Annotated in this window: 54 protein-coding genes (1 of these 54 cut by a window edge); 25 read left to right on the top strand and 29 right to left on the bottom strand. The window is 74.2% G+C overall.

Translation table 11 applies throughout. From position 1 onward, the window contains the following. On the top strand, positions 1-1,238 hold the 3' portion of the coding sequence (purB, locus tag AB0D01_RS13195; protein WP_363055233.1) for an adenylosuccinate lyase. It extends 196 nt beyond the left edge of the window; the window shows 1,238 of its 1,434 coding nt (coding positions 197-1,434); its start codon lies off the left edge, out of view; the stop codon is at positions 1,236-1,238. Continuing rightward, a complete protein-coding gene (gene mug, locus AB0D01_RS13190) occupies positions 1,235-1,783 on the top strand; it encodes a G/U mismatch-specific DNA glycosylase (protein ID WP_363055393.1) in 549 nt (182 codons plus the stop codon). Before purB ends, mug begins: the two co-directional genes overlap by 4 nt. A gap of 63 nt (positions 1,784-1,846) precedes the next feature. Here mug and AB0D01_RS13185 read toward each other — a convergent pair whose 3' ends face one another. Genes AB0D01_RS13185 through AB0D01_RS13175 form a run of 3 tightly spaced genes read right to left on the bottom strand, consistent with a single transcriptional unit; the run spans position 1,847 to position 4,030 of the window. Further along, complete coding sequence (locus AB0D01_RS13185) at positions 1,847-2,302, bottom strand: hypothetical protein (RefSeq protein WP_363055232.1); 456 nt, start codon at positions 2,300-2,302, stop codon at positions 1,847-1,849. A 40-nt stretch (positions 2,303-2,342) separates the two neighbouring features. Then, the gene (locus AB0D01_RS13180) at positions 2,343-3,101 is read right to left on the bottom strand and encodes an ABC transporter permease (protein WP_363055392.1); all 759 of its coding nucleotides are present in this window, start codon (positions 3,099-3,101) and stop codon (positions 2,343-2,345) included. A gap of 14 nt (positions 3,102-3,115) precedes the next feature. Further along, positions 3,116-4,030, bottom strand: coding sequence for an ATP-binding cassette domain-containing protein (locus AB0D01_RS13175; protein ID WP_363055231.1), 915 nt, complete (start codon positions 4,028-4,030; stop codon positions 3,116-3,118). 108 nt (positions 4,031-4,138) lie between these two features. On the opposite strand from AB0D01_RS13175, the gene AB0D01_RS13170 reads away from it, so the two are divergent. The 3 genes from AB0D01_RS13170 (at position 4,139) to AB0D01_RS13160 (ending at position 7,225) form a co-directional block, all read left to right on the top strand. Further along, positions 4,139-5,314, top strand: a complete 1,176-nt coding sequence (locus AB0D01_RS13170; RefSeq protein WP_363055230.1) for a histidine kinase — start codon at positions 4,139-4,141, stop codon at positions 5,312-5,314. Between the two features lie 4 nt (positions 5,315-5,318). Beyond that, positions 5,319-5,969 (top strand): response regulator transcription factor, encoded by a 651-nt coding sequence (locus tag AB0D01_RS13165; RefSeq protein ID WP_363055229.1) that lies wholly within the window; start codon positions 5,319-5,321, stop codon positions 5,967-5,969. Between the two features lie 101 nt (positions 5,970-6,070). After that, positions 6,071-7,225 (top strand): ROK family transcriptional regulator, encoded by a 1,155-nt coding sequence (locus AB0D01_RS13160; protein ID WP_363055228.1) that lies wholly within the window; start codon positions 6,071-6,073, stop codon positions 7,223-7,225. Between the two features lie 250 nt (positions 7,226-7,475). Here AB0D01_RS13160 and AB0D01_RS13155 read toward each other — a convergent pair whose 3' ends face one another. After that, positions 7,476-8,228, bottom strand: a complete 753-nt coding sequence (locus tag AB0D01_RS13155) for a GntR family transcriptional regulator (RefSeq protein WP_363055227.1) — start codon at positions 8,226-8,228, stop codon at positions 7,476-7,478. Between the two features lie 464 nt (positions 8,229-8,692). Between AB0D01_RS13155 and AB0D01_RS13150 the strand changes: the two genes are divergently transcribed. The 4 genes from AB0D01_RS13150 (at position 8,693) to AB0D01_RS13135 (ending at position 14,773) form a co-directional block, all read left to right on the top strand. Then, positions 8,693-9,580: an alpha/beta fold hydrolase gene (locus AB0D01_RS13150; RefSeq protein ID WP_363055226.1), complete on the top strand. Its 888-nt coding sequence runs from the start codon at positions 8,693-8,695 to the stop codon at positions 9,578-9,580. Positions 9,581-9,687: 107 nt separating this feature from the next. Beyond that, complete coding sequence (locus tag AB0D01_RS13145) at positions 9,688-11,289, top strand: alkaline phosphatase D family protein (protein WP_363055225.1); 1,602 nt, start codon at positions 9,688-9,690, stop codon at positions 11,287-11,289. Between the two features lie 193 nt (positions 11,290-11,482). Beyond that, positions 11,483-12,919, top strand: coding sequence for a GNAT family N-acetyltransferase (locus AB0D01_RS13140; protein ID WP_363055224.1), 1,437 nt, complete (start codon positions 11,483-11,485; stop codon positions 12,917-12,919). Positions 12,920-13,066: 147 nt separating this feature from the next. Beyond that, positions 13,067-14,773: a DUF885 domain-containing protein gene (locus AB0D01_RS13135; protein WP_363055223.1), complete on the top strand. Its 1,707-nt coding sequence runs from the start codon at positions 13,067-13,069 to the stop codon at positions 14,771-14,773. A 111-nt stretch (positions 14,774-14,884) separates the two neighbouring features. On the opposite strand, the gene AB0D01_RS13130 is transcribed toward AB0D01_RS13135, so the two are convergent. Continuing rightward, positions 14,885-15,448, bottom strand: a complete 564-nt coding sequence (locus AB0D01_RS13130) for a rhodanese-like domain-containing protein (protein ID WP_363055222.1) — start codon at positions 15,446-15,448, stop codon at positions 14,885-14,887. 95 nt (positions 15,449-15,543) lie between these two features. Between AB0D01_RS13130 and AB0D01_RS13125 the strand changes: the two genes are divergently transcribed. After that, positions 15,544-15,999: an Lrp/AsnC family transcriptional regulator gene (locus tag AB0D01_RS13125; RefSeq protein WP_363055221.1), complete on the top strand. Its 456-nt coding sequence runs from the start codon at positions 15,544-15,546 to the stop codon at positions 15,997-15,999. Here AB0D01_RS13125 and AB0D01_RS13120 read toward each other — a convergent pair. The 3 genes from AB0D01_RS13120 to AB0D01_RS13110 all read right to left on the bottom strand — a co-directional run bounded on the left by AB0D01_RS13120 (position 15,989) and on the right by AB0D01_RS13110 (position 21,020). Then, positions 15,989-19,000: an SMC family ATPase gene (locus tag AB0D01_RS13120; RefSeq protein WP_363055220.1), complete on the bottom strand. Its 3,012-nt coding sequence runs from the start codon at positions 18,998-19,000 to the stop codon at positions 15,989-15,991. The genes AB0D01_RS13125 and AB0D01_RS13120 overlap by 11 nt on opposite strands. Then, positions 18,997-20,175 (bottom strand): exonuclease SbcCD subunit D, encoded by a 1,179-nt coding sequence (locus AB0D01_RS13115; RefSeq protein WP_363055219.1) that lies wholly within the window; start codon positions 20,173-20,175, stop codon positions 18,997-18,999. Before AB0D01_RS13115 ends, AB0D01_RS13120 begins: the two co-directional genes overlap by 4 nt. Before the next feature lie 215 nt (positions 20,176-20,390). Then, positions 20,391-21,020, bottom strand: a complete 630-nt coding sequence (locus AB0D01_RS13110) for a YigZ family protein (RefSeq protein WP_363055218.1) — start codon at positions 21,018-21,020, stop codon at positions 20,391-20,393. A gap of 156 nt (positions 21,021-21,176) precedes the next feature. Between AB0D01_RS13110 and AB0D01_RS13105 the strand changes: the two genes are divergently transcribed. Then, on the top strand, positions 21,177-21,581 hold the full coding sequence (locus tag AB0D01_RS13105; protein WP_363055217.1) for a CoA-binding protein: 405 nt from the start codon (positions 21,177-21,179) through the stop codon (positions 21,579-21,581). 91 nt (positions 21,582-21,672) lie between these two features. Here AB0D01_RS13105 and AB0D01_RS13100 read toward each other — a convergent pair whose 3' ends face one another. Further along, positions 21,673-22,263 (bottom strand): XRE family transcriptional regulator, encoded by a 591-nt coding sequence (locus AB0D01_RS13100; RefSeq protein WP_363055216.1) that lies wholly within the window; start codon positions 22,261-22,263, stop codon positions 21,673-21,675. 126 nt (positions 22,264-22,389) lie between these two features. Here AB0D01_RS13100 and AB0D01_RS13095 point away from each other — a divergent pair, with 126 nt between their 5' ends. Then, positions 22,390-23,256: a DMT family transporter gene (locus AB0D01_RS13095; RefSeq protein WP_363055215.1), complete on the top strand. Its 867-nt coding sequence runs from the start codon at positions 22,390-22,392 to the stop codon at positions 23,254-23,256. Here AB0D01_RS13095 and AB0D01_RS13090 read toward each other — a convergent pair whose 3' ends face one another. Next, entirely contained in the window at positions 23,257-24,009 is a 753-nt protein-coding gene (locus tag AB0D01_RS13090) for an acyltransferase (RefSeq protein WP_363055214.1), read from the bottom strand. 177 nt (positions 24,010-24,186) lie between these two features. On the opposite strand from AB0D01_RS13090, the gene AB0D01_RS13085 reads away from it, so the two are divergent. Beyond that, the gene (locus tag AB0D01_RS13085; protein ID WP_363055213.1) at positions 24,187-24,738 is read left to right on the top strand and encodes a gamma carbonic anhydrase family protein; all 552 of its coding nucleotides are present in this window, start codon (positions 24,187-24,189) and stop codon (positions 24,736-24,738) included. Between the two features lie 155 nt (positions 24,739-24,893). Here AB0D01_RS13085 and AB0D01_RS13080 read toward each other — a convergent pair whose 3' ends face one another. From AB0D01_RS13080 to AB0D01_RS13070, 3 genes are all read right to left on the bottom strand, one after another. Beyond that, on the bottom strand, positions 24,894-25,553 hold the full coding sequence (locus AB0D01_RS13080) for a DedA family protein (RefSeq protein ID WP_363055212.1): 660 nt from the start codon (positions 25,551-25,553) through the stop codon (positions 24,894-24,896). A gap of 69 nt (positions 25,554-25,622) precedes the next feature. Beyond that, on the bottom strand, positions 25,623-28,130 hold the full coding sequence (locus AB0D01_RS13075; RefSeq protein ID WP_363055211.1) for a glycoside hydrolase family 3 N-terminal domain-containing protein: 2,508 nt from the start codon (positions 28,128-28,130) through the stop codon (positions 25,623-25,625). A gap of 323 nt (positions 28,131-28,453) precedes the next feature. Then, complete coding sequence (locus AB0D01_RS13070; protein WP_363055391.1) at positions 28,454-28,891, bottom strand: DUF4442 domain-containing protein; 438 nt, start codon at positions 28,889-28,891, stop codon at positions 28,454-28,456. 112 nt (positions 28,892-29,003) lie between these two features. Here AB0D01_RS13070 and AB0D01_RS13065 point away from each other — a divergent pair, with 112 nt between their 5' ends. Beyond that, complete coding sequence (locus AB0D01_RS13065; protein ID WP_363055210.1) at positions 29,004-30,029, top strand: hypothetical protein; 1,026 nt, start codon at positions 29,004-29,006, stop codon at positions 30,027-30,029. A 106-nt stretch (positions 30,030-30,135) separates the two neighbouring features. Then, positions 30,136-31,452, top strand: a complete 1,317-nt coding sequence (locus AB0D01_RS13060; protein ID WP_363055209.1) for an MFS transporter — start codon at positions 30,136-30,138, stop codon at positions 31,450-31,452. Positions 31,453-31,493: 41 nt separating this feature from the next. On the opposite strand, the gene AB0D01_RS13055 is transcribed toward AB0D01_RS13060, so the two are convergent. From AB0D01_RS13055 to tuf, 3 genes are all read right to left on the bottom strand, one after another. Continuing rightward, the gene (locus AB0D01_RS13055) at positions 31,494-32,285 is read right to left on the bottom strand and encodes a fused MFS/spermidine synthase (protein WP_363055390.1); all 792 of its coding nucleotides are present in this window, start codon (positions 32,283-32,285) and stop codon (positions 31,494-31,496) included. 87 nt (positions 32,286-32,372) lie between these two features. Continuing rightward, the gene (locus AB0D01_RS13050; RefSeq protein ID WP_363055208.1) at positions 32,373-33,224 is read right to left on the bottom strand and encodes a patatin-like phospholipase family protein; all 852 of its coding nucleotides are present in this window, start codon (positions 33,222-33,224) and stop codon (positions 32,373-32,375) included. A 118-nt stretch (positions 33,225-33,342) separates the two neighbouring features. After that, complete coding sequence (tuf, locus tag AB0D01_RS13045; RefSeq protein ID WP_363055207.1) at positions 33,343-34,521, bottom strand: elongation factor Tu; 1,179 nt, start codon at positions 34,519-34,521, stop codon at positions 33,343-33,345. Between the two features lie 353 nt (positions 34,522-34,874). Here tuf and AB0D01_RS13040 point away from each other — a divergent pair, with 353 nt between their 5' ends. The 5 genes from AB0D01_RS13040 (at position 34,875) to lnt (ending at position 38,954) form a co-directional block, all read left to right on the top strand. Continuing rightward, complete coding sequence (locus AB0D01_RS13040; protein ID WP_363055206.1) at positions 34,875-35,591, top strand: VTT domain-containing protein; 717 nt, start codon at positions 34,875-34,877, stop codon at positions 35,589-35,591. Positions 35,592-35,639: 48 nt separating this feature from the next. Then, the gene (locus tag AB0D01_RS13035) at positions 35,640-36,518 is read left to right on the top strand and encodes an undecaprenyl-diphosphate phosphatase (RefSeq protein ID WP_363055205.1); all 879 of its coding nucleotides are present in this window, start codon (positions 35,640-35,642) and stop codon (positions 36,516-36,518) included. A gap of 114 nt (positions 36,519-36,632) precedes the next feature. Then, positions 36,633-36,809 carry a hypothetical protein gene (locus tag AB0D01_RS13030; RefSeq protein ID WP_363055204.1) on the top strand — a complete coding sequence of 59 codons (177 nt, stop codon included), beginning with the start codon at positions 36,633-36,635 and terminating at the stop codon, positions 36,807-36,809. A 70-nt stretch (positions 36,810-36,879) separates the two neighbouring features. After that, entirely contained in the window at positions 36,880-37,356 is a 477-nt protein-coding gene (locus tag AB0D01_RS13025) for a nuclear transport factor 2 family protein (protein ID WP_363055203.1), read from the top strand. A gap of 47 nt (positions 37,357-37,403) precedes the next feature. Further along, positions 37,404-38,954 carry an apolipoprotein N-acyltransferase gene (gene lnt / locus AB0D01_RS13020; RefSeq protein WP_363055202.1) on the top strand — a complete coding sequence of 517 codons (1,551 nt, stop codon included), beginning with the start codon at positions 37,404-37,406 and terminating at the stop codon, positions 38,952-38,954. Here the strand turns inward: lnt and AB0D01_RS13015 are convergent. Continuing rightward, positions 38,887-39,804, bottom strand: coding sequence for a Gfo/Idh/MocA family oxidoreductase (locus AB0D01_RS13015; RefSeq protein WP_363055389.1), 918 nt, complete (start codon positions 39,802-39,804; stop codon positions 38,887-38,889). The two genes, lnt and AB0D01_RS13015, sit on opposite strands and share 68 nt — an antisense overlap. A gap of 346 nt (positions 39,805-40,150) precedes the next feature. On the opposite strand from AB0D01_RS13015, the gene AB0D01_RS13010 reads away from it, so the two are divergent. Continuing rightward, complete coding sequence (locus AB0D01_RS13010) at positions 40,151-40,684, top strand: hypothetical protein (RefSeq protein ID WP_363055201.1); 534 nt, start codon at positions 40,151-40,153, stop codon at positions 40,682-40,684. A gap of 65 nt (positions 40,685-40,749) precedes the next feature. On the opposite strand, the gene AB0D01_RS13005 is transcribed toward AB0D01_RS13010, so the two are convergent. The 8 genes from AB0D01_RS13005 to AB0D01_RS12970 all read right to left on the bottom strand — a co-directional run bounded on the left by AB0D01_RS13005 (position 40,750) and on the right by AB0D01_RS12970 (position 47,494). Next, entirely contained in the window at positions 40,750-41,292 is a 543-nt protein-coding gene (locus tag AB0D01_RS13005) for a hypothetical protein (RefSeq protein WP_363055200.1), read from the bottom strand. 94 nt (positions 41,293-41,386) lie between these two features. Next, positions 41,387-42,055 (bottom strand): uracil-DNA glycosylase, encoded by a 669-nt coding sequence (gene ung / locus AB0D01_RS13000; RefSeq protein WP_363055388.1) that lies wholly within the window; start codon positions 42,053-42,055, stop codon positions 41,387-41,389. Between the two features lie 109 nt (positions 42,056-42,164). Then, complete coding sequence (locus AB0D01_RS12995) at positions 42,165-43,748, bottom strand: ABC transporter substrate-binding protein (RefSeq protein WP_363055199.1); 1,584 nt, start codon at positions 43,746-43,748, stop codon at positions 42,165-42,167. Between the two features lie 152 nt (positions 43,749-43,900). After that, a complete protein-coding gene (locus tag AB0D01_RS12990; RefSeq protein WP_363055198.1) occupies positions 43,901-44,698 on the bottom strand; it encodes an SDR family oxidoreductase in 798 nt (265 codons plus the stop codon). 59 nt (positions 44,699-44,757) lie between these two features. Next, entirely contained in the window at positions 44,758-45,519 is a 762-nt protein-coding gene (fabG, locus tag AB0D01_RS12985) for a 3-oxoacyl-ACP reductase FabG (RefSeq protein WP_363055197.1), read from the bottom strand. 122 nt (positions 45,520-45,641) lie between these two features. Beyond that, on the bottom strand, positions 45,642-46,025 hold the full coding sequence (locus tag AB0D01_RS12980; protein ID WP_363055196.1) for a DUF3037 domain-containing protein: 384 nt from the start codon (positions 46,023-46,025) through the stop codon (positions 45,642-45,644). After that, positions 46,022-46,861 (bottom strand): HipA family kinase, encoded by an 840-nt coding sequence (locus tag AB0D01_RS12975; RefSeq protein WP_363055195.1) that lies wholly within the window; start codon positions 46,859-46,861, stop codon positions 46,022-46,024. The genes AB0D01_RS12980 and AB0D01_RS12975 overlap by 4 nt, the downstream gene beginning before the upstream one ends. Positions 46,862-46,879: 18 nt before the next feature. Continuing rightward, positions 46,880-47,494 carry a cysteine hydrolase gene (locus AB0D01_RS12970; RefSeq protein ID WP_363055194.1) on the bottom strand — a complete coding sequence of 205 codons (615 nt, stop codon included), beginning with the start codon at positions 47,492-47,494 and terminating at the stop codon, positions 46,880-46,882. 127 nt (positions 47,495-47,621) lie between these two features. Between AB0D01_RS12970 and AB0D01_RS12965 the strand changes: the two genes are divergently transcribed. Beyond that, on the top strand, positions 47,622-48,071 hold the full coding sequence (locus tag AB0D01_RS12965) for a pyridoxamine 5'-phosphate oxidase family protein (RefSeq protein WP_363055193.1): 450 nt from the start codon (positions 47,622-47,624) through the stop codon (positions 48,069-48,071). A gap of 88 nt (positions 48,072-48,159) precedes the next feature. On the opposite strand, the gene AB0D01_RS12960 is transcribed toward AB0D01_RS12965, so the two are convergent. After that, complete coding sequence (locus tag AB0D01_RS12960; protein WP_363055192.1) at positions 48,160-49,059, bottom strand: LysR family transcriptional regulator; 900 nt, start codon at positions 49,057-49,059, stop codon at positions 48,160-48,162. A 73-nt stretch (positions 49,060-49,132) separates the two neighbouring features. Between AB0D01_RS12960 and AB0D01_RS12955 the strand changes: the two genes are divergently transcribed. Beyond that, on the top strand, positions 49,133-50,149 hold the full coding sequence (locus AB0D01_RS12955; protein WP_363055191.1) for a DMT family transporter: 1,017 nt from the start codon (positions 49,133-49,135) through the stop codon (positions 50,147-50,149). Between the two features lie 49 nt (positions 50,150-50,198). On the opposite strand, the gene AB0D01_RS12950 is transcribed toward AB0D01_RS12955, so the two are convergent. Continuing rightward, a complete protein-coding gene (locus tag AB0D01_RS12950; RefSeq protein ID WP_363055190.1) occupies positions 50,199-51,530 on the bottom strand; it encodes an aminotransferase class I/II-fold pyridoxal phosphate-dependent enzyme in 1,332 nt (443 codons plus the stop codon). Positions 51,531-51,567: 37 nt separating this feature from the next. Here AB0D01_RS12950 and AB0D01_RS12945 point away from each other — a divergent pair, with 37 nt between their 5' ends. Then, entirely contained in the window at positions 51,568-52,269 is a 702-nt protein-coding gene (locus AB0D01_RS12945) for a pyridoxamine 5'-phosphate oxidase family protein (RefSeq protein WP_363055189.1), read from the top strand. On the opposite strand, the gene AB0D01_RS12940 is transcribed toward AB0D01_RS12945, so the two are convergent. Together AB0D01_RS12940 and AB0D01_RS12935 are read right to left on the bottom strand one after the other, a co-directional pair. Next, positions 52,251-53,291: a DMT family transporter gene (locus AB0D01_RS12940; protein ID WP_363055188.1), complete on the bottom strand. Its 1,041-nt coding sequence runs from the start codon at positions 53,289-53,291 to the stop codon at positions 52,251-52,253. The two genes, AB0D01_RS12945 and AB0D01_RS12940, sit on opposite strands and share 19 nt — an antisense overlap. A gap of 214 nt (positions 53,292-53,505) precedes the next feature. Then, positions 53,506-54,462, bottom strand: a complete 957-nt coding sequence (locus tag AB0D01_RS12935; protein WP_363055187.1) for an EamA family transporter — start codon at positions 54,460-54,462, stop codon at positions 53,506-53,508. 170 nt (positions 54,463-54,632) lie between these two features. On the opposite strand from AB0D01_RS12935, the gene AB0D01_RS12930 reads away from it, so the two are divergent. Then, positions 54,633-55,061 (top strand): SRPBCC family protein, encoded by a 429-nt coding sequence (locus tag AB0D01_RS12930; RefSeq protein ID WP_363055186.1) that lies wholly within the window; start codon positions 54,633-54,635, stop codon positions 55,059-55,061. Positions 55,062-55,228 lie beyond the last annotated feature (167 nt).

Genomic DNA, 55,228 nt, shown 5'->3' with positions numbered 1-55,228 from the left:
TCGACCTCGCCTCCATCGCCGAGCGCGAGAAGGTCACCCGGCACGACGTGAAGGCCCGCATCGAGGAGTTCAACGACCTCGCCGGCCACGAGCACGTCCACAAGGGCATGACCTCGCGCGACCTGACCGAGAACGTCGAGCAGCTCCAGATCCGCCTCTCCCTGGAACTGGCCCGCGACCGCACGGTGGCCGTCCTGGCCCGCCTCGGCAAGCTGGCCGGTGAGCACGCCGAGCTGGTCATGGCCGGTCGCTCCCACAACGTGGCCGCGCAGGCGACCACCCTGGGCAAGCGCTTCGCGACGGCCGCCGACGAACTGCTGGTCGCCTACGACCGGCTGGAGAACCTGCTGGAGCGCTACCCGCTGCGCGGCATCAAGGGCCCCGTCGGCACCGCCCAGGACATGCTCGACCTGCTGGGCGGCGACGCCGCGAAGCTGGCCGACCTGGAGCAGCGCATCGCCACCCACCTCGGCTTCTCCCAGGCCTTCACCTCCGTGGGCCAGGTCTACCCGCGCTCGCTGGACTACGACGTGGTCACCGCCCTCGTGCAGCTGGCCGCCGCCCCGTCCTCCATCGCGAAGACGATCCGCCTGATGGCGGGCCACGAGCTGGTCACCGAGGGCTTCAAGCCCGGCCAGGTCGGCTCCTCCGCGATGCCGCACAAGATGAACACCCGCTCCTGCGAGCGCGTGAACGGCCTCATGGTCATCCTGCGCGGCTACGCCTCGATGACGGGCGAGCTCGCCGGCGACCAGTGGAACGAGGGCGACGTCTCCTGCTCCGTCGTCCGCCGGGTGGCCCTGCCCGACGCGTTCTTCGCGTTCGACGGTCTGCTGGAGACCTTCCTGACGGTCCTCGACGAGTTCGGCGCCTTCCCGGCCGTCGTGGCCCGCGAGCTGGACCGCTACCTGCCGTTCCTGGCCACCACCAAGGTCCTGATGGGTGCGGTGCGCGCCGGTGTGGGCCGCGAGGCCGCGCACGAGGTCATCAAGGAGCACGCGGTGGCCTCCGCGCTCGCCATGCGCGAGCAGGGCGCCGAGCGCAACGAGCTGCTGGACAAGCTGGCGGCCGACGAGCGGATGCCGCTGGACCGTGCGCAGCTGGACGCCCTCATGGCCGACAAGCTGTCCTTCACGGGCGCCGCCGGCGACCAGGTGGCCACCGTGGTCGCGCGGATCGAGGCCATCGCCAAGGAGCACCCGGAGGCCGCCGGGTACGCGCCGGGGTCGATCCTCTGACCCCCGACGAGCTCGAAGCCGCCCGCGACCGCGTCCTCCCGGACGTGGTCGCGGGCGGTCTGCGTGTGCTGTTCTGCGGGATCAACCCGGGTCTCCTCTCCGCCGCGACGGGCCACCACTTCGCCCGCCCCGGCAATCGTTTCTGGCCGGTCCTGCACCTGTCCGGCTTCACTCCGCGCCGGCTGGCCCCGGAGGAGCAGGAGGAGCTCCTGTCCTACCGGTTGGGCATCACCAACGTCGTGGCCCGGGCGACCGCCCGCGCCGACGAGCTGAGCGCCGAGGAGTTCCGCGAGGGCGGCCGGATCCTGACCGCGAAGGTCGAACGGCTGCGCCCCCAATGGCTGGCCGTGGTCGGCGTGACGGCCTACCGCACCGCCTACGGGGAGCGGAAGGCCGTCATCGGCCCCCAGGAGCGCACCATCGGCTCCACCCGGATCTGGGCCCTGCCCAACCCCAGCGGGCTCAACGCCCACTGGACCGCGCAATCCATGGCCGCCGAGTACGGCCGGCTGCGCGCGGCGGCCGAAGGCCGGGAAGCCCCCTGAGGGCTCCGGGGGCCGGCCCCGGAGCCGGCCCTGCCGGCTCGGTCCGGCCCCTCGCCGGAGCCGCTACGGCGGGTCCGCCACGGTGACCGCCGCCATCAACAGGTAGGGGTCCTCCGCCCCGCCCCGCGCCACGCAGACCACCAGCCACCGTTCCTCGATCCGCCACAGGTGCACGTGGTCGGTGGTGGCACCCAGCTCCTCCCACGGCTGCGCCGTCCGCGCCTCCCCGCCCGCGCCTCCCCCGTGGGCGTCCGACCCACCGGAGGAGGACAGTGTGAAGATCTGCGGCGCCCCCCGGCGCCGGGTCAGGGCCTGGACGAGCACTCCGTAGTCGGCGCCGATCCGCTCGGCCTCCTCGGCCCGCCGCGAGCCGTCGTCCTCCCAGAAGTCTTCGGTTCCGTCGAGCAGGGCCAGATGGTGGCCGGGCCCGCTGCTGTGGCGGCCGAGCCGGACCGGCCGGTCCGGGAAGCCCTGGACCAGCAAGCGGTCGATCAGGTCGAGATGCGCTGCCGTGGTCATACCGTCAGTATTTCGGCGACCACTGACAACTGGCCCGGCGTCACGCCGGCCGACGCCGTACGGCGATCCATCCCGCGGTCAGGGCCACGAGAGCCCAAAGCGCCGTCACCCCGAGACCGCTCCAGGGGCCGAGCAGGCCGTCCGTCTCCAGCCTCATGACCAGCTGTCCGGCCCGGTCCGGCATGAACTCCCCGGCCCCTCCCGAGACCTCTCCGACGACGAACGGCACGATCAGCAGCAGGGGTATGAGCAGGCCCATCACGAGGGTGCCGCTGCGCGTCAGCGCGGTCAGCCCGGCCGACAACAGGGCGATGAGCGTCAGGTAGATCCCGCTTCCGAACACGGCCCGCAGCGTGCCCGGATCGCCGAGGTCGAGGGCGTACTGCCCCATGAGGGCCTGACCGCCGAGGAAGGTGACCACCCCGGTGATCTGGCCGACGACGAGGGAGAGCATGGCGACGGTCACGACCTTGGACAGGTACAGGCGCGTCCGGTTGGGCACGGCGGTCAACGAGACCCGAAGGGCCCCTTCGCGGAACTCGCCGGCGAAGGCGGTGGCGCCGAACGCGATGGCCGCTATCTGACCGAAGTTGATCCCGAAGAAGGCGCCGAGGAGGCGGTCCGGTCCCAGGGCGTCCGGCTCCGACGTCCCGATGGCCGCGGCGGTCAGCACGGTGACGCCGGCGGTGGCGACGAAGACGGCCGCCAACGACGCGAGGACCGATCGGGCCGAACGTATCTTGATCCACTCCGATCGCAGGACGGGCAGGTTGGGCAGGGCGGTGGTGGTCACGGCGATTGCTCCGATCCGATTCAGATGCCGGTGGCGACGAAGGTCGTGCGGTCGGCGGTGAGGTCGAGGTAGGCCTGCTCCAGCGAGGCTCGCTCGTCGGCGAGTTCGAGGACGGGGATGCCCTCTCGGGCGGCCAGGGCACCGATGCGCTCGGCCCGTATGCCCTCGACGGTCCAACACCCGTCCTCCCCCACGACCATCGCGAAGCCCTCACGGGCCAGCGCCGCCTCCAGCCGGGCCGGCTCCGAGGTCCGCAGGCGCGTCCTGGGGCTGCTCCGGGCGTCGAGGAACTCCCTCATCGGGGTGTCGGCGAGGAGCCTGCCGGCGCCCAACACCACGAGGTGGTCGACGAAGGAGGCGGACTCGGCCATGAGGTGGCTGGAGACCAGGACGGTCCGGCCCTCGGCGGCCAGGCCCCGCATCAGCTCGCGGATCCAGACGATGCCCTCGGGGTCGAGGCCGTTGGTCGGCTCGTCGAGCAACAGCACACCCGGATCGCCCAGAAGGGCGGCGGCGATGCCCAGACGCTGGCGCATGCCGAGCGAGAAGGTACCGACCCGACGCCGGGCCACGGACGCCAAGCCCACCCGCTCCAGCACCTCGTCCACCCGTGGGGCGGGGATGCCGTTGCTGACGGCGAGCATGAGCAGGTGGTCCCGGGCCCTTCTCCCGCCGTGGGCCGCCTGGGGGTCCAGGAGCGCTCCGACCTGCCGCAGCGGGTCGCGGAGGGAGGCGAAGGGACGGCCGCCGATCGTGGCGCTCCCGGAAGTGGGTCGGTCGAGGCCCAACAACAGGCGCATGGTGGTGGACTTACCGGCGCCGTTCGGCCCGAGGAAACCCGTGACGCGGCCGGGCAGGACCTCGAAGGTGATGTGGTCGAGGACCCGGTGGGTGCCGTAGTCCTTGGTCAGTTCGTGGATCTCGATGCGGTTCATGGCTCCAGATTCCCCGCCGGCCCATCCCCCCTTCCTCCCCCGTGCGAGGGTGGCGTCTCCCCCACGTGGGGGAGACGCCCGCCGGGGCGCCCCTGCCAGGATGGGCGCATGATCCGAATGCTCCGCGCCCCGCTCCGGCCGGTGACGTACTCGCGCTGGCTGCACCTGTGTGTTCCCCTGCTGCTCCTGGCCGTGTGGATGTTCATCAATCCCCGATGGCCGTGGATGCCGCTGCTCATCGTCATACCCTTCGGCTTCGTCCCGTGGGTGCGGCTGGCGGAGGGGCTCCAGGCGCGGTTCCTGCTGACCCCGCGGGAGGACGGCGTCGAGGACGACACGATCAGCGGCCGCCCGTCGGCCCACTGGGGCGACCGCTGGCGGACCGTGCTGTGGTTGGAGATACGGCTGCTGGTGGCGGGGGCCGCCATGTTCGCGACCGTCATGCTGCCCGTGATGTCCGTGGAGCTCGTCGCGACCGCGCTCGGCCAACCCCTGACGGACGACCCGGCCCTGCCCTTCACCCCGCCGCGCTGGGCGGCGGCGCTCCTGGCGCCGGTGCCGCTCGTCGTCCTGCTCGTGGTCGTCGTCCTCCTCGGAGAGGTGATCACCACGATCGCCCGACGGCTGCTGGGGCCCTCGGCGGCCGAGCGGCTCACGGTCCTGGAGGCGCGCACGGAGCAGTTGTTGGAGCGCACCCGCATCGCACGCGAGCTGCACGACTCCATCGGGCACGCGCTCACCGTGGCCGTCGTCCAGGCGGGGGCCGCCAGGGCCGCCGGCGACCCGGAGTTCACCGACCGCGCGCTGAACGCGATCGAGGAGACGGGCCGCGCCGCCCTGGAGGACCTCGAACGGGTGCTGCTGGTACTGCGCGAGTCCTCGCGGCCTCCGTCGCAGCGCCCCACCCTCGCCGAGGCCGACCGACTGCTGGAGTCGGCGCGCGCCTCGGGAGCCGAGGTGGACGCCGAACTGATCGGCCCACTGGAGAAGTTGCCCGGCCCGGTGACCCGCGAGGGGTACCGGATCCTGCAGGAGGCCCTGACGAACGTGCTGCGCCACTGCGGGCCCGTTCCCGTCCGCGTACGGGTGGAGATGACCGGGCGGCGGCTGCTCCTGGAGGTGACGAACCCGATGCCGGAGCGCGTCGCGGTCACCTCGGGCGGCGGCAGCGGGCTGCGCGGGATGCGGGAGCGGGCCGCGTTGCTGGGCGGCGAGGCCGAGACCGGCCCCCACGAGGACGCCTGGCGGGTGCGCGCCCGGCTCCCACTGGAGCGAATACGCTGACCCGATGCCGGTTACCGTACTGCTCGTTGACGACGAGCCCCTGGTGCGTGCGGGTCTGCGCGCCGTCCTGGACTCCCAGCCCGACATCGAGGTGGTGGGCGAGGCCGCCGACGGTGCCTCCGTCATCCCCCTCGTGCGCAGCCTGCGTCCGGACGTGGTGGCCATGGACGTGCGCATGCCGCTGCTCGACGGGATCGAGGCCACCCGCGCGGTCCTGAGGTCGGTGGACTCGCCCCCGAAGATCCTCGTGGTCACCACGTTCGAGAACGACGAGTACGTCTACCAGGCGCTGCGCGCCGGCGCGGACGGGTTCCTGCTCAAGCGGGCCCGGCCCTCGGAGATCGTGCACGCCGTCCGGCTGGTGGCGGAGGGCGAGACGCTGCTGTTCCCGGCGGCCGTCCGGGCCCTCGCCGCCGAGTACGGAAACCGGCAGGCCCGGGCCGTGTTGGAGCGGGCGGCGCTCACCGACCGCGAGGAGGCCGTCCTGCGGCTGATGGCGCGCGGGCTGACCAACGTGGAGATCGCGGGCGAGCTGATCGTCGGCACGGAAACCGTGAAGTCCCATGTCAGCGCCATTCTGGGCAAGTTGGGGGCCCGGGACCGCACCCAGGCGGTGATCACCGCGTACGAGTCCGGATTCGTCTCTCCGGCCTGAGGGACGCGGCCGATTCCGACCGACGGGGGGTCGCGTCTCGCAGCGACGCCGGACGGGCAGTACGATCCGGCTGACAGGGCCGCTAGCTGGGAGGACACACGTTGGGGCAGCTGACCGGCGGGGATCCTTCTCTGCTCCGGCGCATCAATTCGGCCGTGGTGCTCCGGGCACTGCGGGCGGCCGAATCGCCGACCCTCACCGATCTGACGCGCGTCACGGGGCTCTCCCGACCGACGGTCGAAGGCGTCGTGGAAGGACTGATCGGCACCGGGCTGGTCGTCGAGGCCGACGCGGAGGAGGGAGCGCGCCGACAGGGGCGGCCCGCCCGTCGGTTCCGCTTCCGCGCCGAGGCCGGCCACCTGCTGGGCATCGAGATCGGCTCGCACCGCGTCGCCGTCTTGCTCTCGGGTCTGGACGGCCGGGTGATCGGCGCCGGGACCAAGGACGTCGCCGAGAACGCGTCCACCGACGAGCGCCTGGAGCGGGTCAGGGCGGCGGTGGCCGATCTGCTGCGCCGGGCCGGGATCCCCCGCGATTCGCTGCGGGCCGTCGGCGTCGGCAGCCCCGGCATCGTGGAGGCGGACGGGACGGTCCGGCTCGGGACCGCACTGCCCGGCTGGACGGGGCTGCCGCTCGGCGAGCGGCTGCGGCGCTCGTTCCGCTGCCCGGTACGGGTGGAGAACGACGCCAACGCGGCGGCGGTCGCCGAGAACTGGAAGGGCGCGGGGCGGGGCATCGACGACATGGTGTTCGTCATGGCCGGCCTCAGCCCCGGCGCCGGCTCCCTGATCGGCGGCCGACTGCACCGGGGCTTCGGGGGCGCGGCCGGCGAGATCGGGGCTCTGCACCTGCTGGGACGCGAGGTCACCCCGGAGCGGCTGCTGTCGACGACGGGCGAACCGTTGCACCCGCTGGACGAGCAAGCGGTGGCCGAGGTCTTCGCCAAGGCCAGGCGCGGAGACGAACAGGCGGTGGCCGCCGTGGAGCGGTTCATCCAGCGGCTCGTGCACGACGTGGCCGCCCTCGTCCTGGCCATGGACCCGGAGCTGGTGGTCGTCGGAGGTTGGGCGGCCGGCCTGGACGGGGTGCTGGACCCGCTGCGCCGGGAGCTGGAGCGGTACTGCCTGCGCCCGCCCCGGGTGGCGCTGTCCCTGCTCGGGGAGGCCGCGGTGGCCACCGGGGCGCTGCGGCTGGCGTTGGACCACGTGGAAGAGGAGCTGTTCGCGGTGGAGCGGACGGTCACGGCCCGCCGCTGACGCCCCGATCCCCCGCACCCGGCACGGCCCGCACCCGGCACGGCTCGGGCCCGCACGACCCGCACGCGGACCCGGCGCCGCTCCACCGACTCCCCCGATCGCCCCGATCCCCCGTGCGCGCCCGACGGGCCCGCACGACCCGGCCCGCACGACCCGGGCCCGGAAACGCGAGACCCCACCGGCCCGTCGGGCGCGGTGGGGCAGGGGCCCGAAGGGGTGCTTCGGGCCCCGGTGTGGGGTCTCGGACGCGTCAGGAGGCGGCGCGGGTCTCGGTGATCTCGACGCCGGAGTCCCCGAAGGTCAGGCGGCAGGTGTCGGCGCGGTAGGTGGCCACGGAGACGGCCGCGGTGCCCTCGGCGGTGAAGTAGCGGGTGGTCACGACGAGCACGGGAGCGCCGGGGAGGCGGTCGAGTTCCTTGGCGTCGTCGGCGCGGGCGGAGCCCAGCTCGACCGAGCGGTCCTGTCCGTCGAGCGCGAGCCGCTGGAGTTCGCGCAGCACGGCCCGGGCGCGCGCGGCGCCGGCGGGGGCGTCGATCGCGGGGAGACCGGGCACGGAGCCGGCGGGCACGTAGAGCAGCTCGGCGGCGACGGCCTGGCCCTGCGTGACGCGGGTGCGGCGCACGGTGTGGACGGCCTGGTCGGGGGCGGTGCCCAGGAGCTTCAGTACGGCGGCGGTGGGGATGCACTCGACGGCGTCCACCGGCTCCCAGCCGTCGACGACCTCGCCGGGCCAGCTGTGCTGCGGGCTGCCGACGGCGACGCCCACGCGCGGCGGGGCCACGGTGGTGCCGACACCGCGCCGGCGCTGGAGGCGTCCTTCCAGTTCGAGCTGCTCCAGGGCCTGTCGCAGGGTGGCACGGGCGACCCCGAAGCGCGCGGCGAGCTCTCGCTCGTTCGGCAGGACCTCACCGACGGCGAAGTCCTGGTCGAGCGCCTCGCTGAGCACGTTCTTGAGGTGCCAGTACTTCGGCTCCGGCACCGATTCGAGCTGCGTGGTCCCCACCCTGACTCCTCCTGCAATCGCCGCTGTCGCCGTGTGCGAGCCGCGGTATCTCGCCGCAGTTCCGCGCCCTTGTTTATTAAAGGTTCCTGCACTATCCCTGCGACGATAGGACGGCGCACCCCCTTGGTCAAGACCAATGCTCGCCCCTTTGCCGGGCAGATCGGGCATATGTAGCAAGGCGTTCACAGGATGTTCTCGCCCTCACCCCTTACGGCCGGAAGACGTCCGGGAGACGACCGAAACATGCCGCAAGGCGTCCGGAAGGTGTCGCCGCCCTTCCGCCCGCACCACCCCCACCCCGCAGGCCTCCCCGCCCCCACCCCGCACCCCACCTCGCGAACCGGAACGCGGACCGGAGCGCGCACCGCGCCTACGTCTTGTAGCGGCAGGCTACCGGGCGGTAATCATGGGGGCAGTCACTCCTGACGATCCGTCTCGTACGCGTCCCCCCGACGAGGAGCAGCATGACCGCCACGGTCTCCTTCCCGATCGATTCGCCGACGGGCCCCCGCACCGTCACCCTCGCCCACGAGCGCAAGGGCGCCGGCGAACCGCTCCTCCTCCTGCACGGCATCGGCCACCACCTCCAGGCCTGGCACCCCGTGACGGACCTCCTGGCCGCCGAGTACGAGGTCATCGCCGTCGACCTGCCGGGCTTCGGCGCCTCCGACCCGCTGCCCGATCGCGTCCCCTACGACCTCGACACCATCGCCCCGGCGCTCGGCGCGCTGTGCTCCGCGCTCGGCGTGACGACGCCGCACGTCGCGGGCAACTCCCTGGGCGGGCTGCTCGCCCTGGAGATGGGTCGCGTCGGCCTGGTCCGCTCGGTCACCGCACTCTCCCCGGCCGGCTTCTGGACGGAGACGGAGCGCCGCTACGCCTTCACCGCCCTGCGGGCCATGCGCGCGGGCGCCCGCGCGCTGCCCCTGCCCCTCCTGGAGCGGCTCTCCCGCAGCGCCGCCGGTCGCGCGGCGCTCACCGGGACCATCTACGCCCGCCCCGCGCGCCGGGCGCCCGAGGCCGTCGTCGCCGAGACCCTCGCCCTGCGCGGTGCGACCGGCTTCGAGCGGACGCTGGCCGCGGGCGGCGCCGTACGGTTCACCGCGGACGTGCCGGACCTGCCCGTCACCATCGCCTGGGGCTCGGGCGACCGGCTGCTCCTGCCGCGCCAGGGGGTGCGCGCCAAGTACACGGTCCCCGGGGCGCGGCTGGTGCGTCTGCCGGGCTGCGGGCACGTGCCGATGCACGACGATCCGGCGCTGGTGGCCCGCGTCGTGCTCGACACCGCCCGCGCGGCGGGTTCCGGCCCGACGCCCGGCGCCGGCGAGGGGGCCGCGGCCGACCGCCGATGACCTGCTGACGGCTGTTCATCCCCGGTTCGCGTGGGAGACGCGGCCGGTCCGGTGTGCGGCGGCACACTGGCCCGGCCCACCCCCGCCGGCCCCTGGAGACGCAACCGATGGCACCCCTGCCGCACACCCGACGGACCCTGCTCGGCGGTTCGCTCGCCGTCCCCCTCGGCCTCGTCCTGTCCACCGCCTACGCGGGGCCCGCCCTGGCCGCCGCCTCCGCCCGGTCCGCCGCCTTCGTGCGTTCCGGGCGCCCGGCCGCCCTGTGGGGCACCCAGTCGGGCGAGATCACCGCCCACTCGGCCACCGTGTGGACCCGCTCCGACCGTCCGGCCCGGATGCACGTGGAGACCTCGCCGAGCGAATCGTTCCGCTACGGCGTCCGCCGGCACGAGGGCCCCTTCCTCGGCCCCGCCACCGATCACACCGGCACCGCGACCCTGCGCGACCTGCCGCCCGGCCGCCAGATCCACTACCGGGTCGTGCTCACCGATCCCGACGACCCGCGCCGCTCCGGCGAACCGGTCCGCGGGACCTTCCGCACCACCCCGGTCTCCCGCCGCCACGACGTGCGCTTCCTGTGGTCGGGGGACCTCGCCGGACAGGGCTGGGGCATCAACCCGGAACTCGGCGGCTACCGCGTCTTCGACGAGATGCGGCTGCGCGACCCGGACTTCTTCCTCTTCAGCGGGGACACGATCTACGCCGACGGTCCGCTCCAGGCGTCGGTCGCCCTGCCCGACGGCCGCATCTGGCACAACGTGACCACGGAGGAGAAGGCGAAGGTCGCCGAGACGCTCGCCGAGTTCCGCGGGAACTTCCGCTACAACCTGCTCGACCGCAACCTGCGCGACTTCTACGCCCAGGTCCCGGTGCTCGCACAGTGGGACGACCACGAGGTGCGCAACAACTGGTACCCGGGCCAGCTCATCGACGACCCCCGCTACACGGTCAAGGACGTCGACACCCTCGCCGCCCGCGCCCGCCAGGCCTTCGGCGAGTACTTCCCGGTCACCGACCTGCGGGGCGGTCGCGCCGAGGGCCGGATGTACCGGGTGCAGCGCCACGGTCCGCTGCTCGACGTCTTCGTCCTGGACATGCGCACCCACCGCGACGCCAACTCGCCGGGCCGCCAGGCCGAGGACCCGATCGGCATCCTCGGCCCGGAACAACTGGCCTGGCTCAAGCGGGAGCTCTCGCGCTCCCGCGCCACGTGGAAGGTGATCGCGGCCGACATGCCGCTGGGGATCGTCGTCCCCGACGGTGCGACGAACTTCGAGGCCGTCGCCCAGGGAGATCCGGGCGTCCCGCTCGGCCGGGAGCTCCAGATCGCCGAACTCCTGCGCCACATCAAGCACCGGAACATCACCGGCACCGTCTGGCTCACCGCCGACGTCCACTACACCGCCGCCAACCACTACGCGCCCGAGCGGGCCGCCTTCGGCGACTTCGCCCCGTTCTGGGAGTTCGTCTCCGGCCCCGTCGGCGCGGGCGCCTTCCCCGCCGGTCGGCTCGACGCCACCTTCGGGCCGAGGACCGCCTTCGTGGAGTCGGCGAAGGTCGCCAACATGTCCCCGGCCGAGAACCCCCCGTACTACGGCGAGGTCGACATCGCCGGCGACAGCGGCGAGCTCACCGTCCGGCTGCGCCGCCAAGGGGGTGGCGTACTCTTCACCAAAACCCTCCGGCCCGGTCGCGTCGGCCAGCCGTAGCCGGGGGCGAAAGCAGAGGCGGGGCGCGCCGGAGAGATCGGACGGGGACCCGAACCGAAAACCCGAGCCGGGGGACCCGACCGGGGAACCGGAACCCATCCGGAAAACTGGGTGAAACGGGCCAGATCGACGCTTAACCCATCGGTCACAGAACGTTCGTGATCACGCAACACCCCGCCTCCACAGTGAGTCCATGACCAAACTCAATGCCGACGCCCCCCACCGCCACCACCGCCACCACTGGCGCCGCGATCTCGTCGAGCTCGCCGCGCTCTTCTGCGCCGTGGCGGTGGCCGACGGCATCGCGAACCTCGTCGTCCACGGCCCGAAGGGCCCGATCCTGCTCGTCGCCTCGGCCGTGGCGCTCCTGGTCACGGCCGCCTTCCACACCTGGTGGGCACGCCGGCACAGCCATGCGCCGCCTCCCGCGGACACGGCGCCCTCCGATCCCGGGCCGCGCGGCGACGCCCCGGAGGCGGCGCGCGCCGGCGGCACGACGGACGCCCTGTGGCGGATGCGGACGACGGTGCGCGACGAGCCCGGCAGCCTGGCCGCGCTCTGCACCGTCCTGGCCGGCCTCGGGGTGGACATCCTGACGCTCCAGACCCACCCGCTGCCGGAGGGCGGTACGGTCGACGAGTTCCTGTTGCGCGCCCCGCGGGAGTTGGCGTCCGCCGAGCTGACGCGAGCCGTCGCCCGCGCCGGCGGCCGCAGCACCTGGATCGAACGCGCCGACGCCCACGACCTGGTGGACACCCCCACCCGGGTCCTGGGCCTGGCCACCCGCACCGCCCTCGACGCCGCCGAGCTGCCGCTCGCGCTGCGCCAGTTGCTGGGCCGCTGCACGATCCACTCGATCCCCGCGACGACGCTGTCGGGCCGCCCCAACGCGGGCGCCGACGCCCCCGTCGAGGGGGTCCTGGAGGCCACGGTGATGCGCCTGCGCGACCCCTCGGGCGGCGCGATCACCGTGGAGCGCCCCTACCTGCCGTTCACCCCGAGCGAGTTCGCCCGCGCCCGGGCCCTGGTCGAGCTCGACGCCCGCCTGGGCCCGCGCGTCCCGCGCGGCCAGGACGTCCTGACCCTGCCCGAGGGCAACGAGATCACCGTGCGCCGTGCCGACGGTTCCGACCTCGACGCCGCCCGCGCGATGCACGACCGGTGCAGCGAGCGCACCCTCGGTCTGCGCTACCACGGGCCGGTCGCCGACGCCGACCGCTACCTCGGCCACCTCCTGAGCCCCCGCTTCGGCCGCACCCTCGCCGCCACCACCGCCTCCGGCCGGCTCGTCGCCCTGGGCCACCTGCTCTGGGACGGCGACGAGACGGAGGTGGCCCTGCTCATCGAGGACGACTGGCAGCGCCGCGGCATCGGTTCCGAACTGCTGCGCCGACTGCTGGCGATGGCCGTCGAGGCCGGTTGCGACAGCGTGTACGCCGTCACCCGGGCGTCGAACACCGGCATGGTCGCGGCCATGCGCGGCCTGGGACTGCCCCTCGACTACCAGATCGAGGAGGGCACCCTGGTGATCACGGCCCGGCTGGACGCGCCCCCCGTCGGCCCGCCCCGGTCCCACGAGGTCACGGCCGAGCGGACCGCGTACGGGACCGCTCCGCGCCCGGGACACTGAGCCCCGCGCCGGACCGCTCCGCCGCGAACCCGCCCCGTCCGTCCCGGCCCTTCGGGGGGTCCGCCCCCGCGCGGACCCCCCGAACCGTCAGGAGACGAAGATCCCATGGTGATGACGCGAGGGCGTCCCGCATACGAAGATGGCGGCATGTCTGAGACCCTCCACAGCACCGAAGCGGCCCTTCTGCCCCGCCAGGTGGCCGACGCCTACGTCGACGATCTCGTCGCCCTCGACCCGATCACCGGCACCTACCTCGGAGTCGCCGAAAGCTCGCGCAGCCTGCCGGACTTCTCCCCCGCCGGTCGGGCGGCGGCCGCCGACCTGTGGCGCGCCACCCTCGCCCGACTGGACGCCGCCGAGGCGCTGCCCGGCGCCGACACCGAGATCGAGCGCCGCTGCGCGCGACTGCTGCGCGAGCGCCTGGGCGCCGAGATCGCCGTGTACGAGGCCGACGAGGACCTGCGCGCGGTCAGCAACATCCACTCCCCGGCGCACAGCGTCCGCGAGGTCTTCACCCTCACCCCCGCCGACACCGAAGAGGACTGGGCCGCGATCGCCGAGCGGCTGCGCGCCGTACCGGCCGCCCTCGCCGGCTACCGCGAGAGCCTCGCGCTCGGACTGGAGCGGGGCCTGCCCGGCAGCCCGCGCCCCACCGCCACCTTCATCGAGCAGCTCACCACCTGGGCGGGCGAGGACGCCGACACCCCGGCCTTCTTCGACGAGTTCGCGGCCGGCGGCCCGCGGTCGCTGCGCGCGGAGCTGGACGCGGCGGCGGCCGGCGCCACGGCGGCCGTGGTCGACCTGCGCGACTGGGTGCGCGACGTGTACGCCCCGGCCGTCGCGGACGCCCCGGACCCGGTCGGTCGTGCCCGCTACGCCCGTTGGGCGCGCTACTTCAACGGCACCGACCTCGACCTGGACGAGGCCTACGCCTACGGCTGGAGCGAGTACCACCGGCTGCTGGCGGAGATGAAGGCCGAGGCCGCCAAGATCCTGCCGGGCGACCCGAACCCGTGGGACGCGCTGCGCCACCTGGACGAGCACGGCACCCACATCGAGGGCGTCGAGGAGGTCCGGGACTGGCTCCAGGGCCTGATGGACGAGGCCATCGAGAACCTCGACGGCACCCACTTCGAACTCGCCGAGCGCGTCAAGCGGGTCGAGTCGATGATCGCCCCGGCGGGCGGCGCGGCCGCCCCGTACTACACGAACCCGTCGGAGGACTTCTCGCGTCCCGGCCGGACCTGGCTGCCGACGATGGGCCTGACCCGCTTCCCCGTGTACGACCTGGTCTCCACCTGGTACCACGAGGGCGTTCCGGGCCACCACCTCCAGCTCGCGCAGTGGACGCACGTGGCGGACCGGCTGTCCCGCTACCAGGCGGGCGTGGGCATGGTCAGCGCGAACGTCGAGGGCTGGGCCCTGTACGCGGAGCGGCTGATGGACGAGCTGGGCTACCTCAAGGACGCCGAGCAGCGGCTGGGCTACCTCGACTGCCAGATGATGCGCGCGGCCCGGGTGATCGTGGACATCGGCATGCACCTGGAGCTGGAGATCCCGGCGGACTCCCCCTTCCACCCGGGCGAGCGCTGGACGGTCGACCTGGCGCAGGAGTTCTTCGGGCTGCACAGCGGGCGGCCGGGGGACTTCGTCGAGAGCGAGCTGACCCGCTACCTGTCGATGCCGGGGCAGGCCATCGGGTACAAGCTGGGCGAGCGCGCCTGGCTGCTGGGTCGGGACAACGCCCGCGCCGCGCACGGTGACTCCTTCGACCTGAAGGCGTGGCACATGGCCGCGCTGTCGCAGGGCTCGCTGGGCCTGGACGACCTCGTGGACGAGCTCTCCAAGCTCTGAGCCCGCAGGCCCGCAGGCCCTGGGGCCCGCCACGCCGACCACGCCGAAGGGCCGGCCGCTCCCGCGAGGGGGCGGCCGGCCCGTCCGTGCCCGCGTACGCGCGCGCGGGGTTCAGCAGCCGCAGTCGTCCGAGTCGGTGGGGGCGGTCAGCGGGTCGGCCTCGGTCCGGCGCTGCGCGCCCTGCCAGGTCTCGACCTCGAAGCCCTCGCGGATCCAGTACTCGATGCCGCCGAGCATCTCCTTGACCTGGAAGCCCAGTTCGGCCAGGGCGAGGGCGGAGCGCGTGCCGCCGTTGCAGCCGGGGCCCCAGCAGTACGTCACCACGGGGACGTCCTTGTCGAGGAGCTTCTCGGCCTGTTCGGGGATCAGGGCCGTCGGCAGGTGGATCGCGCCGGGCACGTGGGCCTGGTCCCAGGACGGGGTGGAGCGGGAGTCGATCAGCTGGAAGCCCAGCTCGGCGCCCTGCTCGCGGTGCGCCTTGAAGGCGGCGGCCACGTCGGAGACGTCCGCGTGGAAGGCGAGGCTCGCCGCGAAGTACGCGGCGGCGGCGGCCGGGCTCGCCGGGGGGACGCGGAGCACGGGGTTCACGACGGGGGCGGTCGCGGAGGCGGAGGCCGTCGTGGAGGTGGTCGGGGCGGTCGTGGGGGCGGTGGCCTGCGGCTGCGTCGTGGTCATGGCCAGAAATCTACGAAGTGTTGATCGTTTACGGAAGGCACTTTCCCCGGCCTTCCGCTTGTTACCCCGGGGATTCCCCTGCTAGACCTTGCCCCATGAGCGGATATTCCCCCTACACCCCGGATGCCACCGACTGGCGGATCCTCGCCGCCCTCCAGGAGGACGGCCGCGCGAGCTTCACCGAGCTGGCCCGGAGCGTGTCCATGTCCGCGAGCGCCGTCACCGAACGCGTGCGCCGGCTGGAGGAGGCCGGGGTCATCACCGGCTACACCGCCGTCGTCGACCACGAGAAGCTGGGCAAGACCATCCTCGCGCTGGTGCGGCTGCGCTACCCGCACGGCAACTACAAGCCCTTCCACGACTTCCTCGACGCGACCCCCGAGATCCTGGAGGCGCACCACGTGACGGGCGACGACTGCTTCGTGCTGAAGGTGGCGGCCCGCTCCATGTCCCACCTGGAGGAGATCACGGGCCGCATCGGGGGCCTCGGACCGGTGACCACCAGCATCGTGTACTCGTCCCCGCTGGCCCGGCGTCCGATCAGTCCGTGACCCCCGCCGTGCGGTGGCGCACCACCGAGCCGCCGCGCTGCTTGACGATCTCCAGCTGGGCCTGGACGCGGGTGCGCAGGTCTCCGACGTGGCTGACGATGCCGACGCTGCGGTCGCGTTCGCGCAGCGAGTCCAGTACGTCGAGCACCTCGTCCAGCGCCTGTTCGTCGAGGCTGCCGAAGCCCTCGTCGATGAAGAGGGTGTCCAGGCGCATGCCGCCGGCCTCGTCGGTGACCACGTCGGCCAGGCCGAGGGCCAGGGCGAGCGAGGCGAAGAACGTCTCGCCGCCGGAGAGGGTGGCGGTGTCGCGCTCGCTGCCGGTCCAGGCGTCGACGACGTGCAGGCCCAGTCCGGAACGGCCTCGTCCGCCCGCGCGGGCGTCGGAGTGCACGAGGGTGTAGCGGCCCCCGGACATCCGCAGCAGCCGCACCGTCGCGGCGGCGGCGACCTGCTCCAGCCGGGCGGCCAGGACGTACGACTCCAGGCGCATCCGGCGCTCGTTGTCGGCGGAGGTGCCCGCGGTGAGCCCGGCGAGCCGGGCCACCCTCTCGTACGCCTCCCGCAGCGGGCCCAGGGCCCGCAGTTCTCTCTCCATCTGCCGCGCGAGCCGGTCCAGTTCAAAGCGGCGCAGCCGGGCGGCGTCGACCGTCGAGCCGGCGGCACGCAGCCGGGCGGCGGCGCGGGCCTCGTCCTCCTCGGCGGCGCGGGGGTCGGCGGGGGGCAGGGCCGCCGCGCGGGCGGTGTCCGCTTCCGCGCGGCGCTCGGCGAGGGTGGCCTCCTCGGCCTGCCAGGCGTCGAGGCGGTGTTGCAGGCCGGTGCGCTCGTACTCGGGCAGGACGGCCTCGGCCGCGGCGTCGACGGAGTCGAAGCCGGCCTTGAAGGCGGCGTCGGCGAGCTGCCCGTCGGCCTCCTTGAGGCGGGCGGCGGTGGTCTCGGCCCGGCGCAGCGCCCCGGCGGCCCCGGTGACCATGCGGATGCGGTCCTCCAGGGTGCGGGCGCGCGCCGCGACGCTGGGCGAGTCGCCCCGTACGAGGACCAGTTCGGCTTCCAGGGAGGCCTGCTCCCGGTCGAGGGCCTCCCGGCGGGAGGCGCGGGCGGCGGCGCGGCGTTCGGCGTCGAGCCGGTCGGAGCCGCGCGCCTCGTGCTCGCGTTCGGCGCGGGCGAGGCGCTCGCGGGCGGCGTGCAGGCCGGCGGCGGACGCGTGGGCGGCGGCGTGCCGTCCGCTCAGGTCCGCGGTGAGGGCGCGCAGTTCCTCGGTGCCGGCTTCGCCCGCCGCGGAGGCGGCCTCCCCCTCGGCCTCCCGCAGGGCGGCGAGTCGGCGCTCGACGCCGGCCCGGCGCTCCTCGGCCTGCTCGAAGCGGGCGTGGGCGGCGTCCTCGGCGGCCCGGTCGACGTGCCCGGCGGCGGGGCGGGCCGGGGCGGGGTGCTCGGCCGATCCGCACACGGCGCAGGGTTCGCCGGCGGTCAGGGCCTCGGCCAGTTCGGCGGCGATGCCGCGCAGCCGGGCCTCCTTCAGCTCCAGCCAGCGCTCCCGGGCGCCGGCGGACTCCTCGCGCGCGCGCAGCAGTTCGCCGTCGGCGGCGGTCGCGTCGGCGGCGAGCGCGTCGCGGCGCAGGGACGCGGTGAGCTGCATCCGGACGGGCTCCAGCCGGCCGGCGAGCTGCTCGGCCAGGGTGAGGGCCTGCTGGGCGGCGTCGACCCGTTCCTGGAGTTCCGTCCTGGTGGCCTCCCAGCGGGCGAGCCACTCGGCGGACTCCTGGCGCTGTTCCTCGGCGTCGCGGGACTCCCGGTCCAGCGTGGCGCGCTCGCGGCCGATCTCGGCGCTGCGCAGTTCGGCCCGCCGGGCGGCGCCGACCGCGCCGAGGTCCTCGCGCAGCCGCTGTTCCACGGCCGCCAGTTGCTCGACCCCCGCGCCGGCGAGGGGCGGGGGCAGCTCGGAGCGGGCCACGCCCTCGGCGTGCGCGGCGGTGAGGTGGGCGGCGGCCGCGGCTCCGCGCAGTTCGAGGGCGGGGGCCACGAGGGCGCCCCGGCGGGCCCGGTCCAGGAGGTCCCGTACGCGTGCGCGGTCCGGCGCGGCCCCGTCGAGGAGGGCGGCCCGGCGGGTGGTCTCGGCGTGCCGGTGCTGGAGGCGGTCGAGTTCCCGCTCCTCGTCGGCGGCCCGCCGGGCGGCGACGTGGCGCCCCTCCGCCGCGGCGAGCGCGTACTCGGCGACGACGAGCCGTTCCCGGGACCAGCAGCGGGCGACGGCCGCCCAGGCGCGGACGGCCTCGGCGAGGCCGGGTTCACCGGGCTGCCGGTCGGGCAGCGGCCAGGCCCGCAGGTCGGGGCTGTCGCCGGCGGCCTGGGCCAGGCGCTGGGCTGCGGCGAGCACCTTCTCGTCGCCGGCGCGCACCTTGGCCTCGGCGGCGCGGCGGCGGTCGGCGAGGAGGGACTCGACGGCGGCGAAGCGGCGGGTGTCGAAGAGCCGCCCGAGGAGTCGGCCGCGGGCTTCCGCGCCGGCGCGCAGGAACTGCGCGAACTCGCCCTGCGGCAGCAGCACCACCTGGCAGAACTGTTCCCGGCTCATGCCGAGGAGCTGTTCGACCTCCTCGCCGATCTCCTGGTGGGAGCGGCTGAGCCCGGTCCAGCCGTCGGCGGTGCGCTCGCGGAGCAGGCTCTGCGGCTTGTCCTTGGTGGTGCCGGTGCCGCGCTTCTTGGGCCGGTCCTGCTCGGGGCGCCGGGTGATCTCCAGGCGGCGGCCGCCGGCGGTGAGTTCGAGGGTGACCTCGGTCGGGGTGTCCGGGGCGGCGTGGTCGCTGCGCAGGCTGGTGCCGGGCGACTGGCGGGAGCCGGGGACGGAGCCGTAGAGGGCGTAGCAAACGGCGTCGAGGACGGAGGTCTTGCCGGCGCCGGTGGGGCCGTGCAGCAGGAAGATCCCGGCGCCGGAGAGGGCGTCGAAGTCGATCGTCTGGGGTCGGGCGAAGGGCCCGAAGGCGGTGACCTCCAGCCGGTGCAGCCTCATCGGTCGCCTTCCCGGCCGCTGTCCTCGCGCGCGCCCTGGACGCGCACCTCGTCGAAGGCTCCGCGCAGCACCGCGCGCTCGGCTTCGTCGGCGGGGCCGCCCCCGCGCACGTGGGCGACGAAGTCCTCGGCGATCTCCTGGTCGCTGCGGCCCCTGAGGCGCCGGGCGTAGGAGGCGGGGCCGTCCTGGACTCGTCCCTCGGGGTCGAAGGCGAGGCTGAGGGTGTGGGGGAAGCGGGTGGTGAGGCGGGCCATCGGGTCCTGGGGGCGGACCGTGTCGGTGAGGGTGGCCTCGATCCAGCTGTCCTCCCGGCCCGCGAGCGCGGGGTCGTCGAGGAGCTCCTCCAGGCGTCCGCGCAGGCGGGCGAGGGGGCGCGGGACGGGGGTGTCGATCCGTTCGGCGGTGACCTCGCCGGCGGGGCCGAGGTCGACGAGCCACATGGTCTTGCGGTGGTCGGCCTCGGAGAAGGAGTAGGCGAGCGGGGAACCCGAGTAGCGCACCCGTTCGTTGATCGTCTGGCAGCCGTGGAGGTGGCCGAGGGCGGCGTAGTCGACCCCGTCGAAGACGGCGGCGGGCACGGCCTCGACCCCGCCGACGGCGATGTCGCGTTCGCTGTCGCTCGCCTGTCCGCCGGTGACGAAGGCGTGCGCGAGGACCACGGAACGGGTGCCGGGGGCCCGGCCGGCGAGGTCGGCCCGGATCCGGTCCATGGCCGCGCCCAGCACGGCCTCGTGGCTGACCCCCGGCGCGGCGAACTCCTCCTTGACCAGGGCCGGTTCCAGGTACGGCAGCCCGTACAGGGCGACGTCGCCGTGTACGTCGGCCAGCACCACGGGGTCGGCGCAGCCCGCGGGATCGGTCCTGAGGTGGATGCCGGCCCGGCCGATCAGCCCGGCGCCGACGCCGAGGCGGCGGGCCGAGTCGTGGTTCCCGGAGATCATCACGGTGGGCACGCCGATTTCGGCGAGGCGGTGCAGGGCCCGGTCGAAGAGGTCGACGGCGGGCAGCGGCGGCACGGCGCGGTCGTAGACGTCACCGGCGACGAGGACGGCGTCGACCTCGTGCTCGCGGACGGTCTCGACGAGGTGGTCGACGAAGGCGGCCTGGGCGGTGAGCAGGTTCACGCGGTGGAAGGAGCGGCCCAGGTGCCAGTCGGAGGTGTGCAGGAACTTCACTCGACCGCTCCGACCCGCACGCCCGTTCTCCTTCTCGACCCCCGCGCGCGAACCCGCGCGCGACCCCGCACCGACCCTCCAGGCTAACCCCTTCGCGGCCGGTCCCCGGCGCCCCGGCCATGGCCCGGGTCCCGCCCGGGCGGGAGCGGGGGCCAGGGCCTGTAGTCGCCCGGCGGGCAGGCGGGAGTTCGACGACAGGCCCTGGACCCCGGTGCTCAGCCGTCGCCGTAGGCCTCGCCACCGAGCTCGAAGGTCGCCGTCCCCGCGGTGACGTCGGCCAGCCAGGCCCGGAAGGCCTCGACGTCCGCCTCGGGAAGCCCGATCTCGATGGCGACGGCCTCGCCGTAGCGCACGTCCAGGACGGCGCGGCCGGTGGCGCGCAGGTCGTTCTGCGTCTTGCCGGCGCGCTGGTGGTCGACGGTGACGGTGGCGAGCCGGTAGCGGTGGCGGGTGACGGTCCCGAGGACGTCGAGGGCCTCCCCGACGACTCCGCCGTAGGCCCGGATGAGTCCGCCGGCGCCGAGCTTCACGCCGCCGTAGTAGCGGGTGACGACGGCGACCGCGTAGCGGATGTCGCGCCGGGTCAGCATCTGGAGCATCGGGACGCCGGCGGTGCCGCCGGGCTCGCCGTCGTCACTGGCCTTCTGGACGGAGGCGTCGGCGCCGATCACGTAGGCGTAGCAGTTGTGCGAGGCGGTGGGGTGTTCCTTGCGGACGCGCGCGATGAACTCCTGCGCCTCCCGCTCGGTCGCGGCGGGCGCGAGGGAACACAGGAAGCGCGAGCGGTTGATCTCCGACTCGTGCACGCCCTCGCGGGCCACCGTCACGTACTGGTCTGCCTTCACCCGTCCACCCTACGGGCCGTGCCGACGGGAATCGGACGGGTGTGTGCCCGGTTGTACCGGCCGAGCACCACGACGGAACGACGACGCGACCGCGACGAGGCCGCGCCGGCGCGCCGGTGGTCAACGGCATCGGAACGGCATCAGGAGGCGGCGCCCGTGTACGGCGACCCGGCAACCATCCGCAGGATCCTCACCGAACTCGGCGACACGTGGGCCGTGGTGGGCCTGTCCAACAACGAGGACCGGGCGGCCCACGGGGTGGCCCGCGTGCTCCAGCGCTACGGCAAGCGCGTGGTCCCGGTCCACCCGAAGGCCGAGACGGTCCACGGCGAGCCCGGCTACGCCTCGCTCGCGGAGATCCCGTTCAAGGTGGACGTGGTGGACGTGTTCGTGAACAGCGCGCTGGCCGGCGCGGTCGCGGACGAGGCGGTCGCGGTGGGGGCGGAGGCCGTGTGGTTCCAGCTGGACGTGATCGACGAGGCCGCCTTCGCGCGCACCCGCGACGCCGGGCTGGACATGGTCATGGACCGCTGCCCCGCCATCGAGATCCCCGCCCTCTGACGACGCCCCGCCCCGGGCCCGCCTCACGCCGGCCCGCCGCGGCCCCGCCGCGCCCCCGTGAGGGGCGGCGGGCCGCGGCGGGGTCGCGGCGTCAGTGGGGCGCGGCCACCCCGGTGACCGGCGGGATGGACACCGCCATGGTCATCTCCATCGGTTCGGTCCCCTCGTTGCGGTAGGCGTGGGGCACGTTCGCCTCGAACGAGACCGCGCCGCCGGCGGGGACGACGTGACGCTCGTCGGCGATCACCAACGTCAGCTCCCCCGCCGTGACGTGCAGCATCTCGAAGGTCCCCGACGGGTGCGGGTCCGAGGCCGTGCCGTCACCGGCCTCCAGGCGGTAGATCCACATCTCCACCGGCCCGCGCCGGTCGTCGCCCAGGAGCATGTCCGCCCGGCTCCCCGCTCCACTGGACCACATCCGCACCCCCTCTCCCGGCCGCACCACGCGCACCTCGGGTGCGCGGTCGTGGTCGAGGAGGGTGGTGATGCTGACGCCGAGCGCGTCCGCCAGCTTGACCGTGGTGCCCACGCTGGGGTTCGTACGGGCCTGCTCGATCTGGATGATCATGCCGCGACTGACCCCCGCGCGGGCCGCCAGCGCGTCCAGGGTGAATCCGCGTTCCCCCCGCCACCGCTTGAGGTTGCGGGCGAGCGCCTGGGTGAGCTGTTCGAGATCCGACACCGTTCCGCCCAAAATTCCGAAGTCGTCCAATATTTTGAATGACAGAGTTCAATAGACTGAACTAACCTGCGCTGTACTACACGCTGCACCGCACCGTTCATCACACTGTACTGCGAGGCCCCTGTCATGACCGCCCTCTTCGCCCTGGCCACAGCCGTCCTGTGGGGCCTCGCCGACTTCGGCGGCGGCCTCCTGACCCGCCGCATACCGGCGCTCACGGTGGTCGTGGTCTCGCAGCTCGTCGCCGTGGTCGTCCTCGGCGCGCTCGTGCTCGGCACGGGCGCCTGGCACGAGACCGGTCCGCAGCTGTGGTTCGCCGTCGCCGCGGGCCTGGTCGGACCGGCCGCCATGCTCGCCTTCTACAAGGCCCTGGCCCTGGGCCCGATGGGCGTGGTCTCCCCGCTCGGGTCCGTCGGAGTGGTGGTCCCGGTCGGGATCGGGCTGGCCCTGGGCGAGCGTCCCGGACTCGGGCAGTTCGCGGGCATCGCGGTGGCCCTCGCCGGCATCGTCCTCGCGGGCGGCCCCGAGCTGCGCGGAGCGCCCGTACAGCGGCAGGCGGTCGTCCTCACCCTCGTCGCGGCCTTCGGCTTCGGCGCGGTCATGGCCCTGATCGCGGAGGCCTCCGAAACCCTGACCGGGCTCTTCCTGGCCCTGTTCGTCCAGCGGGTCACCAACGTCGCGGTGGGCGGCGCGGCCCTGTGGGCGCAGGTCCGGCGCGGGGTCCCGGCCCTGCCCGAGGGCGTCGGCCCCCGGGTGCTGTGGAGCATGCTGCCCGCGCTGGCCTTCGTCGGCCTCGCGGACGTGGCGGCGAACGGCAGCTACTCCCTGGCCGCGCAGAACGGACCCGTGACGGTGGCCGCCGTCCTCTCCTCGCTCTACCCGGTGATCACCGCGCTGGCCGCGTTCGCCGTGCTCAAGGAACGGCTGCGCACGGTCCAGGCCGCCGGCGCGGGGCTCGCCCTGGCCGGTACGGTCCTGCTCGCCGCGGGCTGATCAGACCCCGCTCTGCTCGGCCTCCGCCAACAGCGCCAGTCCCCGCAGCTGCTCCGACGTGAGCCCGTCGGGGATCGGCACCGGCGCCGGGGTCCGCAGCGGGGGAACCCAGCCGGTCTCCGGCTCCCAGCGGCGCACGACCCGGGCGGGCGCCCCCGCCACCACCGCGCGGTCGGGCACCTCGCCCCGTACGACGGACCCCGCGGCCACCACCACGTTGCGGCCCAGCCGGGCCCCCGGGAGGATCACCGCGCCGGTGCCCAGCCAGCAGCCGGGGCCGATCTCCACCGGCGCGCTGCGGGGCCACTGTCGGCCCACGGGCTCGTTCGGGTCGTCGTAGCTGTGGTTCGTGGAGGTGATGTAGACCCCCGGACCACAGAAGGTGTCGTCGCCGATGGTGATCCGGGTGTCGGCGATGACGTGGCTGCCCCGGCCCAGGACGACGCCGTTGCCCAGCACCAGCACGGGATCCGGGCCGAGATCGAGGTCGGGCATCATCCCGGCGGTCAGGGTGACCTGCTCGGCGATGATGCAGTGCTCGCCGAGCCGGATCCACCGCTCCCCGAAGACGGTGCCCTGGGGAAAGGCCAACCGCGTCCCGGCGCCGATCGCGCCGAAGCGCAGGCGCCCGGGGGTCCGCGCGGTGACCGCCCCGGCGCGCTGCATCCAGCGCCAGCCGGCGTGCGCCACGCGGCTCGCGGCCCGACCCGGCAGGTCCGCCAGGGATGAGAACGTGTTCTGCTTCTTCGGCACCCGGCCACGGTAGTGGGCCGCGCGCCGGGCGTCCGGAACCCGTTCCTGTGATCTTCACCCCATCACGACCGTCCGCCGGGGCGTGCCCTACGGTGCCGGTAGCGCGGCAGACCGGAAAACCGCGGCCCCGCCGGTCAGGGGGGCCGCTCCAGCGAGCACGGAAGAAGAGGCAAGAGCATGACCCCACAGGCGAACCACGGCCAGGCCCTCGTCGCGGCCGTCGGCGACCGGCACCCGTCGGTGGACCCGACGGCCTTCACCGCTCCCACCTCGGTCGTGGTCGGCGACGTCACGCTCGGCGCCGGCGCGAGCGTCTGGTACTCGGCCGTGCTGCGGGCGGACTGCGGCCCGATCGTCCTCGGCGCCGACAGCAACGTGCAGGACAACTGCACGCTCCACGTCGACCCCGGGTTCCCCGTGTCCATCGGCGAGCGGGTGTCCATCGGTCACAACGCCGTCGTGCACGGGTGCACCGTCGAGGACGACTGCCTGATCGGAATGGGCGCGACGGTGCTGAACGGCGCGGTGATCGGGGCCGGTTCGCTGGTCGCCGCCCAGGCCCTGGTGCCGCAGGGCATGGTGGTCCCGCCCGGTTCCCTGGTCGCCGGGGTACCGGCGAAGGTCCGGCGCCCGCTCACCGACGAGGAGCGCGAGGGGATCAAGCTGAACGCCGCGATGTACAACGAGCTGGCGAAGCAGCACCGGGCATCGGTGACCCCGCAGGGCTGAGACGGGACGGGCCGGTGTCGGCCGGGGCGCGTGCCCCGGCCGACACCGGCCCGTCACCGGGGCGCGCGGCGCCCCGTCCGATCCGTACCCCCGGCCGATCCGTGCCCCGTCCGGTCCGCGAACGGGTGCCGCGGCCGGGTCGCTCCGCGAACGCGTCAGTCCGCGACGGCCACCGGCTCGGCGACCGGCGCGGCGGCCTCGCGGGCGGCCGCCGCCGCCTTCTTCATCCGGCTGCGCAGGACGAGCGTGACCGTGAGGCCGATCAGCAGGGCCACCACGAGGGCCAGCCACGAGAACCGCTTCAGCCACGGCTCCGCGACGACGCCGACCGAGTAGATGACGGCGGTGGTGCCGCCGGCCCACAGGATCCCGCCGAACACGTTCGCGACCAGGAACCGCCAGTACGGCATGCGCAGCACGCCCGCCAGCGGCCCGGCGAAGATCCGCAGCAGGGCCACGAATCGGCCGAAGAAGACGGCCCACATGCCCCACTTGTCGAAGGAACGCTCCGCGAGCGCCACCTGGTCGGGCCCGAAGTGCTTCGGGAAGCGCCGCCCGAGCTTCTCCAACAGCGGCTTGCCGCCGCGCCGGCCGATCGCGTAGCCGATGGAGTCGCCGATGATCGCACCCGCGATCGCGCACAGGCCGAGGACCACCGGGTCGATGTCCCCGTGCTGCGAGGCCAGCAGCGCCGAGCTGACCAGGATGATCTCGCCCGGCAGCGGGATGCCGAGGCTCTCCAGTCCGATGACCACCCCCACCAGGAGGTAGACACTGATCGCCGGAATCGTCTCCAGCCATTCCTGGATGTGCACCGGTACGTCCTCCCGAGTCGTCACCCGGCGCGCCCCCGTGACACGCCGAACGGGCAGCCTATCCGCTCCTCAGCCGCTCCTCACCACAGTCTTTGCCCGCAGGGGCAGTTCGCGCGAGGAACGACCGACGAACACTTCGCGACGGCCTGAACCCGGCACCCAGGCCTGTCGCTCCGCGTCCCAACACGACAGCGCCCGCGCGTCCACGTCCACGGTGACCCGCTGCTCGCTTCCCGGCTCCAGGGTGAGCCGCCGGTAGCCCACCAGGACGCGCACCGGCTGCTCCAGGGCCAGGTCCGGGGAGGGGCCCAGGTAGACCTGCGCCACCTCGACGCCTTTGCGGCGGCCGGTGTTGCGAACGGTGAACTCCACCCGCAGCCCGCCGCGTCGGGCGCCCACGTCGAGCTCCCCGTAGGCCCAGGTCGTGTACGAGAGCCCGTGTCCGAAGGGGAACAGCGGCGCCACCCCCCGCGCGTCGTACCAACGGTGGCCCACGTGCACGCCCTCGGCGTACTCCCGGCGCACACCGGTCGCGGGCCGGCGCCGCGGGTCGGCGCCCGTCGGGCGGGCCCGTTCGTCGGCCGGGTAGGTCTGCGCGAGCCGGCCGCCCGGGTCCGCGTCCCCGAAGAGGAGGTCCGCGGTCGCGCCCGCGCCCTCCTGGCCCGGGTGGTACATCTGCAACACGGCCCCGGTGCCCGCGAGCCAGGGCATGGTCGTACTGGACGGGGTGTTGAGCACGACCGTGGTGCGGGGGTTGACGGCGGTGACGGCCTCGATGAGCGCCGCCTGCCCGCCGGGCAGCCCCAGGGTGGCGCGTTCGCCGCCGTCGCCGGGGTCCTCGTGGGCGAACAGGACCACGGAGCGTGCCGCCTCGGCGACGGCGACGGCGTCGGCGCGGTCGGCGGCGCGGCTCGCGCCGGTGATGTGCCGCAGTCGCAGCCGCTGCCCGGCGCTCCCGCCGCGCGCGGAGACGGTGATCCGGTGGGCGCCGGCCGTCAGGGCGAGGGTGCGGCGGGAGACGCGCATCCCGTCGGGGGCGCGGTCGAGGAGACCACCGCCGGGGGCCGCCCCCGCGGCCGGGGCGGCGGGGAACAGCTCCTGCCCGTCGAGGCGTACGGACGGTCGCGCTCCGGTGTGGTGGACGAGCAGGGTCCACTCGTCGGCGGCGGCGAGGGTGAAGGTGCCCGCGTAGTTCCAGTCTCGGCCCGCGTCCACCTTCCGCTCCGCCGTCTCGACGGGCGGGGTGAGCAGGCCCGGCGGGAGGGGCCTGCCGTGGACGTCCTCGCCGACGGCGTGGCGGACCTCCCCGGCGGCGCCGACCCGCCGCCGGATCTCGGACAGGGGCGAGGCCGCGCCCGCTCCGGCCGCGCCCTCGTGGAGGGCGGCGGGCCCGATCACCGCGACGGAGCGGGCCTCGGCTCCGGTCAGCGGCAGGGTGGCGCGGACGTTGTGCAGCAGGACGGCTCCGGCGACGGCGACCTGGCGGGCGAGGCGGGCCCCGGCGCCGGGTTCGGGCGCGGGGCGGGCCGGCGGCCTGGGGGAGAGCAGCCCGAAGCGGTCGAGGGTGGTCAGGATCCGGCGTACGGCGAGGTCCAGGGTGGCGGGGGACACGGAGCCGGCGCGGACGGCCGCGCGCAGCGGGGCGCCGTAGTGGGTGCCGCCGGGCATCTCCACGTCGAGGCCGGCGGCGATCGCGGCGACGGTGCTGTGGGTGGCGTCCCGGTCGGACATCACCCAGCCGTCGAAGCCCCACCGGCCGCGCAGCACTTCGTCGAGGAGGGCACGGTCCTCGCAGGCGTAGGTGCCGTCGAGCCTGTTGCCGGAGCCGACGACGACGCCCGCGCCCGCGGTCACGGCGGCCTCGAAGCCGCGCAGTTCGGTCTCGTGGAGGGCCCGGTCGGAGACGCTCACGTCGAGGGCGGCCCGGCCCGGCGCCCGGCCTCCGAGGGCGAAGTGCCCGACGGCGGAGATCAGGCCCTCGTCCTGGATGCCGCGCACCACGGCGGCGACGAGGTCCGCGGTGAGCCGGGGGTCCTCGCCGAAGGTCTCCGACGCGCGGCCGGCGTACGGGCTCCGGGCGAGGTCGGCCACCGGTGCGAGCAGGACGTCCTGGCCGAGGGCGCGGCCCTCGCGGCCGAGGACCCGGCCGTACTCGCGTGCCAGCGCGGGGTCGAAGGCGCAGGCCAGGAGCAGGGGTGCGGGCAGCACGGTGGCGGGCCGGTCCACGCGTACGCCGGCGGGGCCGTCGGCGACGCGCAGGGCCGGGATGCCCAGGCGGGGGACGCCGGGTAGGTATCCGCCCCGGCCGCGCGGCGCGGGATCGGGGGCGCCGTGCAGGAGGGCGGTCTTCTCGTCGAGGGTGAGGCGGGCCAGGAGGGTGTCGATGCGGCCGGTGGCGGCGGGGCGCGGGGCGGCGGCCGGGGAGGGCGCGCCCGTACGTCGGACGGTGGGCGGTACGGGCGGCGCGCAGCCCGTCGTCGCCAGGAGCGAGGCGGCGGTCGCGCCGGCGAGGGCTCCGAGGCCGCCGAGCCGGCTCAGCCACCGGATCGTGGAGCGTCGGGACACGGCCTCGCTCATGGGGGCTCCCTGCGGCGGCGTGGGTCGACGGGAGCGGCCCCGCGCCGGACCGCTCCCCCGTCCACTGTGCTCCGCGGGAGCGCCGCGGCCCGGGGGGCGCGCCCTCGGGCGCGCCAGGTTCAGCCCTGCGGCGGCCGCGGCGCGTGCCCGGAGGCCGCCCGGAGTTCCCCGCGGGCCCCGGGGCGCCCGCCCCCACGGCCCCGGGCGCGCGCCGTGTGGGGCGCCACCCGGGGTACCGCGCCGGGTCTCGCGCCGCGCCCGCCCGCCCGGCGCGGGCACCGCGCGGGCACCGCCCGGGGCGGGCGCGACGGGGCCCGGGGGGACTACGCGTTGGGCCGCAGGGTCCAGACGACGACCATCTCGCCCGTCACGGCCTCGTCCTCGCGCTGGATGGCGATGGTGACGGGGAACTCGGGGCGACCGCCCGCGTCGAGTTCGGCGACGACGTCGGCGGCGGGGCGGCCGAGGGTGGCGGTGGCGGTGACGACGCCCTTGGCGAGCTTCTTGTAGCCGATCTCGGCCTTGACGGCGAGCGGGACGGCGCGCGAGAGCTGGTCGCCGAAGGCGGCCAGGACGATGGCGCCGCTGGCGGACTCGGCGAGGGTGAACATGGCCCCGGCGTGCGGGCCGCCGACGTGGTTGTGGAAGTCGGGCTGGTCCGGCAGCCGGACGACGGCGCGCTCCGGGGTCGTCTCCAGGAACTCGAGGTTCAGGGTGCGGGCCATCGGGACGGTCTGGGCGAGCAGTTCGCCCACGTTCATCTGTTCTGCGCTCATGGAACGCGATGTTACCCACGAGTAGATGGCCTTGGCCAGACCTCGGCCGGGGGGTGGTCGTGGCCGCCCCGCCCCGCTCCCACTATCGTTACCGGCCATGTGGCCAGGACAGCAGCAGCCGCCCGGGGGCGAGCAGAACCCCCAGGACGCGCATCAGAACCCGTACCAGCAGCAGCCGGGGACGCCGAACCCCTACCAGCAACAGCCGCAAGCGGGATTCGGACAGCAGCAGCCCGGCTACGGGTACCCGCAGGCCGGCTATCAGACACCGCCGCCGGTGCAGCCGTGGGGGCAGGCCCAGCCGCCCGCACAGGCCCGGGCCGGCCGGAGCCCGTACGCGACGAAGACGGTGGCCATCGTCGCCGCCTCCGCCGTCGTCGTGACGGCGGCCGTCACCGCCGCCTTCGTCCTCACCCGGGACGACGACGCGGGCAACCAGGCCGACGACAAGCCTCCGGCCTCCGCCCCCGTCGCCCCCGCCGCACCCGCGCCCGCCGCCCCGAGCGGCAACCCGCGCTCGGGCGAGGCCCCCAAGCCCGTGATCCCGGGCTGGAAGGTGGTCATCAACACCAAGTACGGCGCGGCCTACGACGTACCTCCCGAGTGGAACGTCAACGACTCCGGCGTCTCCCTCTTCTTCGAGGACGAGGTCAAGGGCGACGGCTCCCCCGTCATCACCATGTCCGGCACGGCCACCCTCAAGAGCGAGTGGTGCTCGGTCGACAAGGACAAGGACGGCGACCTGGAGAAGTTCTCCCTCGCCGACACCGGCATCAAGGGCGGCCAGGGGGCCAAGGACACCGCCCAGCTCGCGACCGACAACACCGGCAGCTGGGTCTGGGCCGGCTTCGCGCAGAAGGAACCGAAGGGCACGGTCAAGGTGACCGACCCCAAGGAGTACACGACCTCCTCCGGCCTCAAGGGCCACACGGTGATCGCGACCGCCGCGAACGTGAAGAAGGAGACCAAGTGCAACACCGACGGGAAGGCGATCGGCTTCGGCTTCAAGAACGCCGTCGGTGACTTCGCCAGCTTCACCCTGATCACCGCGGCCGGCGTCAAGGAAGAGGTCCAGGCCGACGTCTACGACAAGGTCCTCAGCTCGATCCGGCTGACCTCCTAGTCCTCCCGCCGGTCCTTCCGGACTCCGCCCCGCCGCGGGCGCCCTTCGCCGCACCCGGGCCGACAATCGGTTTTGATTCTCGGCCCGGGGCGGGGATAGTCCGTGGGTGAGCACTCCCCCCGTCGTCCCGTCCCCCGGCGCGCGCCGCCACCGGCCCGCGTGGGCCGGCCGCAACTACACGCTGCTGACGGGCGCCGCCGTGGTCACGCAACTCGGCAGCCACGGAGCGCTCATCGCCTCCGCCTTCGCCGTGCTCGACGCCGGCGGCAGCAGCGGGGACGTCGGCCTCGTCGCGGCGGCCCGTACGCTGCCCCTCGTCCTCTTCCTCCTCATCGGCGGCGCGCTCGCCGACCGGCTCCCCCGCCACCACGTGATGGTCGCGGCCAACGCCCTCAACTGCGTCTCCCAGGCCGTCTTCGCCGTCCTCGTCCTGACCGGCGACCCACAGCTGTGGCAGATGATGCTGCTCACCGCGCTGTGCGGCACGGGCACCGCCTTCTTCAGCCCGGCCGCCGAGGGAATGCTCCTCTCCACCGTCTCGGGCGAGCACTCCAACCGGGCCTTCGCGCTCTTCCGCATGGCCATGAGCAGCGCCGGCGTCGGCGGCGCGGCGCTCGGCGGCGCGATGATCGCCGCGATGGGGCCCGGCTGGGTTTTGGCCGTGGACGCCCTCGCCTTCGCGGTCGCGGGCGGTCTGCGCGCCTTCCTGAAGATCGAGGAGGTCCCCGACCGCGCTCCCGGCGGCGGGCTGCTCGCCGACCTGCGCGAGGGCTGGGTGGAGTTCCGGACCCGCCCCTGGCTGTGGAGCATCGTGCTCCAGTTCTCCGTCGTCGTCGCCGTGGTCGGCGCCGCGGAGGCGGTCTACGGTCCCCTCGTGGCCCGCGAGCACCTGGGCGGGCCAGCCCCCTGGGGCGTGGCCCTGGCCTGCTTCGGGGTGGGCACCATCGCCGGCGCCGTGCTGATGATGACGTGGAAGCCGCGCCGCCTGCTGCTGGTCGGCACCCTGTGCGTCTTCCCGCTCGCGCTGCCGTCGGCGGCGCTGGCGGTACCGCTGCCCGCGTGGGGGCTGTGCGTGGTCATGTTCGTCAGCGGCACCGCGATCGAGGTGTTCGGCGTCAACTGGATGAGCACCATGCACCAGGAGATCCCGGAGGACAAGTTCTCCCGCGTCTCCGCCTACGACTGGTTCGGCTCGGTGTCCATGCTGCCGGTGGCCACCGCCCTGGCCGGTCCGGCCGAGGCCGCCTTCGGCCGGTCCACCGCCCTGTGGGGCTGCGCCGTCGTCGTGCTCCTCGGCACCGCCGCGGTGCTGTTCGTCCCGGACGTACGCCGCATGACGCGCAGGCCCCACCTCCCGGTGGCCGGCTCCCCCAAGGCGGCCGCCACCCCCGACCACTCCACCCCCGACCGCGCCGCGCTCTGACCCACCGCGCGCCGACGGACGGGGCCGCCGCCCCCGGGGCGTCAGCCCAGGCTGAACGCCCCCTCGGGCGGCGGCGGCGAGGCCACCGCGTCCGCGTCCGCCACCGGCGCGGCGCCCCGCATGAACCGGGCCAGCGCCTGCCCCGACTCCACCCGCGCCGGGAACGCGTCGGCGGCGCACCGCCGGGCCGGGCCGGCCAACGGCAGCGGGGCGCGGGAGGCCAGCAGCACCGCGTTGCCGAAGCGCCGGCCGCGCAGCACCCCGGGCTCGGCGATGAGCGCCAGCTCCGGGAAGACGGCCGCGAAGTTGGCCAGCTGGGCCCTGAGGAAGGCGAAGGGCGCCCCGTCGGCCAGGTTCGCCGCGTACAGCCCGCCGGGCCGCAGCACCCGCGCGACCTGCCGCGCGTACTCGACGGAGGTCAGCGGGGCCGGCACCCGCGATCCCCCGAACACGTCGGCCACCAGCACGTCGGCGCTCGCCGGCGGCGCCGCCTCCAGCCACTGTCGGGCGTCGGCGGCGCACACCGTCACGTCCGCCCCGGCCGGCAGCGGCAGGTGCTCCGCCACCAGCTCCACGAGCGGCCCGTCGAACTCCACCACCGTCTGACGCGACCCCGGCCGGGTCACGGCGGCGTAGCGCGGCAGGGTCAGCGCGCCCCCGCCCAGGTGCAGCAGGTCCAGGGCGGCGCCCGGCTCGGCCGCGGCGTCGAGGACGTACGCGAGGCGGCGTACGTACTCGAACTCCAGGTGCTCCGGCTCGTCGAGGTCCACGTACGACTGCGGGGCCCCGTCCACGGTCAGCAGCCAGGCCCGCTCCCGGTCCACGTCCGGCATCAGCTTGGCGGTGCCCTGGTCCACGTCCCGGATCACCGGGATCTGTTCGTCGCTCACCCCACCATTGTCGGGCGCCGTCCGGGCCGCTCAGGCCGCCCAGACCCGCCGCGCCTCGGCCACGTGCAGTTCGGACTGGGCCAGTCCCGCGCGGGCCGCCGGGTCCCGGCGGGCGGGGTCGAGCACGTTGCGGCCGAACGCCTTGCGGGCCTGCGGGCCGGGCGTGATCAGCAGGACCCGCGCGCCCTCCGCCCGCAGCCGCTCCGCCTGCGCGGACGCCGAGGGGATCATCGAGGCCCCGAGCGCCATCGGGGCGAGGATCACCACGCGCCGGTAGCCGGAGGCCACGTCGGCGTTGGCCGGCGAGCGGACGCCGCCGTCGATGAAGCGACGGCCGTCCACCGTGACCGGGGGCCACACGCCGGGCACGGCGCAGCTCGCCGCGACCGCGTCGACGAGGCCGGCCCCGCTGTGCCGGTCGAAGGCCACGAGCTCGCCGCTGTGCGCGTCCACGGCCGTGACGACGAGCCGCCGGTCGGGCCACCGGTGCGAGACGAGCCGACGGCCCAGCACCTCCCGGCGTTCGGCCTCGTCGGCCTCGGTGTCGCAGGCCAGGGCCATCGCGCCGATCCGCCGGCGGTAGCCCGCGGCGTCCCGGGAACGGGCCATGGCCATGGCGTAGCGGGTGAGCAGCCCCGGGCCGAAGCGGGCGACGGTCTCGCCCGCCGGATCGCCGAGCTGGCGTTCGTAGAGTTCGCGCGGGCCGAGCAGCCCGGAGGTGAGCTGGGCGCCGACCACGGAGCCGGCGGAGGTGCCGACGACGAGGTCCGCGCCGGACAGGTCCACGCCCGCGCGGGCGAGCCCGTAGAGGATCCCGCTCTCCCACCCGATGCCGGTCAGTCCCCCGCCGCCCAGCACCAGTGCCGTCTCGCCGCCGCTCATCGCCGCCCCCTCGTTCCGCCCGTGGGCACACCCCTGTGGTGACGGCAGTCTGACGCAGCGGGACTGCCGCCACCACATGCGGGGTCTGTACGGGTGCCCCGCGGGAGCTGTACGGGACCTATCCGACCCGGGTCACGGTCCCCGCCCCCACGGTCCGGCCGCCCTCGCGGATCGCGAAGCCGAGCCCGGCCTCCAGGGGGACGTCGCGCCCGAGCTCGACGGTCATCTCGACCGTCTCCCCGGGCCGGGCCACCCCGACCTCGCCGAGGTCGACGTCGCCGACGACGTCGGCGGTGCGGATGTAGAACTGCGGGCGGTAGCCGGAGGCCAGGGCCGTGCTCCGCCCGCCCTCCTTCGCCGAGAGGACGTAGACCCGCGCGGTGAAGCGGCGGCTCGGCGCGACGCTGCCGGGCGCGGCCACCACGTGCCCGCGGCGCACCCCGTCACGGGGGACCCCGCGCAGCAGCAGCGCGACGTTGTCACCGGCCTCGGCGGACTCCATCGGCTTGCCGAAGGTCTCCAGGCCGGTGACGACGGTCCCGGCGCCCTCGCCGTCGCCGCCGAGCAGGCTCACCCGGTCGCCGAGGCGCACGGTGCCGCGCTCGACGGCCCCGGTGACGACGGTGCCGCGCCCGGTGATGGTCAGGACGTTCTCCACCGGCAGCAGGAACGGCGCGTCCGTGTACCGCACCGGCATCGGCACGTACGTGTCCACCGCGTCCAGCAGCGCCTCGATCGCCCCGGTCCACCTCGGGTCGCCCTCCAGCGCGCCGAGTCCTGAGACCCGTACGACGGGGGCGGTGTCGCCGCCGTAGCCGTGGGCGGTGAGCAGGTCGCGGACCTCCAGCTCGACGAGGTCGGTCAGCTCCGGGTCGCCGGCGTCGGCCTTGTTGAGGGCGACGACGATGTGGTCGACGCCGACCTGGCGGGCGAGCAGGACGTGCTCGGCGGTCTGCGGCATGACCCCGTCGAGCGCGGAGACGACGAGGATGGCCCCGTCGAGTTGGGCGGCGCCCGTGACCATGTTCTTGATGTAGTCGGCGTGCCCGGGCATGTCGACGTGGGCGTAGTGGCGGGTGTCGGTCTCGTACTCGACGTGCGTGAGGTTGATGGTGATGCCGCGCCGGGCCTCCTCGGGGGCGCGGTCGATGCGGTCGAACGGCACGAAGGAGGCGCCGCCGCGCTCGGCGAGGACCTTGGTGATGGCGGCGGTGAGGGTGGTCTTGCCGTGGTCCACGTGACCCATGGTGCCGATGTTGAGGTGCGGCTTGGTGCGCGCGAAGGCCGTCTTGGCCATGATCTCTTTCCCGTGGCTCGAAGCTGGAACGGGACCCCGGAAGCGATCCGACCCTCCCCCTGTGGGGTCCGCCGGACGATCCGGGAAGGGTCAGCTTCGTGCGCCGCCGAGTGCGGCGGGGGCCGCCGCCGCGAACGCCGGGACGGCAGCCTTCGGCGCGTCCGCGACTGCGGACGGCGCTGCGGGGAAGGCCTGCCGGTTCATGAGCCCGATCCTGTCGTACGGGTCGCGGACCGTCGAGCGAATTTCCGCCCGCGCCGCGGTCCGCGGGAACCGTCTCCCGCCGCCGGGCGTTCCCCCGCATGAGGCGCAGATTACGGCGGTGCTCCATATGTGTCGGTTAGTCTCCCGGGATGCCCCTCCTCCTCGCGCCGTGGACCCGCCTGTCGCTCCTCGTCGTGCTGCTGGTCGCGGCCGGGGTGTGCGTCCTGGTCTACGAACCCCAGCGGCTGCTGTCCGAGGGCCTGCCCTCGAACCTGCCGGTCGGTGCGGCGATCCCGCTGTTCGCGGGCGCGTACGGGCTGTGCACGGCGGCGTTCGTGCCGCGCCCGCTGCTGAACCTGGCGGCGGGGGCGCTCTTCGGCTCGCAGCTCGGCATGCCCGCGGCGGTCGGCGGCACCGTCGTCGGCGCGGCGATCGCCTTCGGCCTGGGGCGGAGCATGGGCCAGGAGGCGCTGCGCCCGTATCTGCGCGGGCGCTGGTTGACGGCGGCCGACACCCAGCTGAGCCGGCACGGCTTCCGCTCGATGCTGGCGGTGCGGATCTTCCCCGGGGTGCCCTTCGCGGCGGCCAACTACATCGCGTCGGTCTCCCGCTGCGGCTGGCTGCCCTTCCTGTCGGCCACGGCCCTGGGCACGATCCCCAACACCGCCGCCTACGTGATCGCGGGTTCGAGCGCCTCCTCCCCCGGTTCGCCCGCGTTCCTGGCCTCGTTCGGCTTCATCGCGGTGTCCGGGCTGGTCGCGGCGGTGGTCGCCTGGCGCAAGCGGCACCGGCTGGCCCCGGCCACCCCCTTCCCGTCACCCGGCGTTCACCCTCCTGTGGTCACGGTGACTCCCCACGGGCCCTAGCATCGGGGGCGAACTGCCCGACGATCACAAGGACGAGCGCACCCCGACATGAGCTGGTTCGAATCCCTAATCCTCGGTCTCGTCCAGGGGCTTACGGAGTTCCTCCCGATCTCCTCCAGTGCCCACCTGCGTCTGACCGCGGCGTTCGCCGGCTGGCACGACCCCGGTGCGGCGTTCACGGCCATCACCCAGATCGGTACCGAGGCGGCCGTCCTCATCTACTTCCGCAAGGACATCGCGCGGATCGTCTCGGCGTGGTTCCGGTCGTTGTTCAACCGGTCGCTGCGTTCCGACCACGACGCCCAGATGGGGTGGCTGGTGATCGTCGGCTCGATCCCGATCGGCGTCCTGGGCTACACGCTCAAGGACCAGATCGTGGGTCCGGCCCGTGACCTGCGCCTGACGGCGACGATGCTGATCGTGATGGGTCTGGTCCTCGGCTTCGCCGACTGGCTGGCCTCGCGGGACGCGGAGGGCGGCCGGCACCGGGTGGTGCAGCAGCGCAAGACGCTCAAGGAACTGGGCGTCAAGGACGGTCTGATCTTCGGCCTGTGTCAGGCGATGGCCCTGATCCCGGGCGTCTCCCGGTCCGGCGCGACGATCTCGGGCGGTCTGCTGCTGGGCTTCACCCGCGAGGCGGCGGCCCGCTACTCCTTCCTCCTCGCCATCCCGGCGGTGCTCGCCTCGGGCGCCTTCGAGATCAAGGACGTGATCGAGACCCCCGGCCACATCACCTGGGGGCCGACGATCTTCGCGACCGTCATCGCCTTCCTCGTCGGCTACGCCGTCATCGCCTGGTTCATGAAGTTCATCTCCAACAAGAGCTTCATGCCCTTCGTGATCTACCGCATCCTGCTGGGCATCGCGCTGTTCGTGCTGATCGGCATGGGCGTGCTGAGCCCCCACGCGGGCGAGTCCGGCTCGTAGCGGGTCGCGCGCTCACCGGTTCGCGTGAACGGGAGGCCGATCGGGAACGTTCCCGGGCGGCCTCTTCGTCGTTGTGTCCGAAGGACGGCACGACAGGAGCAGGGGGTGGCCCGCATGAGCCGCGTGGTATTGGAGCGTTTTCCGGCCGGAGGTCCGAGGGGGAGCCGGCCGGCCGAGGAGTACGCCGCCCGGCGCCTGAGCGAGGGGGTTCCGGCGGAGGTGGTGATGGACCTGGCCAGTGACGCGTTCCTGGTCGTGGTGCGGCAGCGGGAGGCGCGTTCCGGACACTGATCCGCCCGCGGGCGCGCCCGGTCCGCGCACGCCCCTTCACCTGGCGGGCCCCGCACCCCAGACTGACCCGATGACGCAGCGTGTGGATCTCGCGACGGTAATGGACCGACTGGCCATCGACGAGCTGATCTCGGGCTACGCGGCGGCCGTCGACGACGGGGACTGGGAGGCCTATCGGGCCCTGTTCACGCCCTCCGGGCGGGCCGACTACGGCTCGGCGGGCGGGGCGGCGGGGCCGGCCGCCGAGGTGGCCGGCTGGCTCGCCACGACCATGGAGCTGTTCCCGGTGCGCCAACACCTGATCGTCAACCGCCGGATACGGCTGGAGGACCGGGGCGGCTACCCGGGCGACGCCGCCGAGGTGCTGGCCGACTTCCTCAACCCGATGCGTCTGCGCGGACCGGACGAGAGCGGGGACGCCGCGACCGCGGTCTCCCCCAACTTCGTCGCGGCGGGCCGCTACACCTTCGCGCTCGCCCGCACCCCCGACGGTTGGCGCATCGACGGGGTCACCGTCCACGAGAAGTGGCGCCGGCTGTCGCTCTGAGCCGCGCCCCGCCGGGGCCGGTCCCACACTGGAAGCGGAGGCGCGTCATGGGCAGGCGACGGACCGGTTGGCGACGTGCGGCGGCCGCGACGGCCGCCGGGGCGCTGCCCTGCCTCGCCTTCCCCGCACCGGGTCTGTGGTGGTTCGCCTACGTCGCCCTCGTGCCCTGGATGCTGTTGCTGCGCTCCGCCCCCACCGGGCGGCGGGCGGTGCTGGAGGGCTGGCTCGGCGGTGCGGGCCTGATCGTGGCGGTGCACCACTGGCTGCTGCCGAGCCTGCACGTGTTCCTGGTCCCGGTCGCGGCCCTGCTGGGGTTGCTGTGGATCCCGTGGGCGCTGCTGGTGCGGGAACTGCTGGGCGGGGTGCCCACGGCGGCTCGCGCGGGGGCCGCGCTGGTCCTGGTCCCGGCGGGGTGGCTGCTCTCGGAGCTGGCCCGGTCCTGGCAGGGGCTGGGCGGGCCGTGGGGGCTGTTGGGGGCCTCCCAGTGGGACGTGGCCCCGGCACTGCGCCTGGCTTCGGTGGGCGGGGTGTGGGCGGTCAGCCTGCTGGTGGTGGCGGTGAACTGCGCGGTGGTGCTGCTGGTCGCGGCGCCGGGGGCGCGGGTGCCCGCGGCGGCGGGGCTGGCGGGCTGCGCGGTGCTGACGGGGGCGGTGTGGCTGTGGGCACCCCGGCCCGCGCCGGCGGGGGCGCTGCGGGTGGCCGTCGTACAGCCGGGACCGGTCCCGGACGGCCCCGAGAGCGCGGAGCACCGCTTCGAGGTCGGCGAGCGGTTGACCCGGACGCTGGTGGGCACCCGTCCGGACCTGGTGGTGTGGGGGGAGAGCAGCGTCGGCGCGGACCTGGCCGCGCGGCCGGACCTGTCGCGCCGGCTGGCGGACCTGGCCCGAGAGGTCGGGGCCCCGCTCCTGGTGAACGTGGACGCGCGCCGTTCGGACCGGCCCGGCATCTACAAGAGCTCGGTGCTGGTCGGCCCCGAGGGTCCGACCGGTGACCGGTACGACAAGATGCGGCTGGTCCCGTTCGGGGAGTACGTGCCGGCCCGCGCGCTGATGGGCTGGGCCACCTCGGTGGGCCGGGCGGCGGGCGAGGACCGGATGCGCGGCGCGGCGCCGGTGGTGATGGACCTGCCCGGCGGGCTGCGGCTGGGGCCCCTGGTGTGCTTCGAGTCGGCCTTCCCCGACATGAGCCGGCACCTGACGCGGGCGGGGGCGGGCCTGCTCGTGGCCCAGTCGGCGACCTCGACCTTCCAGGACAGCTGGGCGCCCGCCCAGCACGCCTCCCTGGCCGCGCTGCGGGCCGCCGAGAACGGCCGTCCCGTGGTGCACGCCACCCTGACGGGGGTCAGCGCGGTGTTCGGCCCCTCGGGCGAGCCGGTCGGGCCGGCGCTGTCGACGTCGCGGAGCACGGCCTTCGTGTACGAGGTCCCTCGGGCCGAGGGCACGACCCTGTTCGTCCGCTTCGGGAACTGGCCGGCGGCGGCGTCCCTGACCGCGCTGGTCCTGTACGGCGCGGTCAGGGGGGTCCGCCGGGTCAGGCCGGCGGGGCCTGCTCCTGCTCCAGGGCCGTCAGCACCACCCGCTCGCACAGCTCGTGGGTGAGGAGCGCGTCCCGGGCACTGAGCGTCGTACCGGCCTCCACGGCCTCCAGGAAGGTGTCGACGACCTGCTCGATGCCGCGCTGGCGGGCCACGGACACCCAGTCCCCGCGCCGCCGTACGGTCGGCTGGCCCTTGTGGTCGATGACCTCGGCGAGGTTGACGACCTGGCGCTTGGCGTCCTGGCCGGACACTTCGAGGACCTCTTCGGTGGAGCCGGAGCGCCGGTTCATGACGCCGAGCGCGGTGAACCCCGCGCCGGACATCTGGAGCACCACCTGGTGCATCAGCCCCTCGCGCACCACGGCGCGGACGTCGATGTGGTCGGCGTCCCCGGGCAGCAGGAAGCGCAGGGTGTCGACGACGTGGATGAAGTCGTCGAGGACCAGGGTGCGGGGGTCCTCGGGGAGCCCGACGCGGTTCTTGTGCAGGACGATCAGCTCGCGCGGGTGCTCGACGCACTGGGCGTAGCCGGGTGCGTGGCGGCGGTTGAACCCGACGAAGAGGGAGACGCCGCGTTCCTCCGCCAGCTCCACCAGGCGGCGGGAGTCGGCGAGTTCGTAGGCCAGCGGCTTGTCGACATAGGTGGGCACGCCGGCCTCCAGCAGCCGCTCCACGATCTCGGGGTGGGCGGTGGTCGGGGCGTGCACGAAGGCGGCGTCGAGGCCCTGTTCGAGGAGCCCGTCGAGGGAGGTGTGGCGGCGCTCGGCCGGGACGTGGTGGAGGGCGCCGATCCTCTCCAGGGTGGCGGGAGTGCGGGTCTGCAGGTGCAGTTCGACTCCGGGGCGGGTGGTGAGGACGGGCAGGTACGCCTTCTGCGCGATGTCGCCGAGTCCGATGACGCCGACCTTCACCGGGTACCTCCTGGTCTGTGCCGTGTGGGTCACCCGCAGCTTAATCCCTGGTGGGAGGGGGCGCGTTCGGCCGGGGTGGGGCGGTGGCCCCCGTAGGATCGGGCCCCTTTCGAACCCTCCGCGACCGCCGGCGGGCGGGGCAGCCGGACGGTCGGCTCGACGTGATCGGGGAGTGCGCGCGCCGCGACGGCCACGCCGACCCGCCGCGCCGGCGCGGCGAGGTGATGGGCGACCGGCGCCGGCGCGAGGGGGGTGTCCGCCGGACACCCCCCTCGCGTCACCCGTGCGGGGTGAATATGGGCTCCGGGTTTTCCCAACGGGGACCTCGCACAGCAGAGTTGCGCGGGTGCATCCAACCCGAACCTCCACGAAACTGCTCCTCGGAGTGGCCTGCGCCGTCTCGGCGGTCTCCGGCTGCGTGAACGTGACGCCGGCGGCGACGCGCCCGCCGACGTCCCCCGCGGCCGGGGTGCCCCCGCACCACGAGCCGCGCGGAGGGCCGGGGACCCTCCCGGTGGTCGTCCAGGCCCCCGCGCTGGAGGCGCTGCGCGCGGTGCCCCCGGAGCCCGGGCGGGCGACGGCACGGGCGACGGCCCCGCTGCGGGCCACCACGCACGCCACCGGCCAGGCGCAGGCGGGGCCCCGGGAGGCCGTTCCCCCGGTGCCGGACATCCCGGAGCCGCTCCGGGTCGAGGAACGCCCGACGGAGCGCCCCGAGGGCCACGGGCGGGCCGGGCGGCCCGACGCGCGGGTACCCCGCGAGCTGATGCGGGAGCTGCCGGTGCGACCGGCCGACGTCTGCGCCCTGGGCCGGCGGCACGGGCGCTGGCACCCGGACAGCCCGGAGGCCCGCATCTGCGCGGGCGTCCGCGACGGCTGAACCCCCGGAGCCGCGCGACCCCGCGCCATCGGCCTACGGTGCCACCGCCCCACGGCGCCATCGGCCTAAGGCGACTGTTCCGGGAAGGGGCCGGGCCCGTCCTGCGCTCCCGGCTCCTGCGCGAGGCGCCGTTCCAGTCGGGCGATGGCGGCGCGTACGCCGTTCCCGTAGCCGTCGTCGGCCAGCGCCGCGGTGGCCGCCCGGGCCCGCGCCAGGTGTACCCGGGCCGCCTCGGGACGGCGCAGCTTGACGTAGTCGGTGGCGAGGTTGAGGTGCAGCGAGGGGTAGAACACGCGCACCGCCCGGTACGGCTGTCCCGGCTCGGGCTCGGCGGACTCCGGCGGCCGGGTGCTCCGTTCCTCCAGCCCGTCGGCGGCGATCAGGGCCCTCAGGTCCCAGGCGAGTTCGTCGGCGGGGTCGTCCTGGGCGTCGGCGAGGTAGTGGGCCAGGGTGCAGCGGTGCAGGCCGTCCCCGTCCTCGCCGAGCTCGGCCCAGAGCTCGGCGAGCCGGTTGCGGGCCTCCTCGCGGTCACCGGCGTGCAGCAGGATGACCGCCTGGCCGATCCTGGTCATGACGGCGTCCTCGGACGCCTCCTGCTGCTCCGTCAACGCGGCCTCCGACTCGCTCCGCCGGATCTTCGCGTTCCGGTCAGCTAGAAGCTAACCGGAGGCGGCGGCTTCGGCGCCGAGGCGCGGTGTGGCGTCAGCCCAGGTCCGGGATCCGCCAGTCAATCGGCTCATGGCCCTGGGCGGCGACGGCCTCGTTGATCTGGGTGAAGGGGCGCGAGCCGAAGAACTTCTTCGCCGACAGCGGGGAGGGGTGGGCGCCCTTGACGATCACGTGCCGCTCGGCGTCGATCAGCGGGATCTTCTTCTGGGCGTAGGCCCCCCAGAGCACGAAGACGACCGGATCCGGGCGCTCGGACACCGCGCGGATGACGGCGTCGGTGAACTTCTCCCAGCCCTTGCCCTTGTGCGAGTTGGCCTCGGCCTCGCGGACGGTGAGGACCGCGTTGAGCAGGAGGACGCCCTGGCGGGCCCACGGCATGAGGTAGCCGTTGTCGGGGACGGGGAGGTCGAGCTCCTCCTTCATCTCCTTGTAGATGTTGCGCAGCGAGGGCGGGGTCTTCACGCCGGGCTGCACGGAGAAGCACAGGCCGTGGCCCTGGCCGGCGCCGTGGTAGGGGTCCTGGCCGAGGACGAGCACCTTCACCTTGTCGAACGGGGTGGCCTCCAGGGCCGCGAACACCTGCTCGCGGGGCGGGTAGACCGGTCCGTTCGCCCGCTCCTTCTCGACGAACTCGAGGAGTTCCCTGAAGTAGGGCTGCTCCAGCTCCCCGCCGACAGCGGGGAGCCAGGACTCGGGCAGCATCTGGGTCACGGCGACAACCTCCGGTACAAGTTCGTGCAACTGCTCAGAACCTACCGGGGGCCACTGACATCGCCTCGACCCGGCCGGCGCATCGCGCCGGCCGGAGCCGTCACCAGCTGGTCTTGCGGTACAGCTCCCACATCTGCATGGCGGTCTGCGGGTCGAGGGCCCGCTCGGCGCCGGCGATGTCCTCGCGCGCGCCGACGTAGAGCTTGCCCTGCCACAGGGGCAGCAGGCGGACGTCCTGGGCGAAGATCTGCTGGGCCGTCTCGAACTCCTTGACGCCGGCCGACCGGTCGCCCTCGCGGCGGGACTTGGGCAGCAGTTCGTTCATGATCTGCGGCGGCTCGTAGGGGGTGCCGACCGCGTTCTGCTTGCCGACGAACGGCGCGATGAAGTTGTCCGGGTCCGGGAAGTCGGGGAACCAACCGCGGCCGAAGACCGGGTACTGGCCGCTCTTGTAGCCCTCCTGGAAGGCGACCCAGGGCTGGCCGCGCAGGTTGACCTTGAAGAGGTTGGTCTCGTCGAGCTGGCGCTTGATCTCGGTGAACTCGTCGGCGGTGGACGCGCCGTAGCGGTCGGTGGTGTACCAGAAGGTCAGTTCCACCGGGGTGGTGATGCCGGCGCCGTTGAGGATCTTCTTGGCCTTCTCGACGTTGGCGTTGCCGTAGAGGTCGAAGAACGGCGTCTTGTGGCCCACGACGCCCTTGGGGACCATCGAGTAGAGCGGCTCGGCGGTGCCCTGGTAGACCTTGGAGACGATGGCGCCCCGATCGATGACCTGGGCGATGGCCTGGCGCACCGCGGGCTTGGCGACCTGCGGGTCGTTCGGGTTGAAGACCAGGTAGCGGATCTCGGCCCCGACGTTCTCCACGACCTGTACGCCCTGGGCGTGCGAGGCGGCGGTCTGGAGGTCCTTGATCTCGGCGGCGGAGAGGCCGCGGTAGGTGGCGTCGATCTCCTTGCCCTTGAGGGCCGCGACCATCTTCTTGGAGTCGGAGAAGTAGCGGATCGTGACGCCGTCGTTGCGGCGGTTGGCGAATCCGACGTAGGTCTCGTTGCGGCCGAGGACGGCCTCGCCGTCCTTCTTGTACGAGGTGAGGACGTAGGGCCCCGAGCCGGTGACCGCGCCGTCGTCGCGGATCTTGCCGGCGGGGTACTCCTTCGGCGGGACCAGGGAGGCGGCCGGCGAGCCCAGCACGTACGGGAACGTCGCGTCGGGGGTGTTCAGGTGGAAGACGACCGTGAGCGCGTCCGGGGTCTCGATCTTCTCCAGGGTTCCGAAGAGCCCGGCGGGACCGAACTTGTGGTTGATCGTCTTGATCCGGTCGAGGGAGTGCTTGACCGCCTTGGAGTCGAGCGGCTCGCCGTTGGAGAACTTCAGGCCCTTGCGCAGGGTGCACCGGTAGGACTCGTTGGCCGCGTCGGTGAACTCGCAGTTCTGCGCCGCGTCGGGCTGCGGCTTGGTGCTGCCCGTCGGGAAGGCCAGCAGGGTCTGGTAGACGTTGCGGTACAGCTCCCAGGAGCCGTCCCAGGCCGCCGCCGGATCGAGGGTGCTCGGGGCACTGGTGGTGCCGACGACGATCCGCTTCGCTTTGTCGCCGCTGTCGTCCGAGAACAGACCGCATCCGGAGAGCAGGGATATGGACGCAACGGCCGCAGCGATCTGCAGGCATCTGGTCCGGTTGAACACGTGCACGCTCCTCGATCAGCCAGGGGTGCGGCAGACCCTACCGCAGTGCATCACAAATCCAATGGGCAGGTTTCGTGAGGCACTTGACCGATTACGTGCACATTAGGTACGCATTTGCCTCCCCCAAGGAGGCAAATGCGTCCGTTTATCGGTCAGTGCACTCCGGCATTGAGGAACATTCCTCCATCGACCACCAGAGTTTGTCCCGTGATCCATTCCGCTTGTGCAGATGTCAGGAATGCGGCGGCTCCGCCGATGTCCTCGGGGACACCGAGCCGGCCCAGCGGGTAGGCGGCCGCGGCCTCCTGCTCCCGGCCCTCGTAGAGCGCCTGGGCGAAGCGGGTCTTCACCACGGCGGGGGCGATCGCGTTCACCCGCACGCCCGGCGCCATCTCGTGGGCGAGCTGGAGGGTCAGGTTGACCATGGCCGCCTTGCTCATCCCGTACGCGCCGATGAAGGGCGAGGCGGAGATGCCGGCGATGGAGGCGATGTTCACGATCGCCCCGCCGTTCTCCTTCTGCCAGGCGTGCCAGGTCCGCTGCGCGAAGCCGAGCGCGGAGATCACGTTCGTCTCGAACACCTTGCGCGCGACCCCGAGGTCGAGGTCGGCGATCGGCCCGAAGACCGGATTGGTGCCCGCGTTGTTCACCAGGAAGTCGACCCGGCCGAACGCCTCCATGGTGCGTTCCACGGCGACGGCCTGGTGGGCCTCGTCGTGCGCCTTGCCCGCCACCCCGATCACCCGGTCCGCGCCGAGCCGCTCCACGGCCTCCTTGAGCGCCTCCTCGTTGCGCCCGGTGATGCAGACCCGGTCGCCCCGCGCGACGAGCGCCTCGGCCACTCCGTAGCCGATGCCCCGGCTCGCGCCGGTGACGAGCGCGACCCGCCCGCTGTCGACGCCGCCGTCGGTGCCGGCGGCCCTGTCGCCGCCCGTGCCGTTGTCCGTCATTTCCTGCGTCCTGCCTCTCGTGGACTCGTGGACTCGTGGACCCGCGCCGTCGGCGGTCGTCAGTTGAGCGGGCCGCCGGCCACGTACATGACCTGGCCGGAGACGAAGCCGGCCGCGTCGCCCGTGAAGAAGGCGATGGCGTTGGCGATGTCCTCGGGACGGCCCACGCGCTGGACGGGGATCTGGGTGGCGGCGGCGGCCTGGAACTCCTCGAAGCCCATGCCCACGCGGGCGGCCGTCTGCGCGGTCATCTCGGTGACGATGAAGCCGGGGGCGACGGCGTTGGCGGTGACGCCGAACTTGCCGAGCTCGATGGCGAGGGTCTTGGTGAAGCCCTGGAGACCGGCCTTGGCGGCGGCGTAGTTGGCCTGGCCGCGGTTGCCGAGCGCCGAGCTGCTGGAGAGGTTCACGACGCGGCCGAACTTGGCCTCCACCATGTACTTCTGACAGGCCCGCGCCATCAGGAACGCACCGCGCAGGTGGACGTTCATGACCGTGTCCCAGTCGGTGTCGCTCATCTTGAAGAGGAGGTTGTCGCGGAGCACGCCCGCGTTGTTGACCAGGATGGTCGGGGCGCCGAGCGTGCTCGCGACGCGCTCGACGGCCGCCTCCACCTGCGCGGCGTCGGAGACGTCGCAGCCGACGGCCAGGGCCCGGCCGCCGGCCGCCGTGATCGCCTCCACGGTGTCCTTGCAGGCCGCCTCGTCGAGGTCGAGTACGGCGACGGCGCGGCCCTCGGCCGCCAGACGGACGGCCGTGGCCGCGCCGATGCCACGGGCCGCCCCGGTCACGATCGCGACGCGCTGCTCGGTGGTGGACATGCTGGATCTCCTCGCCCTCGATAACGGCCGCCCGAGGTGAGCAACCGCTTAGTAGCTTCAGCTGAGGAGACGCTAGGAGCCGTGGCACCCCGTGTCAACGGGACCCGGTACGGGCGGGCCGATCAGCGGACCAACAGGTCCAGGAGGCGTTCCAGCTCCGCCTCCGGATCCGCCGTCAGGCCCGTGTGGACGGGCCCCGGCTGCACCACCGTGCTGCGCGGGGCGATCAGCCAGCGGAACCTGCGCCCCGGCTCGTCGCCCGCCGCCTGCCCGGCCCGCTCGCCGCCCGCGCACAGCCCCTCGACCCCGCGCAGCGCCGCCCGGACCCCGGCCACGTCGGCCGTGGGGTCCAGGGCGAGGAGCTTCGCCTCGTCGAGATGGGTGCGGGCGGCCACGTAGGAGCGCGCCCGGCAGTAGACGACGACGCCGGCGTTGAAGCACTCGCCGCGCTCCATCCGGGGCACCACGCGCACCAGCGCGTATTCGAACACGTCCCGCTTGGTCACTCGCTGTCGCTCTTCTTCTTGTTCGGCTGGGGGGCGAGGCGCTCGGCGAGCCACCCCGGCGGACCGGATCGGGGCCGGACCTCGGCCTCCATCGTGATCCTCTCGTGGATCGTGGCCGCGCGGGGCAGCAGGGCGTCGACGTAGGCGCGTCGGACCGCGTCGGTGGTGTCGAAGCCCGGTTCGTCGACGAGCCACTCGTCGGGCACGTCGGCCGTGACCTCGGTCAGCAGCTCCTCCGTCACCAGCGGGGCCAGCTCGGCCGCGGCGGCCGCGATGTCGGGGCCGACGGGGGCCAGCGCGTGGTCGGAGGCGTTGTAGGGCTTGGCCGCGGCCGCCTTGGCGGTGGGCCAGTTGTGGTGCCAGATCATGGTCGCGCCGTGGTCGATCAGCCACAGGTCCCCGTGCCAGACCAGCATGTTCGGGTTGCGCCAGGACCGGTCGACGTTGTTGATCAGGGCGTCGAACCAGACCACGCGCCCCGCCTCGATCGGGTCGGCCGCATAGGCGAGCGGGTCGAAGCCGAGCGAGCCGGGCAGGTAGTCCATCCCGAGGTTCAGGCCGCCGCTGGCCTTCAGCAGCTCCTGCACCTCCTGGTCGGGCTCGGCGAGCCCGATGACGGGGTCGAGGTCCATGGCCACCAGCCGCGGGACGCGCAGGCCCAGCCGCTGGGCGAGGCGCCCGCAGACCACTTCGGCGACCAGGGTCTTGCGGCCCTGACCGGCTCCGGTGAATTTCATGACGTAGGTACCGAGATCGTCGGCCTCGACGATCCCCGGGAGCGAGCCGCCCTCACGCAAGGGCGTGACGTAACGGGTCGCGATCACTTCGGACAGCATCCGCCCAGGTTACGGGGGTCAGCGCGCGGAGTCCCACTGGTCGAGCAGCGCTCCGGCCGTGGTGATGGTCGCCACGAGCGCGAGGGAGTTGCGGATCACCTCGGCGGTGCAGGAGGCGGGGACCCCGGCGATGGCGTCGGCCGGGACGACGACGTCGTAGCCGAGGTTGACCGCGTCGAAGACCGTGTTCGGGATGGCGATGTTGGAGGAGACGCCGGTCACGACGAGGGCGCGAACGCCCAGGTTGCGCAGCAGGGCGTCCAGGTCGGTGCCGGCCATCGGGGAGAGCCCGTGCAGCCTGCGCACCACCAGGTCCTCGTCGGCGACGGTGATCGGGGCGGCCACCCGGACGGCCCGGCTCCCGCTCAGCTGGCGGACGGGGAGCCTCCCGGCGGCCCGGAAGAGGCGCGCGTTGGCGTTCGCCCCGCGCCCGTCGGGGCGGCGTTCCGCCACCGCGTGCACCACCTGTACGCCGGCGGTCCGCGCGGCGTCGACCAGCTCGGCCACCCGCCCGAGCATCCCGGAGCGGCGGGCCTCCTCGGCCAGTGCGGGCAGGGCGCTCTCCTCCCCCACGACACCGTTCTGGCACTCGACGGTGAGCAGCGCGGTCGTGGCGGGATCGAGTTCCTGCATGGCTCCCCCTGGTGTGGCGACGGCGGAGCCCGCATGATTCCTGACACACAGTCAGTTGTGAAGGGGTGCGGAGCCGATGGACGAGGCGAAGACGGCACGGACGGCCCAACGAAGGGGCCGGCGGATCATGATGTCCGACGCGGAGGTGGACGCCTTCCTGCGCGGGGAGCGGACCTGCCGGGTGGCCACCGTCTCCCCGGACGGTCGGCCGCACGTGGGCGCCCTGTGGTTCGTCTGGGACGGCGCCTCGTTGTGGCTCTACTCGATCACGCGCAGCCGCCGCTGGTCCGACCTGCGCAAGGACCCGCGGATCTCGGTGGTGGTGGACGCCGGGGAGTCCTACGACGAACTGCGCGGGGTGGAGCTGGCCGGCAGCGCCGTCTTCGTGGGCGAGGCGCCGCGCACCGGGGAGCCGTGCCCGGAGCTGGAGGAGCCGGAACGGCTGTTCCCCGTGAAGAACTTCGGGATCCCGACGATGCCCCACGACGGCCGCCACGCCTGGATCCGGCTCACTCCGGACACGGTCGTGTCCTGGGACTTCCGCAAGCTCGGGGGGACCGGGGTCGGGGCCCGCTGAGGGCGCCCCTCCCGCCGCGGACCGCCCGGCCCCCTCCCGCCGCGGACCGCCCGACCCCGTCGCCTCGGCCGTACCGGCGGCCGGCCGGTCAGACGCGTGCCGCCGCCTCGTGCAGGGCCTCGACGGCCGCCCGGATGGAGGGGCGGCGGCCCGCGTCCGCCCGCCAGACGACGTAGACGTGCCGTCGTACGGTGTCGCAGACCGGCAGCAGCCGCACCCCCGCGGGCACGGGCCCCCGGCCGAGCCGGGGCGTCACGCACACGCCCAGCCCGGCCTCCACGAAGGCGAGTTGGGTGTGGTGCTCCTCGGCGATGTGCGCGATGCGCGGTTCGATGCCGGTGCCGCGCAGGGTGAAGACCAGCCACTCGTGGCAGAACTGGCCCTCGTTCCAGGAGATCCAGTCGTCCTCGGCGAACTCCGCGAGGGAGATCCGCGTCCGGTCGGCCAGCGGGTGGTCGGCCGGGACGGCGATGTCGACGGCGTCGTCCAGGAGGTGGGCGCGGGTCAGTTCGGCGGGCACGGGCATCCGCTTGTTGTGCCAGTCGATGGCCAGGGCCAGGTCGAGGTCCCCGCGCACGACCGCCGCCATGCTCTCCTCGGGCTCCCGCTCCCGCACCAGGGCCCGCAGTTCGGGATGTCCGGCGCGCAGCGTCCGCAGCGCGCCGGGGAGCAGTCCGCGCATGGCGGTGGGGAAGGCGCCGATCTTCAACTCCCCCACTGCACAACCCCGTTGAGCTTCGACATCGGCCTGGGCCAGTTCGACCTGGGAGATGATGCGGGCGGCGTGGTCGGCCAGCAGCCGGCCCGCGTCGGTGAGCCGGACCCCGCGGCCGTTCCTCGTCAGGAGCGGCTGGCCCACCTCCCGCTCCAGCTTGGCCATCTGCTGGGAGACGGCGGACGTGGTCACGTGGAGTCCGCCCGCGGCTCCGCTGACCGAGCCGTGGCGGGCGAGGGCGTCGAGGGTGCGCAGGCGCTCCAGGTTCAACATGTAAGCGATGCTACGCCGTCGCGGCCAGTAACTCTCGCTTGTCCTACGAGATCCCGCGCAGCAGAGTGGGCACATGAGCGCCCCCGCCCCCTCCCGCCCCCACGTCTCCCCCTCGACCGCCCCCGCGCCGACGGCGCCCACCGCGCCGACCGGGCGGGCCTGCGCGCCCGCCGCCGGCTCCGCCGCGGTCGGCTCCGCCGTGCGCCGCCCGGACTGGCGGCTGCGCTTCGCCTTCCTCTCCGTGGTCTGGGGCTTCAGCTTCCTGCTGATCAAGGTGGGCACGGAGGCCTTCGCCCCGTTCCAGGTGGCCCTCGGCCGGGTCCTCTTCGGCGCGCTCGCCCTGCTGGCCGTGTTGGCGGTCCGCCGCGAACCGCTCCCCCGGGGCCCGCGCACCTGGGCTCACCTCACGGTCGCGGCGCTGCTGCTGAACACCCTGCCGTTCTCGCTGTTCGCGTACGCCGAGCTGTCCATCCCGTCGAGCCTGGCCGGGATCTGCAACGCGACCTCCCCGCTGTGGGGCATGGCGCTCTCGCTGGTCGCCCTCTCCGAGGACCGTCCCACGCGCCGCCGCTTCGCGGGCCTCGGCATCGGCTTCCTGGGCGTGCTGACCGTCCTCGGCGCCTGGCAGGGCTTCTCCGGCATCGACGCCCGGGGCACCGCGCTCGCCCTGCTGGCCTCGCTCTGCTACCCCATCGGCTGGATCTACGTCCGGCGCACCCTGGCCGGCACCCCCGGCTCGCCGGTGGGGCTCACCGGGGCGCAGCTGATGGTCTCGACCCTCCAGTTGGCCGTCGTCAGCGCCCTGTTCACCTCGGCCCCCGCCGGCTTCCCCCTGTGGCCGACGCTGGCGGTGGTGGCGCTCGGCGCCCTCGGCACCGGAATGGCGCTCCAGATGCAGTACGGGCTGGTGACGGAGGTCGGGCCGACGACCGCGCAGATGGTCACGTACTTCATCCCGGTGATCGCCACCACCGCGGGCGTCCTGGTCCTCGGCGAGCAGCTGCACTGGAACACGCCGGTCGGCGCGGTGATCGTCCTGGCGGGCGCGGCCCTCACCCAGGCCCGCCCGGCGCCCGCCAAGAGCGCCTGACGGGGCCCGCGCGGGGCCGGCCCGCGCCGGCCGGGCGCTCCCCGGTCCGTCAGTCGAAGCGTCCGCCCGCGACGGGGCGCACCGCCCGGTCCACGGCGTCGGCCAGGGTCTCCACCTCGCGCGGGTCCAGGTCCGAGACGGTGATCCGTACGCCGGGTCCCGACTCCACGCGGAACCGGGCTCCGGCCGTGACCCCCCAGCCCGCCGTCAGCAGCCGGGTGACCACCGCCGTCTCGTCGGCGACGGGGATCCACACGTTCATCCCGCTCCGGCCGTGGGCGGCCACCCCGCGCGCCGCGAGCGCCGCGATCAGGCCGTCGCGGCGCAGCCCGTAGGCCCGCGCGACCGCCGTCGCGTCCACGGCGCCGGAGCCCCACAGTTCCACCACCGCGTACTGGAGCAGCCGGCTGACCCAGCCCGGCCCCAGGCGCTGCCTGCCGCGCACCCGGTCCAGGGTCACCGCGTCCCCCGTGAGCACGGCGAGGCGCAGGTCGGGCCCGTACGCCTTGGCCGTCGAGCGGATCAGCGCCCAGTGGCGGGTGGTGCCGCCCACGGGGTGCAGCGGCAGGTCCACGATGCCGTCCCCGTGGTCGTCGTCGACCACCACCACGCCGGGGTGCCCGGCCAGCAGTCGCCGCAGTTCGGCCGCCCGCTCGGCGCCGACCGCCGCGCCGGTGGGGTTCTGCGCGCGGGCCGTCACGACCAGCGCGCGGGCGCCGGCGGCGAGGGCCCGCGCGACCGCCTCGGGCCGGGGCCCGTCGTCGTCGACGGCGACGGGGACCGGCGTGAGCCCCAGTGCGGGCACCAGGTCCAGCACGCTGCCCCAGCCGGGGTCCTCGACGGCCACCGCGTCACCGGGCCGCAGGTGCGCGGCCAGGACCCGTTCGATGCCGTCCGCCGCTCCGGAGGTGACCGCGATGTCGGCGGCCCGGACTCCGTCGCGCGCGAAGCGTTCCCGGGCGAGCCGTTCGAGGTCCTCCACGACGGGGGCCTCGCCGTAGAGGGTCGGCGAGGCCGCGTACCGCAGGGCGGCGGTGCGCAGCGGCCCCTCCAGGGAGGGCAGCAGCCCCACGGCGGGATTGCCCCGGGTGAGGTCGCGTACGTCGGCCGGCACCGCCGTGCGCAGCGCGTCGCGCGGCGTGGTGGCGGGGCGCGCGAGCACGCGGCTGCCGCGCCGCCCGTCGGTGCGGATGACGCCGCGTTCGCGCAGGGTCCGGTAGGCCGCGGCGACCGTGTTGGGGTTGACGCCCAGCTCGGCGGCCAGCTCGCGCATCGGCGGGAGCAGCCGGTCGGGCGGGAGCGCGCCCGTGGCGACGCCGTTCTCGATGCTCGCCGCGATGTCGGATGCGCGGCTGCCTCTGATCCGATAGTCTCCTAGCACAAACCACATTATGCACTAGTGCAATGGAGTTCGCATCATGGCCACCATCCAGGCACCGACCGGGTCCGCCGGGACCCCCGCCGCGCCCTCCTCGTACGAGCCCACCGACCGCACCGTCCCGAGCCGCTCCCGCAACCGGGCGCACTACGACCGCGAGACGGTCCACTCGATACTCGACCAGGCCTACGTCTGCCACCTCGGCTTCGTCCGCGACGGTGCCCCCGTGGTCCTGCCGACCCTCTTCGGCCGGGTCGGCGAGACCCTCTACGTCCACGGCTCCACCGGATCGCGCCCGCTGCTGGCCGCCGGCAAGGCCGACCCGGGCCTGCCGGTCTGCCTGACCGTGACCCACGTGGACGGGCTGGTGCTGGCGCGCTCGGCCTTCCACCACTCGATGAACTACCGCTCGGTGGTCGTGCACGGCGTCGCCCACCAGGTCACCGACGCGGACGAGTGCCGCATGGCCCTCGACGCCCTCGTCGACCACGTGGTCCCCGGCCGCTCCGCCGACTCCCGGCCGGCCAACGCCAGGGAACTGGCGGCCACGGCGGTGATCCGCCTGGACCTGAACGAGGTGTCCGCGAAGATCCGTACGGGCGGTCCGAACGACGACGCCGAGGACGAGGGACTGCCCTTCTGGTCGGGCGTGGTCCCGGTCGCGCCGGCGTACGGGACCCCGATCCCGGCCGCCGACCTGACCCCCGGCGTCGCCCTGCCGGACTACCTCGCCGCGCTCTGAGGCTCGGGGGCGCTCCCGCCCCCGAGCCCCCCGTCCCGCGGCCGGCCCGACCGGCCCGCCGCGTCACCGCCGCTCGCCCCGGCGCCGGAGCCCGTCCGCTCCAGCGGCCCGCGCGCCTCGGACACGATCAACGCGCCGACCGACGACAGCAGCAGGGCGGTGCCCAGCACCACCGCGCCGGTCAGCCGCTCCCCCAGCAACCCGACGGCGAGGGCGGCGGCGCTCACCGGCTCGATCAGCATGATCACCGAGACGGTCGCGGCCCGTACGGAAGCGGCTCCCGTGAAGTAGAGCGCGTACGCCAGGGCCGTCGGCACCACGGCCACGTACACCAGCAGCGCGAGCACCCGGCCCGGTTCGGCCGTGTGCGGCAGCAGCCCTTCCGACCAGGCGAGCGGCAGCAGGCACACCGTGCCCACCCCCGCCGACCACGCGGTGGTCACCAGGGGGTCACCGCCCTCGCCGCGCCGCCCGAGCCACCTGGCCCGCAGGGTCATCCCGGCGTACCCGGCGGCCGACAGCAGCGCCCAGCCGACCCCGAGCGGCCGCACCTCGGCGTCCCCGCCGCCGAGCACCAGCACGCCCAGTCCCGCGAGGGCCCCGCCGACGGCGACCGCGCCGCCCGCGCCCAGGTGTTCGCCCATCCAGCGCCGGCCGCCGAGCGCGATCAGCACGGGCCCCGCTCCGAGGGTGACCACGGTGGCGACGGTCAGGCCGGTGTCCCGCACGGCCGCGAAGTAGGCGGCCTGGAACAGGGTGAACAGCAGGCCCGTGCAGATCAGCGAGCGCGCCGAGGGGCGCCGGGCCGCGGGGCGCCGCCGGGCGGCCGCGGGTCGGCGTACGGCGAGCACCGCGAGCAGCACCGCGAGGCCGCCCGCGCAACGCCAGAAGGTGAGGGCGAGCGGGCCCAGGTCACTGGCCGAGAAGAGGAGGGACGCCGCGGCGCCGGCGGTGCCCCAGGCGGCTCCGGCGACGACGAGGTAGAGCAGGCCGCGCCCGAGGGCGGGCGAATGGTTCGACACGTGATGTCTCCGCGCGTGCGTGAAGGATGAGGAGGAAGGTCATCGCTTCGCGGGCAGCGCCGACGGACCCGGGGCGTCCCCGGGTCGGTCGTTCGGTGTGTGGAGGCCGCCCGCGCTAGGCGGCGGGAGGCGGAAGCACGGTCGAAGGCATGGACAGCACCCTACCCGGTACCCGGCCGGCGCGCTCCGGCCGCCCTCCCCCGAAGGTCGCGACCTACGCCGCGCTCGTCTCCCGGTCCGGCTCGGCGGGAGCCGGGGCGGGCGTCCGCTCGGCCCGCGCGGACTGGGCGATGAAGGCACCGCCGAGCACCAGCCCGCCGCCCACGATCTGCGGGAGCGAGAGGTGTTCGCCCAGCAGGATCCACGCGAGGACGGTGGCGATGACGGCCTCCAGGCAGGCCACCACGCCCGCCACCTGCGGGGACAGCCTGCGCACCGAGACGACGCCGGTCAGGTACGCGAACACGGTCGCGATCAGCACCACCCAGCCGAGCAGGGCCAGGGCGGGGACGTCCAGCTTCCCCAGCGCCGCGTCGCCGCCCAGCACGCCCCAGTCCATCTCCCAGGGCCGGGCGATCACGGTCATCACGGCGGCGCCGATGAGCATGCCGTACGCGATCACGCCCAGCGGGTCGGGCGCGTCCTCGCCGTCCGCGCCCTGGTCGGCGAGGACGAAGTAGAAGGCCTGGCAGCAGGCGGCGCACAGGCCGAGCAGCACGCCCAGCGGGTCGAGGCTGAGCCCCGCCCAGATCTCGACCACGCAGGCCAGCCCCACGACGGCCACGGCGGCGCCGGCCGCCGCGGCCCGGGTGACGGGCTTGCGCTGGACGAAGCGGATCCAGCCGAGCAGCAGGGCGGGACCGAGGTACTCCAGCAGCAGGGCGACGCCGACCGGGATCCGGGACAGGGAGGCGAAGTAGAAGGCCTGGACGCCCGCGACGGCGACGAGGCCGAAGCCGGCGAGCAGCAGGGGTTTGCGCAGCAGCAGGTCGCGGTGGCGCCAGGCCAGCGGGGAGAGCACCAGGGCCGCCCCGGCCACCCTCAGCCACACCACGTGCAGCGGGTCCAGACCCGCCTCGATCAGCGGCTTCGCCGCGACTCCGGAACCACCGAACGCACACGCCGAGACGAGGGCGAGGCCCAGCCCGGCGTTCTTCCCTGACGCTTGCATCCGGCCATCATGACAGGCGGGGTCAGGAGCGTCATCGGGGTGACACCTGTTGAGACACACCCGAGATCCATTCGCCGGCCACCCTCGAATCTGACAGGTCGTCAGTCTTGAATGTTCCGGTCGCCGGGGTTACGTTCCGCCGCACGTACCCGACGAGAAGGGGTGGACCCATGGCCGAGGTCACCGCGGAATCACGCATCGAGGCACCCGCCGCGAGGCTCTGGGCCCAGCTGACCGACTGGGACGCGTACGGGCAGTGGAGCATGACGCACACCGACTTCCCCAAGGGCGGCCCCCAGAGCCTCGCCGTCGGGATCACCTTCTCGGAGAACATGAAGATGATGGGCTTCCCCGCGGAGGTCCTCTGGACGGTGTCGGAGCTGGAGGACGAGCACCTCTTCGCGATCACCGGGAAGGGCCCGATGGGCGTGGCGGTCCTCACCCGGTACACGCTGACCGCCGACGGCGACGCCACGACGGTCCGCATCGACGGGGAGTTCAGCGGCGCGGCCGTGTCCCTGATGGCGGGCAAGCTCAAGGACTCGGCGACCGCCGCGCTGAACGAGTCGCTGCGCAAGCTGGCCGCGCTGGTGGCCTGAGCGGCCCACCCCCGACGAACGCCGGACGGACGGACGACGCGGCAACGGACGACGCGGCAACGGACGGCCCCGGGAACGGACGGCCCCGGGAACGGCGGCGCGCCCCACGAGAGCCGCCCTCCAGCTCGACGGGTTTGGGCGGGGTCTTGCGGCCGAGCGCGCCGGCG

The organism is Streptomyces sp. NPDC048606, from assembly GCF_040650855.1.
GTDB lineage: Bacteria > Actinomycetota > Actinomycetes > Streptomycetales > Streptomycetaceae > Streptomyces.
The sequence above is the reverse complement of the archived record's forward strand: the minus strand, read 5'-3'. Positions and strand labels throughout refer to the sequence as shown.

What these genes read in the sequence shown, in the direction of transcription:
- AB0D01_RS13185 (WP_363055232.1), bottom strand. Translation starts at nt 2,302, where the DNA reads ATGACCACGGCAGCGCATCTCGACCTGATCGACCGCTTGCTGGTCCAG.
- AB0D01_RS13175 (WP_363055231.1), bottom strand. Translation starts at nt 4,030, where the DNA reads ATGAACCGCATCGAGATCCACGAACTGACCAAGGACTACGGCACCCAC.
- AB0D01_RS13170 (WP_363055230.1), top strand. Translation starts at nt 4,139, where the DNA reads ATGATCCGAATGCTCCGCGCCCCGCTCCGGCCGGTGACGTACTCGCGC.
- AB0D01_RS13165 (WP_363055229.1), top strand. Translation starts at nt 5,319, where the DNA reads ATGCCGGTTACCGTACTGCTCGTTGACGACGAGCCCCTGGTGCGTGCG.
- AB0D01_RS13150 (WP_363055226.1), top strand. Translation starts at nt 8,693, where the DNA reads ATGACCGCCACGGTCTCCTTCCCGATCGATTCGCCGACGGGCCCCCGC.
- AB0D01_RS13145 (WP_363055225.1), top strand. Translation starts at nt 9,688, where the DNA reads ATGGCACCCCTGCCGCACACCCGACGGACCCTGCTCGGCGGTTCGCTC.
- AB0D01_RS13140 (WP_363055224.1), top strand. Translation starts at nt 11,483, where the DNA reads ATGACCAAACTCAATGCCGACGCCCCCCACCGCCACCACCGCCACCAC.
- AB0D01_RS13135 (WP_363055223.1), top strand. Translation starts at nt 13,067, where the DNA reads ATGTCTGAGACCCTCCACAGCACCGAAGCGGCCCTTCTGCCCCGCCAG.
- AB0D01_RS13130 (WP_363055222.1), bottom strand. Translation starts at nt 15,448, where the DNA reads ATGACCACGACGCAGCCGCAGGCCACCGCCCCCACGACCGCCCCGACC.
- AB0D01_RS13125 (WP_363055221.1), top strand. Translation starts at nt 15,544, where the DNA reads ATGAGCGGATATTCCCCCTACACCCCGGATGCCACCGACTGGCGGATC.
- AB0D01_RS13120 (WP_363055220.1), bottom strand. Translation starts at nt 19,000, where the DNA reads ATGAGGCTGCACCGGCTGGAGGTCACCGCCTTCGGGCCCTTCGCCCGA.
- AB0D01_RS13095 (WP_363055215.1), top strand. Translation starts at nt 22,390, where the DNA reads ATGACCGCCCTCTTCGCCCTGGCCACAGCCGTCCTGTGGGGCCTCGCC.
- AB0D01_RS13085 (WP_363055213.1), top strand. Translation starts at nt 24,187, where the DNA reads ATGACCCCACAGGCGAACCACGGCCAGGCCCTCGTCGCGGCCGTCGGC.
- AB0D01_RS13075 (WP_363055211.1), bottom strand. Translation starts at nt 28,130, where the DNA reads ATGAGCGAGGCCGTGTCCCGACGCTCCACGATCCGGTGGCTGAGCCGG.
- AB0D01_RS13070 (WP_363055391.1), bottom strand. Translation starts at nt 28,891, where the DNA reads ATGAACGTGGGCGAACTGCTCGCCCAGACCGTCCCGATGGCCCGCACC.
- AB0D01_RS13065 (WP_363055210.1), top strand. Translation starts at nt 29,004, where the DNA reads ATGTGGCCAGGACAGCAGCAGCCGCCCGGGGGCGAGCAGAACCCCCAG.
- AB0D01_RS13055 (WP_363055390.1), bottom strand. Translation starts at nt 32,285, where the DNA reads ATGCCGGACGTGGACCGGGAGCGGGCCTGGCTGCTGACCGTGGACGGG.
- AB0D01_RS13050 (WP_363055208.1), bottom strand. Translation starts at nt 33,224, where the DNA reads ATGAGCGGCGGCGAGACGGCACTGGTGCTGGGCGGCGGGGGACTGACC.
- tuf (WP_363055207.1), bottom strand. Translation starts at nt 34,521, where the DNA reads ATGGCCAAGACGGCCTTCGCGCGCACCAAGCCGCACCTCAACATCGGC.
- AB0D01_RS13040 (WP_363055206.1), top strand. Translation starts at nt 34,875, where the DNA reads ATGCCCCTCCTCCTCGCGCCGTGGACCCGCCTGTCGCTCCTCGTCGTG.
- AB0D01_RS13035 (WP_363055205.1), top strand. Translation starts at nt 35,640, where the DNA reads ATGAGCTGGTTCGAATCCCTAATCCTCGGTCTCGTCCAGGGGCTTACG.
- AB0D01_RS13030 (WP_363055204.1), top strand. Translation starts at nt 36,633, where the DNA reads ATGAGCCGCGTGGTATTGGAGCGTTTTCCGGCCGGAGGTCCGAGGGGG.
- AB0D01_RS13025 (WP_363055203.1), top strand. Translation starts at nt 36,880, where the DNA reads ATGACGCAGCGTGTGGATCTCGCGACGGTAATGGACCGACTGGCCATC.
- lnt (WP_363055202.1), top strand. Translation starts at nt 37,404, where the DNA reads ATGGGCAGGCGACGGACCGGTTGGCGACGTGCGGCGGCCGCGACGGCC.
- ung (WP_363055388.1), bottom strand. Translation starts at nt 42,055, where the DNA reads ATGCTGCCCGAGTCCTGGCTCCCCGCTGTCGGCGGGGAGCTGGAGCAG.
- AB0D01_RS12990 (WP_363055198.1), bottom strand. Translation starts at nt 44,698, where the DNA reads ATGACGGACAACGGCACGGGCGGCGACAGGGCCGCCGGCACCGACGGC.
- fabG (WP_363055197.1), bottom strand. Translation starts at nt 45,519, where the DNA reads ATGTCCACCACCGAGCAGCGCGTCGCGATCGTGACCGGGGCGGCCCGT.
- AB0D01_RS12975 (WP_363055195.1), bottom strand. Translation starts at nt 46,861, where the DNA reads ATGCTGTCCGAAGTGATCGCGACCCGTTACGTCACGCCCTTGCGTGAG.
- AB0D01_RS12970 (WP_363055194.1), bottom strand. Translation starts at nt 47,494, where the DNA reads ATGCAGGAACTCGATCCCGCCACGACCGCGCTGCTCACCGTCGAGTGC.
- AB0D01_RS12965 (WP_363055193.1), top strand. Translation starts at nt 47,622, where the DNA reads ATGATGTCCGACGCGGAGGTGGACGCCTTCCTGCGCGGGGAGCGGACC.
- AB0D01_RS12960 (WP_363055192.1), bottom strand. Translation starts at nt 49,059, where the DNA reads ATGTTGAACCTGGAGCGCCTGCGCACCCTCGACGCCCTCGCCCGCCAC.
- AB0D01_RS12955 (WP_363055191.1), top strand. Translation starts at nt 49,133, where the DNA reads ATGAGCGCCCCCGCCCCCTCCCGCCCCCACGTCTCCCCCTCGACCGCC.
- AB0D01_RS12945 (WP_363055189.1), top strand. Translation starts at nt 51,568, where the DNA reads ATGGCCACCATCCAGGCACCGACCGGGTCCGCCGGGACCCCCGCCGCG.
- AB0D01_RS12935 (WP_363055187.1), bottom strand. Translation starts at nt 54,462, where the DNA reads ATGCAAGCGTCAGGGAAGAACGCCGGGCTGGGCCTCGCCCTCGTCTCG.
- AB0D01_RS12930 (WP_363055186.1), top strand. Translation starts at nt 54,633, where the DNA reads ATGGCCGAGGTCACCGCGGAATCACGCATCGAGGCACCCGCCGCGAGG.